The 44,275-nt window shown below is 60.7% G+C and carries 43 protein-coding genes and 1 tRNA gene (1 of these 44 cut by a window edge); 27 read left to right on the top strand and 17 right to left on the bottom strand.

What is annotated here, in order from left to right; all coding sequences use genetic code 11:
* The first annotated feature begins 226 nt into the window (after window positions 1-226).
* Both ACERJA_RS18780 and ACERJA_RS18775 read left to right on the top strand, forming a co-directional pair.
* Entirely contained in the window at window positions 227-640 is a 414-nt protein-coding gene (locus ACERJA_RS18780) for a group I intron-associated PD-(D/E)XK endonuclease (protein ID WP_373609738.1), read from the top strand.
* A 92-nt stretch (window positions 641-732) separates the two neighbouring features.
* Window positions 733-2,829 carry a bacterio-opsin activator domain-containing protein gene (locus tag ACERJA_RS18775; RefSeq protein WP_373609737.1) on the top strand — a complete coding sequence of 699 codons (2,097 nt, stop codon included), beginning with the start codon at window positions 733-735 and terminating at the stop codon, window positions 2,827-2,829.
* A gap of 294 nt (window positions 2,830-3,123) precedes the next feature.
* Here ACERJA_RS18775 and ACERJA_RS18770 read toward each other — a convergent pair whose 3' ends face one another.
* The 3 genes from ACERJA_RS18770 to ACERJA_RS18760 all read right to left on the bottom strand — a co-directional run bounded on the left by ACERJA_RS18770 (window position 3,124) and on the right by ACERJA_RS18760 (window position 5,873).
* A complete protein-coding gene (locus ACERJA_RS18770) occupies window positions 3,124-3,873 on the bottom strand; it encodes a protein-L-isoaspartate O-methyltransferase (RefSeq protein ID WP_373609736.1) in 750 nt (249 codons plus the stop codon).
* Window positions 3,874-4,197: 324 nt separating this feature from the next.
* Window positions 4,198-4,857 carry an HVO_0476 family zinc finger protein gene (locus ACERJA_RS18765; protein WP_373609735.1) on the bottom strand — a complete coding sequence of 220 codons (660 nt, stop codon included), beginning with the start codon at window positions 4,855-4,857 and terminating at the stop codon, window positions 4,198-4,200.
* A 62-nt stretch (window positions 4,858-4,919) separates the two neighbouring features.
* Complete coding sequence (locus tag ACERJA_RS18760) at window positions 4,920-5,873, bottom strand: aminopeptidase (RefSeq protein ID WP_373609734.1); 954 nt, start codon at window positions 5,871-5,873, stop codon at window positions 4,920-4,922.
* A gap of 124 nt (window positions 5,874-5,997) precedes the next feature.
* Between ACERJA_RS18760 and ACERJA_RS18755 the strand changes: the two genes are divergently transcribed.
* Entirely contained in the window at window positions 5,998-6,927 is a 930-nt protein-coding gene (locus ACERJA_RS18755; RefSeq protein ID WP_373609733.1) for a phosphatase PAP2 family protein, read from the top strand.
* A gap of 87 nt (window positions 6,928-7,014) precedes the next feature.
* Here the strand turns inward: ACERJA_RS18755 and ACERJA_RS18750 are convergent, their stop codons facing one another.
* Genes ACERJA_RS18750 through ACERJA_RS18740 form a run of 3 tightly spaced genes read right to left on the bottom strand, consistent with a single transcriptional unit; the run spans window position 7,015 to window position 10,062 of the window.
* Window positions 7,015-8,235: a hypothetical protein gene (locus tag ACERJA_RS18750; RefSeq protein ID WP_373609732.1), complete on the bottom strand. Its 1,221-nt coding sequence runs from the start codon at window positions 8,233-8,235 to the stop codon at window positions 7,015-7,017.
* Window position 8,236: 1 nt separating this feature from the next.
* On the bottom strand, window positions 8,237-9,523 hold the full coding sequence (locus ACERJA_RS18745) for a hypothetical protein (protein ID WP_373609731.1): 1,287 nt from the start codon (window positions 9,521-9,523) through the stop codon (window positions 8,237-8,239).
* Between the two features lie 14 nt (window positions 9,524-9,537).
* Window positions 9,538-10,062: a hypothetical protein gene (locus ACERJA_RS18740; RefSeq protein WP_373609730.1), complete on the bottom strand. Its 525-nt coding sequence runs from the start codon at window positions 10,060-10,062 to the stop codon at window positions 9,538-9,540.
* Window positions 10,063-10,138: 76 nt separating this feature from the next.
* Between ACERJA_RS18740 and ACERJA_RS18735 the strand changes: the two genes are divergently transcribed.
* From ACERJA_RS18735 to ACERJA_RS18710, 6 genes are all read left to right on the top strand, one after another.
* Entirely contained in the window at window positions 10,139-11,200 is a 1,062-nt protein-coding gene (locus ACERJA_RS18735; protein WP_373609729.1) for an ATP-binding protein, read from the top strand.
* A gap of 84 nt (window positions 11,201-11,284) precedes the next feature.
* On the top strand, window positions 11,285-12,049 hold the full coding sequence (locus ACERJA_RS18730) for a hypothetical protein (RefSeq protein WP_373609728.1): 765 nt from the start codon (window positions 11,285-11,287) through the stop codon (window positions 12,047-12,049).
* Window positions 12,046-12,510, top strand: a complete 465-nt coding sequence (locus ACERJA_RS18725; RefSeq protein ID WP_373609727.1) for a hypothetical protein — start codon at window positions 12,046-12,048, stop codon at window positions 12,508-12,510. The genes ACERJA_RS18730 and ACERJA_RS18725 overlap by 4 nt, the downstream gene beginning before the upstream one ends.
* A 31-nt stretch (window positions 12,511-12,541) precedes the next feature.
* On the top strand, window positions 12,542-14,467 hold the full coding sequence (locus ACERJA_RS18720) for an ATPase, T2SS/T4P/T4SS family (RefSeq protein WP_373609744.1): 1,926 nt from the start codon (window positions 12,542-12,544) through the stop codon (window positions 14,465-14,467).
* 7 nt (window positions 14,468-14,474) lie between these two features.
* Window positions 14,475-16,190, top strand: a complete 1,716-nt coding sequence (locus tag ACERJA_RS18715; RefSeq protein ID WP_373609743.1) for a secretion system protein — start codon at window positions 14,475-14,477, stop codon at window positions 16,188-16,190.
* Window positions 16,191-16,284: 94 nt separating this feature from the next.
* A complete protein-coding gene (locus tag ACERJA_RS18710) occupies window positions 16,285-17,577 on the top strand; it encodes a P-loop NTPase (protein ID WP_373609726.1) in 1,293 nt (430 codons plus the stop codon).
* Window positions 17,578-17,620: 43 nt separating this feature from the next.
* On the opposite strand, the gene ACERJA_RS18705 is transcribed toward ACERJA_RS18710, so the two are convergent.
* Window positions 17,621-18,328: a MinD/ParA family protein gene (locus ACERJA_RS18705; protein WP_373609725.1), complete on the bottom strand. Its 708-nt coding sequence runs from the start codon at window positions 18,326-18,328 to the stop codon at window positions 17,621-17,623.
* A complete protein-coding gene (locus ACERJA_RS18700; RefSeq protein ID WP_373609724.1) occupies window positions 18,325-18,690 on the bottom strand; it encodes a hypothetical protein in 366 nt (121 codons plus the stop codon). Before ACERJA_RS18700 ends, ACERJA_RS18705 begins: the two co-directional genes overlap by 4 nt.
* A gap of 184 nt (window positions 18,691-18,874) precedes the next feature.
* Between ACERJA_RS18700 and ACERJA_RS18695 the strand changes: the two genes are divergently transcribed.
* Window positions 18,875-19,888, top strand: a complete 1,014-nt coding sequence (locus ACERJA_RS18695; protein ID WP_373609723.1) for a type II glyceraldehyde-3-phosphate dehydrogenase — start codon at window positions 18,875-18,877, stop codon at window positions 19,886-19,888.
* Window positions 19,889-19,986: 98 nt separating this feature from the next.
* Entirely contained in the window at window positions 19,987-20,388 is a 402-nt protein-coding gene (locus ACERJA_RS18690) for an Hsp20/alpha crystallin family protein (protein ID WP_006065164.1), read from the top strand.
* A gap of 94 nt (window positions 20,389-20,482) precedes the next feature.
* Here ACERJA_RS18690 and ACERJA_RS18685 read toward each other — a convergent pair whose 3' ends face one another.
* Complete coding sequence (locus tag ACERJA_RS18685) at window positions 20,483-21,340, bottom strand: hypothetical protein (RefSeq protein ID WP_373609722.1); 858 nt, start codon at window positions 21,338-21,340, stop codon at window positions 20,483-20,485.
* Between the two features lie 157 nt (window positions 21,341-21,497).
* On the opposite strand from ACERJA_RS18685, the gene ACERJA_RS18680 reads away from it, so the two are divergent.
* Window positions 21,498-22,277 carry an SDR family oxidoreductase gene (locus ACERJA_RS18680; RefSeq protein ID WP_373609721.1) on the top strand — a complete coding sequence of 260 codons (780 nt, stop codon included), beginning with the start codon at window positions 21,498-21,500 and terminating at the stop codon, window positions 22,275-22,277.
* Between the two features lie 6 nt (window positions 22,278-22,283).
* Here ACERJA_RS18680 and ACERJA_RS18675 read toward each other — a convergent pair whose 3' ends face one another.
* The 3 genes from ACERJA_RS18675 to ACERJA_RS18665 form a co-directional block, all read right to left on the bottom strand.
* Window positions 22,284-23,153: a RimK family alpha-L-glutamate ligase gene (locus tag ACERJA_RS18675; protein ID WP_373609720.1), complete on the bottom strand. Its 870-nt coding sequence runs from the start codon at window positions 23,151-23,153 to the stop codon at window positions 22,284-22,286.
* A 323-nt stretch (window positions 23,154-23,476) separates the two neighbouring features.
* The gene (locus ACERJA_RS18670; protein ID WP_006065160.1) at window positions 23,477-24,007 is read right to left on the bottom strand and encodes a 50S ribosomal protein L16; all 531 of its coding nucleotides are present in this window, start codon (window positions 24,005-24,007) and stop codon (window positions 23,477-23,479) included.
* A 279-nt stretch (window positions 24,008-24,286) separates the two neighbouring features.
* Window positions 24,287-24,517, bottom strand: coding sequence for a MarR family transcriptional regulator (locus tag ACERJA_RS18665; protein ID WP_373609719.1), 231 nt, complete (start codon window positions 24,515-24,517; stop codon window positions 24,287-24,289).
* 674 nt (window positions 24,518-25,191) lie between these two features.
* Between ACERJA_RS18665 and ACERJA_RS18660 the strand changes: the two genes are divergently transcribed.
* The 4 genes from ACERJA_RS18660 to ACERJA_RS18645 all read left to right on the top strand — a co-directional run bounded on the left by ACERJA_RS18660 (window position 25,192) and on the right by ACERJA_RS18645 (window position 28,868).
* Window positions 25,192-26,424, top strand: coding sequence for a site-2 protease family protein (locus ACERJA_RS18660; protein ID WP_373609718.1), 1,233 nt, complete (start codon window positions 25,192-25,194; stop codon window positions 26,422-26,424).
* Window positions 26,425-26,515: 91 nt separating this feature from the next.
* Entirely contained in the window at window positions 26,516-27,514 is a 999-nt protein-coding gene (locus ACERJA_RS18655; protein ID WP_373609717.1) for an ATP-binding cassette domain-containing protein, read from the top strand.
* Window positions 27,514-28,311 carry an ABC transporter permease gene (locus ACERJA_RS18650; protein WP_373609716.1) on the top strand — a complete coding sequence of 266 codons (798 nt, stop codon included), beginning with the start codon at window positions 27,514-27,516 and terminating at the stop codon, window positions 28,309-28,311. The genes ACERJA_RS18655 and ACERJA_RS18650 overlap by 1 nt, the downstream gene beginning before the upstream one ends.
* A 92-nt stretch (window positions 28,312-28,403) precedes the next feature.
* Window positions 28,404-28,868, top strand: a complete 465-nt coding sequence (locus ACERJA_RS18645) for a zinc ribbon domain-containing protein (protein WP_006065154.1) — start codon at window positions 28,404-28,406, stop codon at window positions 28,866-28,868.
* Between the two features lie 40 nt (window positions 28,869-28,908).
* Here the strand turns inward: ACERJA_RS18645 and ACERJA_RS18640 are convergent, their stop codons facing one another.
* Window positions 28,909-29,925 carry an NADP-dependent oxidoreductase gene (locus ACERJA_RS18640; protein WP_373609715.1) on the bottom strand — a complete coding sequence of 339 codons (1,017 nt, stop codon included), beginning with the start codon at window positions 29,923-29,925 and terminating at the stop codon, window positions 28,909-28,911.
* Window positions 29,926-30,053: 128 nt separating this feature from the next.
* On the opposite strand from ACERJA_RS18640, the gene ACERJA_RS18635 reads away from it, so the two are divergent.
* From ACERJA_RS18635 to ACERJA_RS18610, 6 genes are all read left to right on the top strand, one after another.
* Window positions 30,054-30,755 (top strand): carbonic anhydrase, encoded by a 702-nt coding sequence (locus ACERJA_RS18635; protein WP_373609714.1) that lies wholly within the window; start codon window positions 30,054-30,056, stop codon window positions 30,753-30,755.
* A gap of 114 nt (window positions 30,756-30,869) precedes the next feature.
* Complete coding sequence (locus tag ACERJA_RS18630; protein ID WP_373609713.1) at window positions 30,870-31,088, top strand: hypothetical protein; 219 nt, start codon at window positions 30,870-30,872, stop codon at window positions 31,086-31,088.
* Window positions 31,089-31,198: 110 nt separating this feature from the next.
* The gene (locus ACERJA_RS18625) at window positions 31,199-31,393 is read left to right on the top strand and encodes a cold-shock protein (RefSeq protein WP_005554588.1); all 195 of its coding nucleotides are present in this window, start codon (window positions 31,199-31,201) and stop codon (window positions 31,391-31,393) included.
* Window positions 31,394-31,509: 116 nt separating this feature from the next.
* Window positions 31,510-31,944, top strand: coding sequence for a cupin domain-containing protein (locus ACERJA_RS18620; RefSeq protein WP_373609712.1), 435 nt, complete (start codon window positions 31,510-31,512; stop codon window positions 31,942-31,944).
* 85 nt (window positions 31,945-32,029) lie between these two features.
* Window positions 32,030-32,674, top strand: a complete 645-nt coding sequence (locus tag ACERJA_RS18615; RefSeq protein WP_373609711.1) for a class I SAM-dependent methyltransferase — start codon at window positions 32,030-32,032, stop codon at window positions 32,672-32,674.
* A gap of 180 nt (window positions 32,675-32,854) precedes the next feature.
* Window positions 32,855-34,921, top strand: a complete 2,067-nt coding sequence (locus tag ACERJA_RS18610) for a DEAD/DEAH box helicase (protein WP_373609742.1) — start codon at window positions 32,855-32,857, stop codon at window positions 34,919-34,921.
* An 83-nt stretch (window positions 34,922-35,004) separates the two neighbouring features.
* Here the strand turns inward: ACERJA_RS18610 and ACERJA_RS18605 are convergent, their stop codons facing one another.
* Window positions 35,005-35,259 carry a pro-sigmaK processing inhibitor BofA family protein gene (locus ACERJA_RS18605; RefSeq protein ID WP_373609710.1) on the bottom strand — a complete coding sequence of 85 codons (255 nt, stop codon included), beginning with the start codon at window positions 35,257-35,259 and terminating at the stop codon, window positions 35,005-35,007.
* A gap of 90 nt (window positions 35,260-35,349) precedes the next feature.
* On the opposite strand from ACERJA_RS18605, the gene ACERJA_RS18600 reads away from it, so the two are divergent.
* Together ACERJA_RS18600 and ACERJA_RS18595 are read left to right on the top strand one after the other, a co-directional pair.
* Window positions 35,350-35,422: transfer RNA gene (locus ACERJA_RS18600), tRNA-Pro, on the top strand.
* A gap of 381 nt (window positions 35,423-35,803) precedes the next feature.
* The gene (locus ACERJA_RS18595) at window positions 35,804-39,322 is read left to right on the top strand and encodes an LAGLIDADG family homing endonuclease (protein ID WP_373609709.1); all 3,519 of its coding nucleotides are present in this window, start codon (window positions 35,804-35,806) and stop codon (window positions 39,320-39,322) included.
* Between the two features lie 58 nt (window positions 39,323-39,380).
* Here the strand turns inward: ACERJA_RS18595 and ACERJA_RS18590 are convergent, their stop codons facing one another.
* The 3 genes from ACERJA_RS18590 to ACERJA_RS18580 form a co-directional block, all read right to left on the bottom strand.
* Window positions 39,381-40,283, bottom strand: coding sequence for a transcription initiation factor IIB family protein (locus ACERJA_RS18590; RefSeq protein WP_373609708.1), 903 nt, complete (start codon window positions 40,281-40,283; stop codon window positions 39,381-39,383).
* 233 nt (window positions 40,284-40,516) lie between these two features.
* Window positions 40,517-40,972, bottom strand: coding sequence for a CrcB family protein (locus ACERJA_RS18585; protein ID WP_373609707.1), 456 nt, complete (start codon window positions 40,970-40,972; stop codon window positions 40,517-40,519).
* Complete coding sequence (locus ACERJA_RS18580; RefSeq protein ID WP_373609706.1) at window positions 40,969-41,379, bottom strand: CrcB family protein; 411 nt, start codon at window positions 41,377-41,379, stop codon at window positions 40,969-40,971. The genes ACERJA_RS18585 and ACERJA_RS18580 overlap by 4 nt, the downstream gene beginning before the upstream one ends.
* 225 nt (window positions 41,380-41,604) lie before the next feature.
* On the opposite strand from ACERJA_RS18580, the gene ACERJA_RS18575 reads away from it, so the two are divergent.
* From ACERJA_RS18575 to ACERJA_RS18565, 3 genes are all read left to right on the top strand, one after another.
* The gene (locus ACERJA_RS18575) at window positions 41,605-42,510 is read left to right on the top strand and encodes a cation diffusion facilitator family transporter (RefSeq protein ID WP_373609705.1); all 906 of its coding nucleotides are present in this window, start codon (window positions 41,605-41,607) and stop codon (window positions 42,508-42,510) included.
* A 78-nt stretch (window positions 42,511-42,588) separates the two neighbouring features.
* Window positions 42,589-43,515: an MBL fold metallo-hydrolase gene (locus ACERJA_RS18570; RefSeq protein WP_373609704.1), complete on the top strand. Its 927-nt coding sequence runs from the start codon at window positions 42,589-42,591 to the stop codon at window positions 43,513-43,515.
* 128 nt (window positions 43,516-43,643) lie between these two features.
* Window positions 43,644-44,275 carry the 5' portion of a long-chain fatty acid--CoA ligase gene (locus ACERJA_RS18565; protein WP_373609703.1) on the top strand. Its footprint extends 1,330 nt past the window's final position, so only the first 632 of its 1,962 coding nucleotides appear in the window; its start codon is at window positions 43,644-43,646; its stop codon lies beyond the right edge, outside the window.

Raw genomic sequence — 44,275 nt, 5'->3', positions numbered from 1 at the left:
GACTTCTCGATCAGCCGCGCTATTCGAAACGCCAAACGAGGTCACGACATAGAACGCCTCTGAACCGGTTCAGTTCCCGCGTTAGGCAGTTTTTGATTTCTATAAGCGAACAACTGGTGCAGTTACGTCTCAAACACACAACACTGATTTCGTAGTCACCTACAGTGGGATGATCTCGGTTTTGTGTACACTGAGGTTTTTATCAGATGCCGATAGCAACCGCTGTATGCGCAATTCGAAGGCCATTGGAGACGAAACCGAGTCGAGAGCGCTTTCGGAACTGCTCACACACGGGTACAGTGTCTCGATCCCGTTCGGCGATAACGACAGATACGACCTTGTTGTCGACGATGGCGATGAACTCTATCGGATTCAGTGTAAGACCGGCTGGCCCAACAAAGACGAAACACTCCGTTTTAATACACACTCTCAGACGGGCAAAAATGGCACATACCACGAACGAACCTATCACGGAGATATCGATGCGTCTCTGGTCTACTACCCGGAGACGGAGACGTTCTACTGGATCGATATAGCTGATGCGACTGAGCAGAAGATGGAACTCCGTATCGAATCCGAGATCGATCATCCCTCGATAAATTGGGCGAGGGAATACGAGTTCGATGGGACCATCCCCTGATTGGTCCGATCAAAATACTAATTGTTTAGCATTCACTCTGTTTCAATAGAAAAACGACTCTAATAATTGTTTTCTAACTGACTATTTATCCCATGACCCCACCAATAACCGTTCTCATCGTCGATAACGAACCGGGATTCGCCGACCTCGTCGGCGAGATGCTCGAGCGCGAGCATGAGACGATCGTCGCCAAACCGGCGATGGATGCCAGAGAAGCACTGGCCATCCTCGAGGAACGGTCGATCGACTGTATCGTCAGCGATTACGAGATGCCAGAGATGACGGGGCTCGAGTTGCTCGAGCGAGTTCGCGAGGACGACCCAGAACTACCGTTTATTCTCTTTACCGGGCGGGGGTCCGAAGCAGTCGCCAGCGAAGCGATCGCAGCAGGCGTGACCCAGTATCTGCAAAAAGAGTCCGGCGAACAGCAGTATGCCCTGCTTGCAAATCAGATTACGAACGCCGTCTCGCAGTATCGAACCGAAACCGAGCTTCGCGAGAGCGAGCGCCGGTACGAGCGGACGCTGACGACGTTACACGAGACGACACGGAAGTTGATGCGAGCGAACACGAAAACCGAGATCTATCGATCGGCAGTCGATACCGCAGGAGAGATTCTCGAGGTATCGATCGCCGCGGCGTACGCGTTTGAGCCGACGAACGGGGTGCTCGAGCATGCGGCATCGACGCGAGACGTCGTCGAGTCGGAGCGACAAGCCGAGCACGGTGACGGATACATCTGGGACGTGTTTTCCGAGGGCGAAAGCGTCTACTATGAGGATGTGAGTCAGGACACCGCTGTCGACAAAACAGTATGTCGAAGCGAGCTGATCGTTCCGCTGGGGACACACGGTGTGTTGGTTGCAGGCACTGAGGCCGTCGACGGCATCGACGAGACGATGACGGAGTTGCTTCACATTCTGGCGGCAAACACCGAAGCCGCACTCGATCGGGCAGAACGGGAGCAGCTACTGCGAGAAAACGACCGAACACTTACCCGGCAAAACGAGGAGCTCACGCGGCTCAACCACACAAACGAGATCGTCCGGGAGATCAACCATGGTATCGCACAGGCGTCAACACGGAGCGAGATCGAGACACGAGTGTGTGAGCGACTGGCCGACACCGAGCGCTACCGTTTCGCCTGGATCGCCTCGGCCGATACTGATCCACCCGAGCCGACATCGTGGGCCGGCGTCGACGGAGCGTTTATCGATCACGTCCGCGAGAACGGTGAACGAGCGCCTGAACTCCAGCTCATCACGGACACGCTCGAAGCCGAACGGATCCAGGTCATCCAGAACGTCCTTGAGGCCGACGGCTGGGAACAACGCCGAAAGGAGGCGTTGACCTACGGCTACCAGACGATACTCGCAGTCCCAGTGCTAGACGATGAGCGCCGGTACGGTGTCTTGCTCGTCCATGTGGCAGGGGTCGACTCTATCGGTAATCGCGAACGGGACGTGCTCGGCGAACTCGGCGAGACGATCGGCCACGCGATTCGATCGGTCGAGCGCACGCGAGCGATGCTCACCGACAGCCGTCTCGAGGTCGAACTCGCTGTCCACGACTCGCGGCTATTGCTGAACCGGCTTGCCAAGCACGTCGGCGGCCCGGTGACCGTCGAGGGCGTGATCGAGCGAGACGACGAGGTCGTCGTATTTGTCACTGTACCGGCAGACACAGCGTGTGTGACAGTAGACCAGTCGGCATCGATCGAGACGCCCACGATCGTCTCGGAGGGTGAAGACAAAACGTTGTTTGAACTAACGGTCACTTCGTCGCCGTTTGTAGAGCTCTTGCGGACGTACGACGTTCAGTTGCGGACGGCGACGGCCCAGAACGGGACGGCGACGTTCGTCCTCGAGGTGCCACAGCAGGTCGAAGCCCGGTCACTGGTCGAGGCATTCACCGAGCGATATCCGGAGACAGAGCTAGCAGCCCGACGCGAAACGAGCAGTACCCGGTCGACTCGACCGCTTGATACGCATCTCGAAGAGCGACTCACCGAGCGACAGTTCGAGGCGCTGCAGATGGCCCACTACAGTGGCTTCTTCGAGTGGCCCCGTGAGAGTACTGGCGAAGAGCTTGCGGACGTCCTCGACGTGGCCGCACCGACCTACCATTATCATCTGCGAGCGGCCGAACGAAAGCTTGTAACGCTAGCGTTCGACCGGGACGCTGACTGAGTCACGCCAACACAGCGATGTGAGATGAAGCGACTCGACACGCACACAGCACACCGCGTCTTCCGATCAGTGTCCTGTTTACGCACCAGCAATCTAATTACCTAGAACCGTATCTCGAGACACACTAATCAGTTAGAGAGTATATTTAACCACAAGTAGCCCCTACTACCACTTGGCGATCTGCGATAGTCTGTCGCCACTCCCAATCCCCCCCACCCCACTTTTCGAAGACAACGATACGACAGACGGCCAGTGTCGGCTATCCGGTGTCGATACAAGCGCCCACGGCACCGTTCACTGTGGATCGATCGATTCCTCCCACTCGATCCAGTCATGTTCCCAGCCTCGTCTCGATTCGGCACGACGAATGGCGTGTTCGCGGTCCTCACGGGCCATACGGTTTCGTTCGACGGCTCCTGACTGTTCGCCCTCTATCAACAGCGGGCCGAACGAGACAGCACCGAACTGGGTCCGGTCGCCAGTAGCCGAGATCGCCTCGAGTCGCTGGCGCTGGCTTCCTCGGGGCAACACGAGTCGGCCGTCGGCCGTCAGTTGCTCACGTAACGCCCGCGGTGGCTCGACGGTCGCGGCCTCGAGCAGGATGCGATCGAACGGGGCGTACTCGGGGAGGCCGTTGGCTCCATCGCGGCAATCGACGAGCACGCCGTCGTAGCCCGCGCTGGTGAGGTTCGCTCTGGCGTGGTTGACGAGCGGCCGAGAGATGTCGACGGCGTGGACGTTTCGCTCGCCGACGAGTTCCGCGGTGACGGCGGCCGTGTAGCCGACACCGACGCCGACGATCAACACCGTGTTGTCGTCCTCGAGGGCGAGCGCCTGCAGCAAGCGCGCAACCGTACTCGGCGCGAGAACGCGAGTGCCGAGCACTTCGTGTTCACGATCTGCATACGCCGAGCGGTCATCGTCGAGAAACTGGTGACGAGGAACGTCACGCATCGCAATGGCGACAGCCTCGTCCTGAAGGACGTCCTTAGCGGGGTACTCGAGGCTGTCAACCATATCCGCTCGCAGTACCGCGGGGTCCATACGCGGAGCTATTGCGCCGGTTGTTATCAATGGCGCGCTTGCGCAACCCGCCATCCAGTACGTGGTACTCTCCTCGCATTCGGACGAAGCGAACGCTGCCGTGGCCAGACTGCTCCAGCTGTCCGTCGTCTCCGCCGGATTCGAGGGCGAGTGTGCCGGGATAGCGTAGCGATAGTAGCCACTGAGAATCAGTGCACAGCCGTCGTGCGATCGGTGTGTAACCCGTTTCAGTTGTTACTCTCGGACAACGACCTCCATGCACCAGAATCTGGGTGGCAGGTGTCGATTGCCGCGCTATCGCGACGGCTTTGTCTACTGCAGCCGTTACCAGGCCGACCAGGCGCTGCTCTGTTCGTCGTAGGCGTACACTCGTTTCGTGTCCTTGGCGAGGACCGTATCGCCGCCTTCCTCGTAGCGGTCCCGGTGATAGCCCGATGCGTCCTTGCGCACGACGAAAGCGTCGATTTCGAACTCATCGTCACCGAACTCCTCGGTCGAACCGACTTCGAACTCGTAGTCGCCGGGGACGTGGACGGTGATACTGCGGCTGTCGTTTCGTGATCCGTCCTGTGGATGGACGGTAACGTTGACCGCGACGTTATCGACTTCGCGAGTCCAGACGGTCTCGATTTCGTCCGCGTCGGCCTCGTCGACGCGTTTCTGGCCGTCGAGTTCGAGGCTCGTGACACGAACCGTCGAGAGCACCTCATCGGTCTCGAGAATGAATTCGTCGCCGACTTCGATCGACTCGTCTTCGGGCGTCGTGACGTTCGCCGTAAACGATTCGCCCTCCTGAGAGACGACGACGTCGAGTGTGACCTCGCGCTCTTGTTCGGGCTGGATCTTGTGGACGTGGCCACACTCACTACAGCGGACGGTTACGGTGCCGCCGCCTTCCGTCGTCGTCAGGACCTCGTGGACCGTCTCGAGGTCCGGCGAACAGGACGGACATGGCGTTGGGACGCGGTCCGGAATATCGTTCATACCGCGGTATAAACGCTACGTCCGTAAAAGACGATTGAACCTGCGTTCGGCGTCCTCGCGTCTCACGGCTCGCTCCGTGGAAGCTCAATGACGGCTCCGTCAGCAGACACTGTCGGGTCCCGTAGAATGCCGTCGAGGTGGATCGGTGCTTCGGTCTCGCCGCCGATTCCGGCGTTGTCACCGATCGCGATGTGGACGGTGCCGCCGGCTTTTTCATCCAAGAGAACGGAGCCGACGAGATCGGTGACGGCGACGTTCGTCCCAATACCCAGCTCTGCGAGGTTGTACGCGGCGTCACCGACGTCTTCTGCAGCAGCCTCGACTGTCGTGCGGATCTCGTCGTCCGAGATGTGGGTGACGAGGCCGTCTTCGACCTCGAACGTGAGCTGTTGGCCGTCGTCGAGCAACCCGTGGGGTCGCATCGTTCCATCGACGACAAACGTGCCGTCGGCGCTTTCTGGGCTGATGAACACCTCGCCGGCGGGAAGGTTCGACATCTGGCCAGGTTCGTGGACGATTCCAGTGTCCGAGAGCCACTCCCGATCACCGATTTCAAACGTGATGTCGGTTCCAGCGGGTGTCGTCACACGAATTTCCTCGGCACCGTCGACCTGCTCACGGACGTCCTCGCAGTGGGCCGCAATCGACTCGTAGTCGGCGTCTAACCCCGTCGTAAAGACGTCTTCAGTGATCCCCGGGAGTGTCGCGACACGAGCCCCAGCGTCGTTGGCTTCGGTTCGAGCGCGTGTATGACTCAGGCTCTTGGTCGTTGGGGCGAGGACGACATCACCACCGGCCATCGCCGCCGCAACGGGTGCTGGCGGCTCGCTGCCGTGGGTTTCACCTGGCGGATAGCGAACGATGACTGCGTCGTCGGTGAGCGCGCTGGCGACAGCATACAGCGCCTCGCCGATCGACTCACGTTTGTCGTCGGTCACGATCACACAGGACTCATCGGCCTCGAGAGCCAGACATTGGCGAACAGCCGTCTCGGCAGCGGCACGGAGCGCAGACATATCTCATCTGTACTCGAGTGGCCCAAAAGTTGTTATCCTTGTGCGGTTCCGTGTCAGCTGTCGATCAGCTTTGAGAGTACGACGATAGCGTTTTTACTGACGAACCCAACTGTTCACCGAACTCATGGGTACGTCTACGGTCGAGCGCGTCTTTTTCGACGAATCGACGAACGAGGCCATCAGGGAGACGCTCCCGGAAGCCGGGATCACGTTCTTCGAATACGTCACGCATCTCGGTGACGGCGCGCTGTTGATCGTCTTCGCGACGCTGCTCTACTGGTTCGGTGCCGACTCTCGTCGTGAACAGCGAGCGCTCGTGATCGCCATCGGACTCGGCGCGCTCGCGATCAGTGCCGGAATGAAAGGGATTTTTCTCCGACCACGGCCCGAACTGGCAGCCGGCTACGGCGGTTACAGCTTTCCGAGCGCACATGCGATGGGTGCAGCCGCGTTCTACGGTGCGCTTGCGGTCGTCGCTGACACTGGGACACGGCTCCAGCGGTACGTCGTTGCTGGAACCGTTATCGGACTCGTCGCGTTCTCACGGGTCGTGATCGGCGTCCACTTTGTGGGCGATGTCGTCGTCGGCGTCGCGATCGGGTTGGCGTTCGTTGCCCTTGTCGCTCACGATCGGACTTCCGAGCCCGATTTCATCTTCGCCATCGCGGCTGTCATCGCGATTCTCTCGTTCATCTTGGGCTCACGGGAGTTTACGGCGATGACGATCGGTGCAACGATCGGCGCAACCATCGCCTGGCAGTACGTCAAGGCCCTGTCGCCACAGCCCCGTGGCGCTGCAATCGTTCTGCTGGGCTATCTCTGTCTCCCGGTCGTTATCGGACTCCGGGCCGTTCCCGTGTTCTGGCCGGATCACGTACTGGTCTCGGTCCTCGAGGTGATCGGCTACGCAGTCGTAACTGCGGCCGCCCTCGTCGTTCCGGTCGTTGCCGAGCGGATGAACGACTGGCCACCGGTAGAGTGGCTCCAGGCGCGACTTCCATTTAGTGGCCGGACGATCGATCCCGACCAGGTTCCGGGGTCGGCAGGCGATTAACGTTCGCCTTTCCTCTCGAGTGGCTGTCACGGCTGTGCCCGCGATCGAGCTCGATTGGCACTTGAACAGGGGCGTCTAAACCAACGCTCACTCCTTCGTCTCCGGCGAATCCGATATCTCGACGCCTGACGGCGACTCGAGACCTGCTGTGAGCGTTTCCGGCGTTCCGAACACGTAGAGCGTATCGCCAGCTTCGATCGGCTCGTTGTCCGCCGGCAGCGATAGTACGTCGCCGTCTCGTTCGATCACGAGGACTGTTCCGGGGATCCAGCCAACGAACTCGTTCTCGAGCGGGCTATCAGCCTCGATCCGAGTTGCCGTCACCGTCTCGTCTCCGTTCTGGATCGCCGAGATCAGTGCGTGAGCATCGCTTCCCGCCTCCGGCCGGGTCGTAAGCCGGTACTGCTCGCCGGGCTCGAACGCGTCCGCGTCGTCAGCGTCGACTGCAATCGTCGTCACCGAGCCGGCACACGCGCGTAACGTCCCCGTTGCCACGAGCCGACTCGACGCATCGCTGTCGGTCCAGATTTCGACCGGATCCCCGGTACTCGCCCGCGGTGAGGGATCGCCTGAGATCGCAACGGCGACCTGAGCAGGACCCAGCGTGGGACTGATGCCAGCCCGTCGACCGCCGACCGAGAGCGCGCCAACGTTCCCGCCGTCGGCAACCACTGCATCGACGTATCCGATATCGAAGTCGGTCTCGAGTCGCCTTTCCACCCTCGACTCGAGTTCTGGAACCGACAACTGACCCGGAAGCCGGAACAGACGGCCTTCGAGGTCGCGTTTGACAGCCTCGTCGACCGCTGGATACCCTTCTGCGTCGTCGATCGACTCTGGCAACGTCACGACGGCAGAGCGCCCTGCCGCTCGGACGAGATCCGCAACTGGGCCGCTGGCGTCGACCCTTGTGATCCCGTAGGTCCCACACGCGAGGTGGTCACCGAGTCGGTGGCCACCGGCAGCGACAATGGTGCCAGCAAATAGGACGCCAAGGATATACGACCCGGTTGTGTAGTGGATCAGCGGCGAGTCGGCGAGGACGGTTCCATGGCGAACTGCTTCGCTCGTGAGCCAGCCCGTCGGCAGTGCAAGGCCGAGGAGAACCGCTGGCCCAGTTGGCAGCTGGCGAACGGTCAGCGCCCGGTATCCGAAAGCAAGTACGAGGGCACCGATGCCTGCAAGCAACCCGTAGCTGAGGATTCTCAGTAACGCCGTCCGTGTCCATTCGATCCTCGTCGAACCACCGAGTTCCACACCGGTTTGCAGTAGTGTTTCCGTTCCGACCGCTGCGATCGTGAGCGACATCTCAGTGACCCACCTCGAGAGCCGCTGGCTCTCGTTTGTCCCGTCTGGTCCCGAACACCGTTGTATCCGTGCCGAGGACGAACGCTTCTGTCCCGACCGTGAGCGCAGCTGGCTCGGGCTCGAACTGCCATGCATGTTTGTCGACCGGGTCGCCGTTGCTCGCCTCGGAGTCTCGGACTGCGAACACCTCGAGATCGGTGTCTTCGGCGGTCACAGCATCGAGCACTGCCTCGGTCAGCGTTGCTCTCCGGATCGTCGTCTCGTTCCGCTCGAGCAGTGATACTGCCTCGAACTCGTGTGTCGTCTCCCGTGGCGTGACGGCGACTCGAGCATGCTCGGCGTCCAGCAGCGTCTCCGCATCGGTTGTCGAGACGGCGACGGTTACACGACCTGGGCCCCCGGTCGTCACGGAATCGGCTGAGACGCCATTGATCGAGTGGGTGGCCTCGCCAGCTGTGGACCGGTTGCAATCTCGAGGCTCGCTGGCAGCCGCCGATAGGTGCACGCCGCCATCTGTGACATCCGTGTCGACTGTGGCGCTGAGCACCGTCCCGGAGACCGTCCCCGTGTCGGTGATCGTGCGGACGCTGTCGCCCGGTGTCAGTCCCATCGGAAGCAGTGCCCGAACCGAGACGGCGCGCCACCCCTCGGGAACCGCCTTCGCGATACCGTTGACCGGCGGTGCCGCGGTGATCGTCGCTCGACCACGGCCGTCGACGGCAACGGCGACCGCCTCGAGATCGTATTTCTCCCTGAGTCGATCTTCGAGGCGTCTCTCGAGTTCCGAGCGCGGAAGATCTGCCGGGAGCCGCCAGGCACCGTCCTCGAGTGCAGTCCGGAGCGCCGGACCGAGTGGTGGATAGCCCTCGGACTCGCGGACGCCACCGCTCGAGCGAATCGTCACCTGCCCCATCGCGTCGACGGCATCGATCGCGTCCGCTGCGAGCGGCTGTGTTCGGTCGACCGAGCCGGTGATGAGACGCGGCGAGTCGGCGGCAAGCTGCTGTCCCCAACGTGTTGTATAGAGCCCGAGAACGACCGCGAGCCCGACGCCGAGAGACAGCCCCGGCTGGATGGTGCTGGTGTCGAAGACGCCAGCTGCGGACAAGAGACTAGCAGTGACCATCGCCGTGGCTGTCCCGCCAGCGATTGGCGGCAGCGTTCTGTCGGCGAAAACGGTCCCCACGAAACTGGTGACACCGATGACTGCCGAGACAGCGGTTCCGAACAGCAACCCGGTCGACACACCAGTGAGAACGTCGATTGGGGTGACGAACAGTAGGCTCATTGGGTTCAGACGGGCTAACTGGTTTCAGCAACCCGAATCTCGGGGTTTGGCTGTTCATCGATGTAGTTGCTGTCCGACGGCGGGATCACGTCTATCTCCAGCGTTCCGATATCCTGGTCAGCACGAAGGCCTTGGGTGTTACTGAAGTTCAGCACTGCCTCGTTACTGTCTCCGATCGTATCCGCTTCGACGACACCCTCGAGCTGTGCAGATCCAGCTGTTGCGATCACGGTTGCATCCTGTACTTCGTTGCCGTTTTCGTCGATAACGGAAACCGTGACCTGCTCCGTCCCAGTCGGATCGATGATCTGGTCGTTGTCGTGGATCTCTACAGTGACCTCTGTATCTCCAACATCGCCGATTCCACCGAGCATGTTCAACATGAGCGCAAGCGCTGCAACACCAACGACTAACGCGATCACGAGCCGGATCGGTAACCCTTCGATCGCACGATCGTCTCGAGCGAACGACGAGCGTGATCGAGTGTTCGCTCGCTTCGATCTGGTAGAACGGTTCGACCGCAAGGTGTTCGAGAGCATACCCCTGCTTGGATTCGTCTTCCGATTTAAACGTTCGACCCAGGGTTCAAAACTGAAGAGCGGACGAACCACGGTCGTGAGTTTCGTAATCGGACGCGGTGACGATCTCGAGGCTGGCCCCGTAGGCGCGCTGGGCACGTACCGGGCTCGAGATGGGAGCGAAGGCGCAGCCCTCCATCTCGACTTCGACGGGCCACACGCGATGTTGATCGTCGGAAAGCGTGGCTACGGGAAGTCGTATACGCTGGGTGTCCTCGCAGAGGGACTCGCTCGAGCCCACGGTGTGGCCCCGGTGATCGTCGATCCGATGGGTGTCTTCGACACCCTTGCGGAGTCGACTGCCGGTGACGGCGTCCCTGCGAGGGTGATCGACGAGCCGACCGTAACGCCGAGTTCGCTCGATCCCCGCTCGTGGTGTACACTGCTCGGACTCTCGCCGGAAAGCGGTGCGGGAAGCCTCGTCTGGCAGGCTGCACAGGCAGCGTCGACACTCGAGACGATGCAGACACACATCGGGTCCGCCGATGCTCCGGCTGCGGACACGCGAGCGGCGCTCAATCATCTTCAACTTGCCACCGCGTGGGGCGTCTTCGACGCCGACGGCATCGACGCCGCCGACCTCGGTGGTGCCGAGGTGACGATTATCGACGTGTCGGGACTCGAGTCGGCACCGATGAACGCCGTCTGTCGAGGGGTCGCAGAAGCGCTGTATCGGGCACGCGTCACCGAGACGATCGACCGACTCCCGTGGCTGTTGCTCGACGAGGCCCACACATTCTTCGACGGGATCGCCGAACCGGCGCTTCGGACGATCCTGACGCGTGGCCGCGCACCTGGCGTCAGTCTCGTTTCGGCGACACAGCGTCCGAGCGCCGTTCCCCCGGTCGGCATCTCCCAGTCGGACGTCCTGATTTCGCATCGGCTAACGTCACAGGCCGACCTTGACGCGCTGCAGGCGGCCCAGCCGACGTACATGAACGTCTCGCTGTCGGATGCTGATCGTCTTCCAGAGGCGCCCGGTGAGGTCGTCGTCGTCGACGACGCCACGGAAACGGTTCATGCCGCACAGATCAGATCGCGTGACACGCCACACGGCGGTGACAGCCCACGGGCAAGTGAGGTCTCCAGCGGAGAATAATCTCGCTCGAGGCCGCCGATCCCTATAATCGAAAGCGCTCGATCGAGGCTGATGTTTAAATACAATGCATCGGCCAACTGCGATATGACCGATCTCGAGCGACTCGACCAGCGACTCGCTGCTGTCGAGCGTGTGGTCGTCGACGGCGATGTCGAACTCGATGGACTCGCTGATCTCGCCACGCTCACGGCAGACATCGACCGACTCGAGACCAGAGTCGAGGACTACGAGCAGCGACTCGCCGCGCTAGAGGCGACGGTCGATGCGGTCAGCGGCTTCGTTGGAAACGTCGAGTCGGTCGACGAAGACGTCGAACGGCAGGCGGCTGCGGCCGTCGCTGCTGTCGACCGTCTCGAGTACCGGATCGACGAACTCGAGCGGGCGCTCCCAACCCACCGGAGCCGCAACGACGATGTTGCCACCGGCGAGACGGTGGGAACGGAGTCTCCTCGCCCCAGTGGCGCTAGTATCGACGACCGGATCGACGAACCGCCCGCCACGGCAGCGACCAGCGAGAGCAACACCGATCCGACAGCTTTCACAGCGGAGACCGGAGCCGGTGACACCCCGTTTGGAGCGCCCGCTGACGTGGAGTCGACTGCCGAAACACTGCTCGAGCCGCCAGATGAGCGCACAGCAGACGGAGACGCTGGCGGTCAGTCAGCCGGCGGGTTGCCCGTCCAGCAGACGGTCGGTCATCAGTCATCCAGTACGGATGACGAGGCGGGCAACACGCTCAGTTCAGGCGATACACCTAGCCCGAGCGATGACGACGCTTCGCGTGGGACCGCGACCGATGGCGACGACTCGAACACACTGATCGCCTCACTTCGCGCCAAGTTCCTGTGATCCGATACGTCCTCGCAGTGATGTTGCTGATCGCACTCATCGCGCTCTCGATGCCAGCTATCGACAGCGGTGCAACGATGAACACTGAGCGGCAGGTCGATGCGAGCCTCGCTGCGATCGATGCGAAAGCGACCTCGCTGATCGAAACCGAGGAAGTCACACCCGATGGGCACCCGAACCCCCAGCGCATCGTCGACCTCTCGCTGCCGCGAAGTACGCTGACGACCGCAGGAGTCGACCACGTCGAACTGGTTCCCCACGAGAGCGGACAGTACACCCACGCCCGGTACGTGCTCGAGGATGGGACGACTCGAGAAACGATCATCAGCGAGCAGATCGTCTGGGACGATCCGTCGGAGACCGACACGACCGAACTGGGCGGTGCCGGTGAGCAGCGCCTCGCACTCGTTCTTTTGGAAGACGAAACTGGAGAACCAAGACTCGTCGCTCGCCATGTCTGAGTTTAAACCGGAACACGCAGCCAGTATCGACATGCCACAGGTTGGGATCACAAGCGCCCTCGGATCGGTCCTCGACGACCTTGGGCTCGGCTGGATGCTCGATGACGGTGAGCCGGATGGGAACTGTCCGTGCAGTGTTTCCATCGAAGACGAACTGGTAGTGGTCGATGCAAGCGACTGTGACGGCGACCTCGCAACGTCTACCGCGTGTCGACACGCTGTCGTCGACGCGCTTGCCGACCGCGAGGTAGACGGTATCCGCACTCGATCGAACGGGGTCGAACGGCGATACGATGCTCAGGCTGTCGAGTTGCTCAGTGCTGCTGGCCGGTTCGTCGAACTACTGGGCGACCGGGACGAGCGACTGGCTGACGCCGCCGCACGAAACCCACTCGAAGTCGCTGCCGAGCTAGCGACACAGATCGGACCAGTCGCGGATATCGCCGTCGAGTCAGGATTGACGGCCGCTGCAGACGGGATCGACAGCTACGAATCGGCGTTGACGTCGACTGTTGGGCTCACGATCGGCCACTACTTTCTGGATCAGCAACTCGCCGATCGCGCGCGCCTCGAGGATGTCCGGGCACTCGAGACAGGCAGCGAGGCGCGGATCTACACGCGGCCGGATGGGGTGCCGCTGTACGTCCTCGACGTGGTTGACAGCACGCTTTCGAGCACGGAACGGAAACACCTCATCGAGGGGTATGAAGCCATCGCGGAGGGCGACGTCGAGGGCGACCGGGCGGCCTCGCGTGCGATCGAACGCGCAACCGACGCGCCAGCGGAGCCGTTGTTGACGACGGTGCTTTCGAAGCACACGAGCGGGTACGGGATCCTCGAGGACCTGTTTGCGGACGAGCGAGTGACGGACGTGTACGTGACTGCACCAGTCACACAGAACCCGATCCGGCTCGTCGTCGACGGGGAGTCGATGACGACAAACGTCTACCTGACGGCGGCTGGCGCACGCGCGCTCGCGTCTCGAGTCCGTCGAACCAGTGGGCGATCGTTCTCGCGGGCAAACCCAACCGTTGATGCGATGGCCACGCTCGAGAACGGGACCGGTGTCCGCGTCGCCGGCGTCACCGAGCCGGTCTCGGATGGGGTCGCGTTTGCGTTCCGAGAGGTGGCTGACGACCGGTTTACGCTCCCTGCTCTCGTCGCGAACGGAACCATGCCAGCCGAGGTCGCGGCGTTTCTCTCGGTAGCTATCGAGCGCAACGCGGCCGCGCTGATCGCCGGGACTCGAGGGTCGGGGAAGACAACGCTGCTTGGCACCTTGCTGTACGAACTGACGCCGGGTACCCGAACGGTTCTGATCGAGGATACGCCAGAGCTCCCGGTCGCCCAGCTCCAGTCAGTCGACCGAGACGTTCAGGCGCTCCGAACCGGGACCGGCGACGGGCCGGAGATTTCGGCGGACGAAGCGCTCAAGACAGCGCTTCGACTCGGAGATGGAGCCCTCGTTGTCGGCGAAATTCGGGGTGAAGAAGCCCGTGTCCTCTACGAGGCGATGCGGGTCGGTGCGAACGCGAACGCCGTACTCGGGACGATCCACGGCGACGGCGCGGATGATGTCTATGAGCGTGTTGTCTCGGATCTCGACGTCGAACCCTCGTCGTTTGGTGCAACGGACCTCGTCGTGACTGTCGAGGCCTCTCGAACGCCGAGCGGCCGCAGACGGCGGGTTGCCAGGATCGAGGAAGTCATCACCAGCGGCGATGACGTCTGGTTCGAATCGCTGTACGAACTGGATGGCGACCAGGCTGCCCCCACGGGGCGGATCGACCGCGGTGAGAGCGTGTTTGTCGATCGGCTTACTCGACCGACCGAGGCGTATGCGTCGGTCCGACAGGCGATTACGACGCGGACGGAATTGCTCTCGAGGCTTGCTGCCGACGGCCGGACGAGTCCGCGTGAAGTCGCCGCGGTGTACGCCGATCGGGGGTGTGAGTGATCGACCGATGGCGCTGTCGACGACAGTGATTCGAAAGCTGGCCGCGCTCTATCCGTACGACGTCAGCGGGAGCGACGCGCTCGCCGAGTCACTCTCGTTTATCGACTCGCCACACGATGAGACGACGGTTGTTCGTGCGAGCTATGGGGCCGGCATCGTCGGCGCACTGCTCTCGCTCTCGCTGTTTTTGACCTCGGCACCGCCTTCCTTCGTCCTGTTTTTCGTGCTCGTGACGCCCACTGCGGCGATTTACGCCGTCCACTCGCTGCCACATCTACAGGCGGCGTTCCGACGGACCGAAGCCCTCGGGGACACGCCGAATCTCATCGGCCGTGCAGTGTTACGGATGCAGGTCCAGCCAGCGCTCGAGAGCGCAGTTCGATTCGCTGCCGAGACTGGCAGCGGACCACTCTCGGCCAGCCTCAACGGCCACATCGATCGGTCGATGGGGACCGCGAACACGGGACTGCTGTCGTTCGCCGAGGAGTGGGCCGAGTGGTTCCCCGCGTTGCGACGCTCTTCACACCTGCTCGCGACTGCACAGGACGCGCCGGAGGGCGAACGGGCGCGAACGCTCGATCGAGCGCTGTCGGCCGTGCTCAACGGCACCAGAACCCAGATGGCGGAGTTCACCGCCGCCATTCGAGCGCCGACGACCGGACTGTTCGCTTTCGGAATCATGATCCCACTGGCGCTAATCGCGCTCGTCCCCGCTGTGCCGATGGTCGGCTTCTCGGTCAACATTTGGATCGTCGTTCTGCTGTACAACGTCGTGCTTCCCGCGTGTCTCGTCGCCGCGAGCCTCTGGTTACTTGTCCGCCGTCCGGTTGCGTTCCCGCCACCGAACGTCAGTTACGACCATCCCGATGTGCCGGACCGACTCTGGCTTCGCGGACTGTGGGGAGTGTTCGCGGGCGTCTGTGGGTACGCGATTACGGCGACAGTCGGCCCTGCCCATCTGGCGTCGGTTATCGGTCTCGGCCTCGGTCTGGGCGCTGGCTTGCTTGCGATCTTCAGACCGATCCTCGAGGTGCGAAACTACGTTCGAGACGTCGAAGCCCACCTCACCGACGCACTCTATATTGTCGGTCGACAGGTTGCTGAAGGCGAATCCGTCGAGTCGGCAATCGAGCTCGCGGCCCAGCGGGTGCCTGCCGAAACGGGTGAGGTTTTCGAGCACGCTGCTGGTGTCCAGCGTCGACTTCACGTGAGCGTCGACGCAGCGTTTCTCGGCGAGTACGGTGCGCTCAGAGCCGTCCCGAGTTCGCGTGTCCGCGGGACGGCCGCGTTGCTCGCGATCGCTGCCGACGAGGGGAAACCAGCGGGTCGGGCGATCGTCTCGATGGCTGACCACTTGGAGGAACTCGACGACGTCGAAGCCAAGACGAAACGGAGTCTGGAACAGGTGACTGGGACGCTCGACAACACGGCAGCGTACTTCGGACCGCTGGTAGCAGGTGCGACGGTCGCGATGGCTGCCATGATGTCGAGTGAAGAGCTGGTTGGGACGGCAGACGTCGATGCTGCCGCCTTTCCCGCCGAATCGCTCGCCATCGTCGTTGGCATCTATCTCGTCACACTGTGTTTTATCCTGATTCCACTCTCGATCGCCCTCCGGTACGGTCTGGATCGTGCCCTCGTCGGCTATCATATCGGGCGTGCGCTCGTCTCCTCGATGGTCCTGTACGGCGTTTCTGTCGCAATCATCGAGATGATACTCTGATTGGGTCTCGAGGATGTCCGTCTCTCGAACGGGACGCCGGACTGATCGTCACAGCGGTGTCCAGGTTCAAAAAGGAAGCCGCACCAATCCCGATATGATCGCTATTGCCGGTGCGAAAGGTGGCTGTGGAAAGACGGTAACGACGCTCGGACTCACAGAGGCATTCGCCCGAGCTGGGATCGCCGCGCTCGCGGTCGATGCCGATCGACAGCTGCCGAATCTGCACGTCACTGGCGGCGTCGACCGCACGCCAACGCTTGCAGCGCTTGCCTCCGAGACCGGTATCCGATCGGTCGCACAGGGAAGTCCGCGAACGTCGACTGCCGGCATTATTCCTGCTCCGGAGCCGTCGGCGAACGTCGAACTCGAGTCCGTGCTCGGGCGGCTCGAGGCGAGTACGATACAGACCATTGTCGACTGTCCGTCCGGTGCGGGGCCGGACGTTGTCGAGCCACTCGCTGCAGCCAGTGGAGTAATTGTCGTCACGACGGACAGTGATCGAAGTCTCACTGCTGCTGAGACGACAGTTGAGATGGCTCGTCGCCTCGGTGTTCGGGTGCTGGGAACGGTACTGAACAGATGTGAGACGGTCCCGCCAGAAGTCGACTCATGGATCGACGTGCCGGTGCTGGGCGTGATACCCGAGGCAGAGTCACCGTTGATAGACGACGAGACGACGGCTGCCTACGATGAACTCGTCGAGACGTTACGAACACGAAACGCAACGGCGCAGACACCACCAACGTACGATGACGACCTGTTACCGACGGGGATCGATGCTCTCGATCGGCGGCTGGGCGGCGGGCTCGCACCCGGATCCGTCGTCGCACTGATCGCCGAGCCAGCGAGTCAGTCAGAACACTTGCTCTATGGAGCGACTGCACCCCGCGGGACGCTGTATCTCACGACCGAGCGCTCGGCAGCGAACGTTCAGCGAGCGATCGAAACCACGTCGACCGAAACCGGTACGCCGACGGTCCGCCACGTCAGCGGCGAGCACCGCCTCGAGGAGACGATGGAGAACATCAGCAGACTGCCGGCGGAGGCGACGCTCATCATCGACCCGATCGACGTCCTCGAGCGATACGACCGCCACGCGTACGTCTCGTTCCTGAACGATCTCAAAGACTGGATGGTCGAGACCGAAGGCATTGCCCTGTTACACGGTCTGAACGGATCCAACCGACCCGATAACCGAACGGCGACGATCCACGCGACCGACGCTGTCTTCGATGTACAGACGAGCAACCCGGGGATCGGAGCGGGCGTCGAACACTCCCTGTCGATCCCGAAGTTCCGTCCCGAGCGGTCGGTCACGGAGACGATCGAGCTCAGTTTCGACGGCGCGGGGACAGCGGCCATCGAGACCGACCAGAACGGAGCGTGAACGCACGTCATCGGCGGAACGACTGCACGAGACGACGTAGGGCTCAGCGAACGCCGATGTGGACGGAGCGATTCCCCTCGCAGCGTTCGACCGAACGGGCAACCGACTCGAACGCGTCGCTCACATCACAGTCAGGGGACACATCTCTGACTGGACGCCCCTCTTCCATCGCGTTGTCGACGGCCGGCCGCTCCGCGACCGTTGTCGTTGGTGCGCCGAGTTTCCGTTCCACGCGAGCCGCAAGCTGCTCGTGTCCATCGGCTTCGTCTGCTGTCGCCCGATTGAGGACGACCGCGGCGATCGGCGTCTCGAGCTCGAGCGCGACCGCTCGAGTCCGTAGCGCATCGACGAGTGCCGATTCGGTCGGCGTGGTGACCAGTACTGCGGCGTGGGCGCTCTCGAGTTGGCGGCCCACGTCGCGTGCCAGCCCCGCCGGACAGTCGATAACGACGCGACCAAACTCCCGCTCGAGGCGATCGACTACGCGGGGGAGTTCCGTCAGTGCCGACGCGCGGGCACCAGCGAGCGTCCGACCGCACGGCAGTATTCGAACCTGACCGAACGACTCCACGGCGTCGAGTGGGGCGGACCGCCCCGCGAGAACGTCATGCAGGTCGGCTCCATGTCCACGGGGGAGATCCGCAGTCGAAAGATCGGCGTCGACGACGACGGCGTCGAGCTCTCGGCCGAGATTCAGCGAGACAGTTGACTTTCCGACGCCGCCTTTACCACCAGCGACAGCGACGATCATGGGTTCTGCGTGAGTACGTCAGCTGTCGGTGCCCACCTGTCGAGTTCGGCGAGCACCGCTTCGGGCGCCGTGGTCCGCTCTGTGGCGATCCGGGAGCTCTCGAGAACCTCGAGTGGCGGCTCCGTCGGCGTGGCTGGGCTTGCGAACCCAACCCCACGGCGTCGTCCTGGTTCGACAGCGCCCTCCCAGACGTCGCCACGCCACTCGGGGACGACCATCCCGTCTCGTCGTGGCGGCCACGTCGGCCCGTCGAGTTGGCTCTCGAGACGGACTTGCTGTGGAGTCGTCTGCGTATTCGTGATGATCGCCGTCACAACCGTCACTCCCTCGCGTCGATCCGTTTCCCAGTCGACCTCGACCATGCCGATAGCTTCGCGCCCGCTATCGTATAAACTCCAACACGGCTCGCCTCGAGGGGACAGCCGAGAGCACGGCTGAAGCGAGTGCAGCAAAGTTACGAGAATGCGGGTAAAACTCACCTGCGAGTTACAATCGATCGTAAAGCCTCGAAACGGTTATCCCCCTCGGTAGTGGACTCCCGAACACATGATTCAGGTCGCGATCAACGGCTACGGTACGATCGGCAAACGCGTCGCAGACGCCGTCCGGCAGCAGCCGGATATGGAAGTCCTCGGCGTCGCCAAGACGCGGCCGAACTTCGAAGCCGAGACAGCTATCGACAAAGGGTTCCCGCTTTATGCAGCCATCGAGGAGCGTGCCGACCAGTTCGCCGAGGCCGGCCTCGAGATCGCTGGTCCCGTCGAGGATCTCATCGACGCAGCCGACATCGTCGTCGACGCGACGCCGTCCGGAATCGGCGCGGAGAACAAAGAACTGTACGAGGAGTACGACACGCCAGCACTCTATCAGGGCGGCGAAGACGCTGCTCTCGTCGACACCAGCTTCAACGCCCGCTCGAACTACGAGGACGCCACCGGCGCAGACCACGTCCGCGTCGTCTCCTGTAACACGACCGGCCTCTCCCGAGTTATCGCCCCACTGCGAGAGGAGTACGGCGTCGAAAAGGTGCGTGCAACGCTCGTTCGCCGCGGCGGCGACCCCGGCCAGACCAACCGTGGTCCGATCAACGACATCCTGCCGAATCCGGTCACGATCCCCTCCCACCACGGCCCTGACGTCGAGACCATCTTCGACGATCTCGATATCGACACGCTCGGGATGAAGGTGCCTGCGACGCTGATGCACATGCACAGCCTGAACGTCACGCTCGAGGAGGAAGTCGACGCCGCCGAGGTTCGTGAACTGTTCGCCGACGAGTCACGCCTGTTTTTGATCCCTGAGCGCATGGACATCGACGGCAGCGGGAAGCTCAAAGAGTACGCGATGGACGCCGGTCGCCCCCGCGCAGACATCTGGGAGAACTGCATCTGGGAGGAGTCCATCTCGACCGTCGGATCGGACCTCTACCTGTTCCAGGGCATCCACCAGGAAAGCGACGTCGTGCCGGAGAACATCGACGCGATCCGGGCAGTGCTCGGTGAAGCTGACGCCGGAGAAAGCATCGCGACGACGAACGAGACGCTCGGCATCGGCCTTTAAACGGCCACTGCTCGACAGTTTCGGTGCGTCAATTTTGGCCACCCCGAACAATTAGTGACGACAGAAAGTTTTTGCCATGTGGCCCACTACGCATTCGCATGCGCCGAGACGACCGCGACGAACCCTTCGACGACCTGTTTCGCGAGATTGAGCGAATGATGAACGAAATGATGAACGGTGCCGATGCCAACGTCGAGTTCGACTCCTCGAGAGACGTTGACAACGGCTTTGGAATGGATACCCACGTCAATATCCACGAGACCGACGAGGAGGTCCGCGTCATCGCTGACCTACCAGGTGTCGAGAAAGACAATATCGAACTCGAATGTGACGGCAAAACGTTGACCATCTCTGCCTCGAGCGACCACCGTCAGTACGACGAACGCGTTTCGCTCCCCCAGCGTGTCAACGAACACACCGCGTCCGCGACCTACAACAACGGCGTTCTCGAGGTCGTCTTCGACCTCGCAGAGCAGTCATCGGGCATTAGCCTCGAGTAACGTCGTTGCGTCGCGGTCGAAAGACAGTTTTAGTGCGCGACTCGAAAACAGCACCGTCGAATCGACGCGAGCGGCTCTCTCCCTGTCCGGTAGCTTACGACAGAATCTTTGCAGCCAGCCAGCCAAGCGCCATTCCACCCAGAACGACACTGCCCAGTAACAACGCCGCGTTTGCTAACGCGTTCGGAACGAGTGCTGGCACCTGTCCGCTGACAAACATCATCACCGACACACCAATCAGGCCGACGATCCCCCCGATCCCTGCCACAGTCAGCGGATCCGGTGACGTTCCCGGGGACGTCGTCGATGCTGTCGAACTGCCGTCCGCCGTCGCGGTATCCGTTTCCGGCTCGGGCTCCGAGTGTGACGTCGTCGCCTCGTCCGCATCCGCCTCGGCAGGTGACTCGAGAGTCGAATCTGACTCCGCCGGCACGTCGTCGTCCGCTCGCTCTATCGTCTCCGTTTTCTCGTCCGTGTCGGAAGCTGGTTCGACATCGAGGCTCGGCTCCTCGAGTTCCGACACCACGACATCTGTCGCGGTCGCCGGACGGTCGGCCAGCCAGGTCCGACCTTCTGTGACGTCATCAGTAATCAGCCGCTCGATGTCGTCATCGACCTGCTCCATGACGCTGTCGACGGACATCTTCGCGATGACTGACTCGGGATAGACGATGACGAGGGCCTCGAGTCCGGCTTCGTCCGCCTGCGTCGCCCACTCGGTAATTGACCACAGTTTGTCCTCATCGCTGATCGCTCCCTGATTGCGTGCATCGGCGTACATTTTGTTGGCGCCGGTGGCCTCAAGCAACTCGATACAGAGCTCCATATGAGCCCGAAAACTCTCGCTGGTCGCGAACCCGTGCCATCGAAGCAAGACGGCATCGAGCTCGTCGTCCCAACCGACAGTTCCAGCGTCCGTTCGCCGATAGACGTTCTCTTGAACGAGAGTCATATCGACTGCTAACAAACCTATATAAATATATCTACGCCAGGATATCAAATATAATAATGGGAAAACGCATGAGGAAATGACGGCGAATAATGTACTTTTAGATATGATTCGTCTATATCAACGCAAGATTGATATTCAAGGTATTTGATACACAATCATGAACTCTGTACTCGACGGCGAGACGGCAGTTATTACGGGTGCCGCAAGTGGGATCGGTCGTGCAATCGCACTGACGTTTGCTGACGCAGGCGCAGACGTCGTCGTCGCAGACCTCCGCGAGGAGCCACGCCAGGGCGGTGTTTCGACACACGAACGGATCGCCAACGAGACCGACGCCGAAGCGACGTACGTCGAGTGTGACGTCACCGATCGCAACGCGCTCGAGGCAGCGATCGACGCCGCAGACGAGTTCGGCGGCCTCAGCATCATGGTGAACAACGCGGGTGTGTTCGGGCCGATGGGATCGATCACCGAGATTTCCGTCGAGGACTACCGCGACCTGATGGCGATCAACCTCGATAGCGTCTTCGTCGGCTCGAAACTCGCCGCCGAGAAACTGATCGAGCAGGGCGAAGGTGGGGCAATCGTGAACATCTCGAGTCTCGCCGGGCTGCAGGGATACGGTGAAATCGCGCCGTACTGTACGGCAAAAGCTGGCGTTCGAAACCTCACCTACTCGTTGGCCGACGATCTCGGCCCGCACGGAATCCGAGTCAACGCCATCCACCCCGGCGAGGTCGAGACGGCGCTGACGACTGAGGACTTCCCGATCGTCGGCACCGAGCAGGAGGAGGCACTCAAACAGCTGATTCCACTCCAGAAACTCGCACAACCCGAGGACGTCGCCAACGCAGCACTCTTCCTCGCGAGCGATCTCGCCGGCCACATCACGGCCGAGTCACTGCTCGTCGACGGCGGCACCCGAAACACGAGCTAAGTTTCCTCACCGACACCGCGTGCGTATCGCCGCCGCCAACCGATCGTAAAAATCCGGCTCGTATTTTGTTTCCTCGTCGATCGTCGGCCGGGCGTTCGTCTCGTTGACGACGATTCGATCGTCAGTCTCGAGGAGGTCCACGCCGAGAAACGGAATCTCGAGTTCGGCGGCGACTGATTCGGCGAGGTCGCGCCACTGCTTGGGGAGGTCGACGCCGGTCGCCTCCGCCCCGCGGTGGACGTTGTGTTTCCACTGCCCGGACGCGACCGCGTCGTCGGGAAGGCGACGCTCAACGGCACCGACGTACTCGCCCTCGAGCACCATCACCCGGTAGTCGGTCGAATCGGGCAGATACTCCTGGACGAGAAACGAGCGGTCACCAGTCGCCCGATAGTCGTGGACCAGTGAGAGGTAATCACAGATCCCCAGAAACGAATCGAGATCGTGAGCCTTTGCGACGCCGACGCCGCGGGTCGTCGAGTTCGGTTTGACGACGACCGGCGGCTCGAATCGCTCGAAGACATCGGCTAACTCGGCCTTCGAGACCTCGTTCGAGACGTAAACCGAGTCCGGAACAGGCAGGTCTGCCCGTCCGAGGCGAGCAAGCACTTCGGCCTTGTTTCGCGAGGTCAGGACGGCGTCGCGACCGTTGAGCCACGGCACCTCGAGAAGGGCGTCAGCGACCCCACCCTCCATCAGCCGCCCGGGATAGACGTATCCAACGTCGTACTCCGCTGGCTCCCACGGTGTGTCCGACCCCAGCGACACCACGCGCTCGCTGACTGGAACGTACTGCGCCTGAATATCGCGTTCGGCCAACGGCTCGCGCATCCGCTGGAACGTCTCCGTGTTGTTCGCAACCGCGAGAGTGAGCATACTCGATGTCGGGTGTAGACTGATAAAAAGGTGCTCGAGACCGCGCTCGCAGTCACGAACTCGACCCGACTGAGAGCGGCACGTGCACAGCGTGTCCGCTACAGACGACTCACACTGCCAGACAACAGTCAGTAACCGCCCAATCGCGGCTCATCGGTCGTCGTCGGCGACGACCGTTCGCGTGCGATCGGTGCGTGAATCGTTCTGTCGGGCAGTATCAGCGACCGCTGTGAACGGTCGACTATCGGAGCGACGGTTGAAAAGCGGCGTGTGCTCGCGACGAGAGCCTGTTTGCCTCTCGAGCAACGGAGCAACGCGTCGGTTTACGCGATCAGCTGCTCTTCGCCTTTCTCGACGACGATACGGCACGGCGGCGAGATCTTGTTGTAGGAGCGACGGAGCGCGTCCTTGGCGAACTCGGCGTCATCGACGTCACACCAGATCGTGAAGATGCGCTCGCCAGCGCCCATTCGTGCGGCGGTGCCGACGATCTTCCCGAAGGACTGTCGCATCCCGTCGGAAACACGGTCTGCACCTGCACCCGTTGCCTGCTTGTTCTCACGGATGACGTGGTGTGGGAACTTCCGGAGAATCATCTTGTAGTTGCCCTCTCCGGCGTTTTTCAGCATGTGACGGTTGGCCGAGAGACGCGAGGCCTCGAGCGAACCGTGTCGGATCTGCACCTCTTCTTCGGTGACGAGGCTGATCTGGATGGGGTAGTCGTCTGCATCGGCGCTGAGGTCGCCCATCTTGTGCTGTGCGATCTTCGAACCTGGGATCCCAGTAATGTATTCGCGGCGCGTGTAAGCCGGCTTACTGATTTCCCGATACATTGAGGCGGGTTTATCGGACATGGTTGTGGTTACTTACGAAAACGCAGGCCTACCGTGCGGATAAAGGCTTCGAAGCACGCGTTGAGGAGACCGGCCAACGGCCACCGAAACACGACGGTGGGGTGATACGGTAGCATACACATATTACTCTCCCGTGTGGGTGTGTGAGAACTGAGCTGCTGACGGCGTCTCTCGAGAGACTGGTGTAGCGACAAACGGCAAACCAACACACAGTTACGCGATGTTGCGGCAGCGACGACTCGATGAAAGGGCGACAGAACAGCGATCGAAGCTCACAACTCAGTTGCGCAGAACGTACTCGGTGTCCTGTTTCTCGATCAGTCCCTCGGTCGAAAGGGAGTTGAGGACGCTCAGGATCGTGATCTTCTTCATTGCCAGGATCTGCCCGAGTTCGTCGACCGTCGTCCCATCGGTCGCATCCAGGGTGAGGTAGACGAGTTTGCCCTGTGGGGACTTGATTTCGGTCGGAAGGTGACTGATTTCGGCGTCGGAATGGGTCTGTTCCATCATTGTACTTCCACCGACAACGAACTCCTGTATAAGTCTATGGTACAGTGGGTGCATATTGGCTAACGAGTAATAATGTGATTATATGTATTGATTCGCACTCACATGATCCAAGCAGCGCACCCGTGTATCGCGTATCATGCAGTTGTATTCGTTTTACTGGCCACTCAGCCGAATACTCTCGCCTGAGTGATAGTTTTGCCCGTTGCGTTTCAGACCGCTTCGACTGGGGTATAGCTCACAGAACACGTCATACAGCACGGCGTACCGGACACTCGATTGTTACTTTTCTCGAGTCGCACATTCTGTTTAATGTGTATTAATATGGCCGATCAGACGAGCGTGCAGTTCGGTGCACACTGCGCTTTGTACGGTCTGCTGCCCGTCACTGTACACCCATCGCACGACGGGAGCACGGTTCGGAACGTGCGCGGTTCGGAACGAACGAAGTGAGTGAGAACCGTGGCCAGTGCGATGGGTGTGTGCCTCGGTTCAGTTGGTTCGGTCGTCGGTCCGGGGTGACGGAGACATCGAGAGACGAACTCGAGTCCGGCATGCATCTGGGATCTGGATGCGAGTCACGTAGCGATTGGACTCGAGGAAAAGCGCTCGAGAGAGTGACCGCCGAAACACACACCAGCGGCGTATTTAAGGCCCTCCCGTGGTTATAATACGATATGATGAAGAGTTTCCGGATCGGTTCCCTGTTCGGGATTCCGATTAAATTGGATCTCACGTTCTTGTTGGTGTTGCCGTTGTTTGCCTATCTCATCGGTGCACAGATCGGGCCTGTCGTCGATATTCTCAACACGAGCATGAACGCTGGGATCGACGCCGACGCACTCACAGCCGAGTGGTGGCTGCCGTACGTCGTTGGTTTAGCTGCGGCGATCGGACTGTTCGTTGGCGTCGTCTTACACGAACTCGGCCACTCGCTGACTGCCCAGCGGTATGGGTTTCCGATCGATTCGATTACGCTCTGGCTGTTCGGTGGCATCGCTGCCCTCTCGGAGATGCCCGAAGATTGGAAACAGGAGTTCAACATCGCCATCGCGGGCCCAATCGTCTCCGTGCTGGTCGGTATCGCATCGTATCTCCTCTTTTTGATCACTCCCGAAGCGTTCAGCGGAACACGGTTCGTACTTGGCTATCTCGCTGTATTGAACGTCGCACTCGCGATTTTCAACATGATTCCGGCGTTCCCGATGGACGGCGGACGAATCCTCCGGGCACTCCTCGCTCGTGGGCGGCCATACGCAAAAGCAACACAGCAGGCTGCAGGCATCGGCAAACTGTTTGCTGTCTTCATGGGCCTGTTCGGGCTGCTCGCGTTCAACATTATTCTCATCGGTGTCGCCTTCTTCGTCTACATCGCGGCCTCGAGTGAGGCCCAGCAGGTGACGATGAAAGCCGCCTTCCAGGACGTCACCGTCGGAGATATCATGACGTCGACCGGCGATCTCCACACCGTCGAGCCCGACACCCCGATTTCGACGCTTATCCAGCGGATGTTCACCGAACGCCACACGGGCTATCCGGTTGTCGAATACGACGCGCTCGAAGGCGAGCGACTCGTTGGCCTCGTCACCCTCTCAGATGCTCGTGGGATCGATCCAGTCGAGCGTGATGCCTACACGGTCGAGGACGTCATGACGACTGATCTGCAGACGATTTCGGCTGATTCGGATGCCATGACCGCAATCGAGCAAATGCAAAAACACGGTATCGGTCGCTTGCTCGTCGTCGAGAACGATGCGCAGCACTCTGCTGACCGGCCGGACGGCGAGACACCGCACGAAGGCGACGAACTCGTCGGCTTGATCTCGCGGTCGGACGTGATGACGGCCTTCGACATCGTCCAGAAAAGTGGGTCAGTCAGCCCGGTTGGCCAACCACAGACTGCAGACTGATCGAGCACCAAACCGGCAAAATAGGCCGTAACGGCCGTCTCGAGCACCGAGACCAACATTCTTAACCGCAGTCGGGGCTGACGCTTCGTCGATGCCACCGGCCATAGAGACCGTCGATCTCGTCAAGGAGTACGGCGATTTGCGCGCTCTGCAGGAACTCTCACTGACCGTCGAGGAAGGGGAGTTCTTCGGCTTGCTCGGCCCGAACGGCGCAGGCAAGACGACGTTCATCAACACGCTGGTCGGACTGGTCCGCAAGACCGGCGGCGAAGCGCGTGTGTTCGGCCACGACGTCGAGGACGACTACCAGCAGGCCCGGGACGCGATCGGCGTGGCCCCACAGGAGTTCAACGTCGATCGGTTCTTCCCGATCCGTGAGGTTCTCGAGCACAAGGCCGGCTATCACGGTATTCCTGAGGACGAAGCCGCCGAGCGTGCCGACGAGGTGCTCAAACGCGTCGGCATCTATGATAAGCGAAACGAACGCTTCGACTGGCTCTCCGGCGGGATGAAACGCCGCCTGCTACTCGCCCGCGCCCTCGTCACCGACCCTGATCTCCTCATTCTCGACGAACCGACGGCGGGCGTCGACGTCCAGCTGCGCCACGACCTCTGGGAGCTCGTCACCGAACTCAACGAGGAGGGAACGACGATTTTGCTGACGACCCACTACATCGAGGAGGCCGAACGCCTCTGTGATCGGGTCGCGATCATGAACGAGGGTCGAAAGGTGACCGTCGCGACGCCGGACGAACTGAAAACTCGAGGCACGGATACGATCTCGGTGCAACTCGAGTCCGCACCGGCTGTCGCACCCGACCTCAAGGCCTACGCACACGAAACGAGCGTCTCCGGGGATCACCTCGAGGTACGCGTCGATGACGGCGGCTCGATCGCACCCCGCCTGCTCAACGACCTCGAGGCGATGGGGTACGAGATCACCGACCTCGAGATCTCTCGGACCTCGCTCGAGGAGATTTTCGTCGATCTGACACGAAGCGAGGACCGAACGGTGACTCGCTCGTCGGCTACAGCTGACGATGGTGAGCGCGACCACGACGTCGAGCGAGAACAGGAGGGGGTCGCCTGATGCTGTCGGTCGGCTTTCGCGCGCTGTTCCGGCGTGAACTGCTCCGGTTCATTCGGCGTCCCAAGAACACGTTCATGCCGCCGGCGATCACGAACGTGCTCTACTTCGCCGTCTTCGGGATGATTCTCGGCGGGCGGATCGACGAACCGGTGGCGGGGATCGGCTACATCCTCTTTCTCATCCCGGGGCTCATCGTCCTTGGAACCATCTCGAACGCTTTCGAGAACGCCTCGTTCTCGATCTTCCACGGGCGGTGGAACGAGTACATCCACGAGACGCTCACCTCGCCGCTGTCGTATGCCGAGATGGTCGTCGCCTACGTCGGCGCCAGCGCGGTTCGTGGCCTGATCGTCGGCGCGATTATCGCCGTCATCGGCCGGCTGTTCGTCCCGATTTCGATCGAACACGGCCTGTTCCTCGTCGCCACGATGGTCGTCATCGCCGCGCTGTTTGCGGGACTGGGGATTATCGGCGGGCTCGTTGCGCGGGACTTCGACGACCTCACCGTGATGAACCAGTTCATTCTCCGGCCGCTGGTCTTCTTTGGGGCCGTCTTCTACTCGCTGACCATGCTGGACCCCATCTGGCAGTACGTTTCTCTCCTGAATCCGATGGTCTACATGGTCGACAGCGTTCGGTACGGCTTGCTTGGCTACTCGGATCTGCTCGAGGTTGCGCCGGCGGCCTACGCCGAACTCGCACCGTATGCCTCACTCGGGGTGCTCACCGCACTCACCGGGTTCGTCATCGCGCTCGACGTCTACCTGTTCAAGATCGGCTATGGGCTGACTGACTGATCGGTGACGGTGGCTCGAGAGCTACTGACAGCGATTTTTACGCCGTGCGGTGTAACACAGATATTATTGGCCGTCGGCGACCTCAGTCTCTCATGGGAAACGAGTACTGCCGGCACTGTGGTGCAACACTCGCACCTGATTCCAATTTCTGTAGCGAATGTGGCGAAGCAGTCGCTGAGCCCAGCGGCTGGGGAAGCGATGTCGGTGAATACGACCGATCGCACGAACCGACAGCCCATACAACGACACGCGAGAAGGAAACGACGTTTGCGGCGCTCACACATGTTTTGGGACTGCTGACGTGGGTTATCGGCCCGCTGATCGTGCTCGTCGCGACCGAAGATGAGTTCGTCGAGGAGAACGCCAGAAACGCATTGAACTGGCAGATCATGTTCTCGATCTACATGCTGCTCTCGTTCGTGCTCACGTTCGTCCTCATCGGGCTCGTATTTTTGTTCCTTGTTCCGATCGTCGACCTGATCGTCTGCGTCGTTGCGGCTGTCAAGGCCAACGACGGCGAGGCGTGGACATACCCAGCCACACCTGATATCGTCTAGCGGGGGGCTCTTTCGTTCGAAATGACTCGAGTACCGACTCTCACCGGTCGTCTTCTGCGACCTTGACGAGCTGCTTGCCGATGTTTTCTCCTTCGAACAGCCCCAGGAACGCGTCAGGGGCGTTCTCGAATCCGTCGACGACGTGCTCGCGATACTGGATCTCGCCGCTCTGAACGAACTGCGAGAGGCGCTCGAGCGCCTCGCCCCAGCGTCCCTCGTAGTCGGTGACGAGAAAGCCCTCGACCGTCACACGGGATTCGATGAGTTTGCCGAGCTTTCGCGGCCCGGTGGGGACGTCGGTCTCATTGTAGAGGGCGATCTGTCCGCAGACGGCGACGCGAGCACGGACGTTCAGCCGGGGCCAGACGGCATCCGTAATCGGGCCGCCGACGTTGTCGAAGTAGACGTCGATCCCGTCCGGACAGGCGTCGTCGACCGCACTCGAGAGGTCGTCGGTCGTCTTGTAGTTGATCGCAGCGTCGAAGCCGAGGTCGTCGGTGAGCCACGCGATCTTCTCTTCACTGCCGGCGGTGCCGACCACGCGCGCCCCGCTGAGTTGTGCGAGTTGGCCGACAACGGAGCCGACCGCGCCGGCTGCAGCGGAGACGACGACCGTGTCGCCGGGCGTCGGTTCGCCGACATCGAGCAGCCCGAAGTAGGCTGTGACCCCGGGCATCCCGAGGACGCCCAGCGCCGTCGAGATCGGGCCATGCGCGGGGTCTACCTGTCGGAGTTCGCCCGCGTCAGCGACGGCGTGTTCCGCCCAGTGGAGGTCGCCAGTGACAACGTCGCCGGCCGAAAACCGGGTGGCGTTCGACTCGAGAACCTCGCCAACGACGCCGGCGCGCATCGGCTCGCCGACGGTCCACGGGTCGGCGTACGACTCCGCATCTCGCATTCGACCGCGCATATAGGGGTCGACGGACTGATACAGCGTGCGAACAAGCACCTCGTTCGGTCCGGGCTCGGGACGATCCACGGTAACAAGGTCGAAGTTTTCGGGTGTCGGTTCGCCGACTGGACGGCTCGCGAGCCGCCACTGCCTGGTTGTTGCCATACACAGACATGGCTCGTCGGGACCGTGAAAATTCGGCTTCCGGAACCCGCTTCGTCTCCGGCTCGAGTTACACCGGGATACGTGCACAAAGAGCAAGCGTTTTGACGATCATCCGCCATGTCGTTCGTATGGGCGATGATCACGACGTGTTAGACGCGTTGCTCGCAGGAAACGAGCGTCACGTAGCAGACCTCCCAGATGACTACTTTGCAGCTGTTCAGGACGGCCAACAACCCGACGTCGTCTCCGTCTGCTGTTCGGACTCCCGTGTTCCACAGGAGCGAATGTGGGGCGTCGACAATCCGGGGACGGTCTTTACCCCCAGCAACATCGGGAATCAGGTCTGGGACGAGGACGACGGCGAGTTGATCGTCGACGGCGGTCTCCTGTATCCCATCGCCCACGCTGGCACCGATGTCGCAGCCGTCGTCGGCCACACCGGCTGTGGCGCTGTCACCGCAGCGTACAACGCGGTGACCGACGGCGACCTGCCCGGGCCACGAGGTGTCGACAAGTGGGTCGCACAGCTCATCCCGGTCATCGAAGACGGCCTCGAGAGCGACCTCATCGACGCCGATGCCGACGAGGAGATGGTCGTCAACCAGCTCGTCGAGTACAACGTCGATCGGCAGGCACAGTTCCTCCGTAACGCCGAGGAGGTCCCGGACGAGGTCGACGTCTACGGCTTTGTCTACGACTTCCAGGGGGTGTACGGCGACGACAAGGGTCGGACGTACCTGATCAACGTCAACGGCGAGACGGATCCCGAGACGATCGCAGCGTCGATTCCCGAAAAGTACGCAACGGCAACGGACAGTCTGATCCACTGACAGCCGAGCCGTCTCCGCCGTTTGCAGGCTCGACAGTCGGCGTGTCGCAACGAATTCGAGATCGGGAACGTCCGTGCCGGTAGCGTTTTGCCACTCCTACCAAAACAATCGAGCATGCGAGCGCTACTCGAGTCCGATACAGGGTTTTACTATCTCATCGGCCTCTTTACGATCGTGGTGTTTCTCGTGTCGCTAGCAGCGCTTTCGATACTCGGTCCTGCTGGCCTCGGTACAGCCGAACTGGGTGGGCTCGTCGTCGGCTTTCTCGTCTTCATGCTGGTGTATTTCATCTCGATAGCAGTCCACCGCCTTGAGGAAGGAGACGGGACATGACCGTTCGAGAAAATCCGAGATATCGCCACTAACACGCGGGTAACGTCCGATATCGGCACTTGCGTCGAGTCGCAGGGTTTATCAGTATACGGGCACTCTCTCCAAAAGCAATGGCGAAAGGAACCGTTGATTTCTTCAACGACACTGGCGGCTACGGATTCATCGAGACTGAGGACGCGGACGACGACGTGTTCTTCCACATGGAAGACATCGGCGGCCCGGACCTTGAGGAAGGACAGGAGCTTGAGTTCGACATCGAGCAGGCCCCCAAAGGCCCACGCGCGACGAACGTCGAGCGCCTGTAAGGCGAATTCGCGGTAGTATCGGCACTTGACTGCAGTATTTTATCCCCGTGAGCGACAGCGCTCGTCTCACCGGGAGTCCACTGAACGTTTAGTGGCCTCGCCGCCCACGTATGGGTATGGCAACACCAACGTCCACACCCGAACCCGAGCCAGTGATCCGTCGCAGCGACGACATCGAGTACGAATCCGTCAGCGCTGCTGACGGACTCGAGAAAGGCGTCCTAATCAGCGACGACCACGGTGCGCCGACGTTTGCGATCCGGCGCTTTGTCCTCGAGGCCGGCGCATCAGTGCCCGCACACACGAACGAGGTCGAACACGAACAGTACGTCCTCGAAGGAGAGTATACGGTCGGAATCGGCGATATGCAAGCGGCAGATAGCGCAACCGGCGACGCCGTCGACGGCGGTGAGGAGTACACGGTCGAAGCCGGCGACTCGCTGTTGATCCCTGCCGGGACAGTCCACTGGTATCGAAACGAGAGCGACGAGCCAGGGGCGTTCCTCTGTGCGGTCCCTAACGGCGACGACGAGATCGAACTGCTCGAGTGAGAGACAGAGCGAGGAGTGCTGTCAGCGGCGCTGGGCGAGCACGTGCCCAGCCAAACATTATAATAGCCCGTGCTGACCGCCCGATATGGGTACGTTACAGGACCACGACGCAACCCGGCACTGGTTCGACCTTCTGGCACCGGGCTACGACGCTGTCGTCCCGTCGCTGTTCTGGCCGGCGTCGCTCCAGCAGGCGGCACTCGATCGGATCGATCTCGAGTCGGCAGACCGAGTGCTAGACATCGGCTGTGGAACCGGCGAGACGATCGACCAGCTCCGTTCGGACGTCTCAGCGGCCCACGGGCTCGATCTAAGCCAGCCACAGCTCGAGACCGCCGCGGACAAATCGGAGCTCGAGGACGTCCGTTTTATCCGGGGGGATGCGCGTACGCTCCCGTATGCGGACGAGACGTTCGACTGTGTGGTCTCAGTCGGCTCGATCCTTTACTGGTCTGCGCCCGTCGAGGCGCTGCGAGAGGCCCACCGCGTCACGAAACAAGGCGGCGAGATCCTGGTTCTTGGCTTCAACCGGCGGTCGCCCTCGTGGTGGAACCCGGTCCAAAACGTTCAGGACGGTGTCGCCGAGACGCTCTTTTTCCGGTACGACCGCGAGGAGGGTACGGAGTTCTTCCTCGAAGCGGGGTGGACTGACCCCACTCACGAGCTGACTGGGCCGATCTGGGGACCTGAACTCGTAATCGCTACTACGGCACGGAAAGTCGAGTCGTAATCCCGACGCTCACCGCCCGCCGACGTGTGCGGATCTGTCAGAGCTGTCGAACGGCGACGGTCGCAGGGAGCCACTGCTCGCCGCTGCAGACCCTGTTGAACGATCGCCGTGTGTTCGATGCACGTTCAGCTGTTCGGCATTTCGAACCGCTCAAGTACGCCGACCGACTATGGCAACCCAGTGTCGAAGCAGGTCCAGCAGGTCGAAACGATCTTTTGTCACGAGATTGGCGACGACTATCTCGTGGTGGTCGAGCGCGACGGACAGCGACTGTTCCGGGCAAAGCTCGGACTGTCAGAAACCTCGGCCGGCCCTCGTCCCGCAAAGTTCCGGCTCAAAGACGGCTCGAGCGAAGAGCCACGCCAGCCCGACGAGTTCATCGAACTCGCCCGGCGATCCAAGCGGATTCGTATCTCCGAGCAGACCTCGAAGCAGGGCCGCGAGGAACTCATGGAGATGCTCAGCGGCTACCAGCTCGAGGACAAGGCCAAAGCCGTCCGAACCTGTCGGTACTGTGCCTCCGCAGGCCGGTATTCGCCGATTACGACCGAGACGGCCGTCAAAGACGATAACGACTGGATCTGCCAGGACTGTGCGCGCCAGGAACTCGAGCGGCAACTGTCGTACTCCGGTGGCGGCGCAGTCACCGGCGCGGCCAAAGACCGCCTCGAGGAACTCATGCTCGAGGTGCAGGATTTAGAGCGGATCGTCAACCTGCTGAAAGGCCAGCTCGATCCCGATCTGACGAAGTTCGATACCATCTCGGCGACAACCGATGAGGTCGATCCCGTTCGGGTGGACTCGCTGAACCTCCATCCCGGCTTACAAGGGCTGCTCGAGGACCGCTTCGAGACCCTGCTCCCGGTCCAGAGTCTCGCCGTCGAGAACGGGCTGTTCGACGCTGAGGACCAGCTCGTGGTGTCGGCGACGGCGACCGGGAAAACCCTCGTCGGCGAGATGACCGGTCTCAACCGTGTGTTGAACGGCAAGGGGAAGATGCTCTTTCTCGTTCCCCTCGTCGCGCTTGCAAATCAGAAGTACGAGGACTTTCAAGACGAGTACGGCCACCTCGTCGACGTTTCCATTCGCGTGGGCGCGAGCCGGATCAGCGACAACGGCAACCAGTTCGACCCCAACGCCGACGTGATCGTCGGCACCTACGAGGGGATCGACCACGCCTTGCGGACTGGCAAGAATCTGGGTGATATTGGAACCGTCGTCATCGACGAAGTCCACACGCTCAAAGAGGACGACCGTGGCCACCGACTCGATGGCCTCATTTCGCGGCTCAAATACACCTGCGAACAACGTGCGAAACGACGCGACGACTACGGCGGCGCGCAGTGGGTCTATCTCTCGGCGACCGTCGGCAACCCCGAACAGCTTGGCGCGGCTCTCGAGTCGACGCTCATCGAATTCGAGGAGCGGCCGGTGCCGATCGAACGGCACGTCACGTTCGCTGACGGCCAAGAGAAAGTTCGGATCGAAAACAAACTCGTCAGACGCGAGTTCGATACGGAGTCTTCGAAAGGGTATCGCGGCCAGACGATCATCTTTACGAACTCGAGACGGCGGTGTCACGAGATCAGTCGAAAACTCGAGTACTCCGCTGCGCCGTATCACGCCGGCCTCGATTACCGGCGCCGGAAAAAAGTCGAACGGCAGTTCGGCGAACAGGAACTCTCCGCCGTCGTCACGACTGCTGCCCTCGCTGCGGGGGTCGACTTCCCGGCCTCACAGGTGATCTTCGACTCGCTGGCGATGGGGATCGAGTGGCTTTCGGTCCAGGAGTTCCACCAGATGCTCGGCCGTGCGGGTCGGCCAGACTACCACGACAAAGGGACAGTGTACGTCCTCGTCGAACCCGACTGTGCCTATCACAACTCCATGGAGATGAGCGAAGACGAAGTCGCGTTCAAACTGCTGAAAGGCGACATGGAGTCGGTGATGACCCACTACGACGAGGCCGCCGCGATCGAGGAAACGCTGGCGAACATCACCGTCGGCGGGAAAGCCGCAAAGGGGCTCAACGACCGCATGCTCGGTGATGTGCCGACGAAACACGCGATCGGCAAGCTTCTGCAGTACGACTTCATCGATGGCTTCGAACCCACGCCGCTGGGCCGGGTCGTCACTGAACACTTCTTAGAGCCCAGTGAGGCCTTCATGCTCGTCGATGGCATCCGAAAAGACGCCCACCCCTACGAGCTCGTCGCGGATATCGAACTCCGCGATGCCGATCTGTAGCCGCTCGAATCGGACCGTAGCAGTTTCTCGAGTCTCGTGTTCGCGTTTGCTGTGAGACAGACCACCGAGAGCTGCGTGCGAAGTTACGGAACGAACGCGATACCCAGCAGCGACAGCACGAGCACAATCACTGAGCCGGGAACGCCGCCGAGGGCGACGATCACGAGGACGATGGGCGTCACCGCCACCGAGAAACCGAACACGGCCTGTGCGAGAAACAAGACGACCAGTCCAACGACCGCATTGATGATGAACGGACTAACCGCGCGAACGAGGCTGGCCGCGATGAGGACACCTACAAGAACGAAGATCAACACCAGGATCTCGATGCCTGTCATGAGGCTAGTGATAGCACGTCGATCCGGAAAACCGTTCGGTCGATAACGAAAGCCTTTAACTAATACACCGACAAGCCATAGATGCAGCAAGGGATCGTGGGTTAGCTTGGTATACTTCGGGCCTTGGGTGCCCGTGACCCCGGTTCAAATCCGGGCGATCCCATCTTTCTTCCACGCTTAAACTTTCGAGCGGTGCCCAACGGACGTACGTGGATTTCACTGTCGAAGCAGCCATTCGATCGGTTTCGACACTGGGCGTCGCCTCGAGCGAACTCGGTGACCAACAGTAACCACGGACGAACGTGCCGATAACTATTCATTCAGCAATCGATACCAAAACAGATTGGCCGTACATACATAACCGGAGAGAACGGAATCCGACTGTGGCCACGTAAACGGAACTACAGGAGACGGCGTGTGCGTCTCCGGCGGCGGCGCTGGGGACCGTTTTTGAACGGCCGATTCGTGTGGCCCGAACTCGGTCCGTTCAGTTTCGTCCCGCTTTGCAACCATTTATAGCCGATGGCACTCCTAGAGAACTGCAATGGCGCAAGCGGGAAATTCTGAACTCGTCGACTCGTTCGAGCAATTCTTCCGCAACTACTACGACAACGAAATCAAACAGCTTGCGCAGCGATACCCCAACGAGCAGCGCTCGCTTCACGTCGACTGGCAGGACCTCTATCGGTTCGATCCCGATCTCGCGGACGACTTTCTGAACCAGCCCGAACAACTCCAGCGCTACGCCGAGGAAGCACTGCGGCTGTATGACCTGCCGATCGACGTCAGTCTCGGTCAGGCCCACGTCCGGGTCAAAAACTTACCCGAGACGGAGTCCCCCGAAATCCGGGACATTCGTGCCCGGGATATGAACTCTCTCGTGCAGGTCCATGGCATCGTCCGAAAGGCGACTGACGTCCGTCCGAAGATCGAGGAGGCTGCCTTCGAGTGCCAGCTCTGTGGCACTCTGAATCGGATTCCACAGTCCAGCGGCGATTTCCAGGAACCCCACGAATGCCAGGGCTGTGAACGACAGGGGCCGTTCAAAGTCAACTTCGACCAGTCGGAGTTTGTCGACTCGCAAAAACTCCGGATGCAGGAGAGCCCTGAAGGCCTTCGCGGCGGCGAGACGCCACAGTCACTCGACGTCCACATCGAAGACGATATCACCGGCGAAGTCACCCCTGGCGACCACGTCTCGGCGACCGGCGTCTTACGACTCGAGCAACAGGGCAACGACCAGGAGAAATCCCCTGTCTTCGACTTCTACATGGAGGGGATGTCCGTCGACATCGACGAAGAGCAGTTCGAGGATATGGACATCACCGAGGATGATAAGAAGGCGATCTACGAAATCTCTAATCGAGACGATATCTACGAACAGATGGTCGCCTCCATCGCACCCTCGATCTACGGCTACGAACAGGAGAAACTCGCGATGATCCTCCAGCTGTTTTCGGGGGTTACGAAGCAGCTGCCCGACGGCTCGAGAATTCGTGGCGACCTGCATATGCTCCTGATCGGTGATCCTGGTACTGGGAAGTGTGTCCACGGAGATACGAAAATCACACTCGCAGATGGTCGTGACGTCCCAATCCGGAAAATTGTCGAGTCGAATCTGGAGGACCCGAAGCCGATCGATGATGGCTGGTACGACGAAATCGATCTCAACGTCCCGTCCCTACAGGACGATGGCTCAATCGCACCGCAGCGGGCGACGAAAGTCTGGAAGCGAAAGGCTCCCGACCAGATGTATCGAATTCAAACCTCGAGTGGGCGAGAACTCGAGGTGACGCCGTCACACCCGCTGTTCGTACAGAATGACGGAAAGCTCAAACCGGTAATCGCAGATGACCTCACAGCAGGACAGTTCATTGCTGCACCTCGAACACTTACAGTAGACAGTGATGACACACTCAATATTGACTTTCGGCAATCTCGATCACCAAATGCGGTTCATCTTGACCTGCCAAGTCAATGGACGCCATCATTAGCCCGCCTGATTGGGTACATCATCGCAGAGGGATACGTCCAACAGCGAGACGATAATACAGGATTTGTTTCAATTACGAATAATGACAGGGAAGTATTGGACGACGCAACGGATGCACTCAAGAAACTAGACCTCAATACGACAGAGCGAGTGCCTCATAAATCGAAGGATGCGTATGAACTACTTTGTTCAGCAGGGGAGTTCGTAAGCTTCCTCAAAGCACTCGAGCCATGCATTCTTCAGTCATCTAGTGAGCAGTGTGTTCCTGGTTCGATCTTCGAGGCTTCAGCGACAACTAAATCGGAATTCCTCAAAGCATTCATCGAAGCAGAAGGACACGTTTCGGAGTCGCAGCGCGAGCTCACTGTTGCTTCGATGAGCCGCAATCTGCTCGAAGATGTTAGAACATTACTGCTCTCAGTTGGGATCCGATCACAACTGCACCAGCGGCAGAACAGTAGCTACCGACTCAGAATCAGCGGAAACGAATTTGAGAGATATGTCTCTAAAGTGGGCTTCATAACCCAGCGAAAACAGCAGGCTGCAGAACAATACGCCGATACAATGGGGAATACAAACCGGGATGTTATTCCAGATGTTGGCTCAGAACTGCGGCGAGTACGGGAATCACTATCGCTCACACAGGCCGAGTGTGGACTGCCACGATCAACGTATCAACATTATGAACGGGGGTCGAGAAATCCAAGTCGAGAAAGTTTCGAGAAGGTCGTCGCGACATTCAAAGACGCGTTATCAGCAGAAGAGACCCCAAGTGAGGACGGTGTTCTAGCTGACGGTGGGTCTCTAAAAAGGAGTCTCAACACTCTCGAGCAGTTTGCCGAAGGGGATGTCTGCTGGGAACGCATCGAATGTATCAGCAGCGTCGAACCTGATTACGACTGGGTATACGATCTTGAGATCGAGGGAACTCACAACTACATCTCAAATGGCGTAATCTCGCACAACTCCCAGATGCTCAGCTACATCAAAAACATCGCTCCTCGAGCTGTCTACACCTCCGGGAAAGGGTCGTCCTCGGCAGGGCTGACGGCTGCTGCGGTTCGCGACGATTTCGGCGACGGCCAGCAGTGGACACTCGAGGCTGGCGCGCTCGTTCTGGCCGACCGAGGGATCGCCGCAGTTGACGAACTCGATAAAATGCGGTCGGAAGATCGGTCCGCCATGCACGAAGCGCTCGAGCAGCAGAAAATCTCGGTTTCGAAGGCGGGGATCAACGCAACTCTCAAGTCCCGGTGCTCGCTGCTGGGTGCGGCAAACCCCAAGTACGGCCGGTTCGACCACTACGAGCCGATCAGCGAACAGATCGACTTAGAGCCGGCGCTCGTCTCGCGATTCGACCTGATCTTTACGGTCACGGACGACCCTGACGAGGAGAAAGATCGAAATCTCGCAGAACATATCCTCACCACGAACTACGCCGGTGAGTTGACCACCCAGCGCGAGCAGATGACGTCGATGGATGTCTCCGACGAGGAGATCGAAGCGATGACCGGACAGGTCGATCCCGAAATCGACGCCGAACTCCTGCGCAAGTATATCGCCTACGCGAAACAGAACTGCCATCCACGGATGACCAAGGCAGCACGCGAGGCGATCCGGGACTTCTACGTCGACCTGCGACTGAAAGGGACCGACGAGGACGCCCCCATACCGGTGACGGCGCGAAAACTCGAGGCGCTGGTCCGGCTCTCGGAGGCAAGCGCCCGCGTGCGGCTGTCGGATACCGTCGAAGAAGCAGACGCAAATCGCGTCATCGAAATCGTTCGGTCGTGCCTACAGGATATCGGTGTCGACCCCGAGACTGGGGAGTTCGACGCGGATATCGTCGAAGCAGGCACGTCCAAATCACAGCGCGATCGGATCAAGAACATCAAACAGCTGATTAGCGATGTCGAAACGGAGTACGATGACGGTGCGCCGATCGATATCGTTCTGGATCGGGCTGAAGAGATCGGGATGGATCACTCCAAGGCCGAACACGAAATCGAGAAACTCAAACAGAAAGGCGAGGTGTACGAGCCGAGTACGGATAATCTCCGAACGACCTGAGCCGTCCGGTCTCGACCAGCCCGCCCGTCGATGCTTTCTCGAGCGGTGACAGTACGAGTCAGCGTTCCTTGATCGTCGTCACCGTCGATCGAATCGTCACGGGGGCGACATTGGCAACCTCGGCGGCGTCGGCCTGTGTGACCGTCGGCCACGCGTCGCGTTCACCAGCTGCCTTGTAGAGACAGGCCGCTGCAACCCCGCTTGGATTCCGACCACCGATCACGCCGTCCTGAAGGAGGGCAGTCAGATGCTCTCGAGCACGGCGTTCGACGGCCGTATCGAGGCCGAGTTTCGAGGCATAGCGGGGGAGATACTGCGTTGGGTCGATCGGTCCCGTGGGCAGACCGAGCTCTCGGTTCAGTGCGTCGTAGGCGGTGGTGAGCTCGTCGGCGCTCGCGCGGGCAACGGCGGTAATTTCGTCGATCGTCCGGGGATTCGAACGTGTTCGACAGGTCGCATAGATCGCCGCTGCGGCAAACCCCTCGAGCGATCGGCCTTGAAACAGCCCTTCGGACTGGGCGGACTTGAATAGCGCACAGGCTTGTTCTCGAGCGGACTCGGGCAGTGAGAGTAAGGCGTTGACCCGTCGGATCTCGGTGAAGCCGTAGACCTGATTTCGTTCGGCTTTCGACGAGATTTGGGCACGGTTGTGCTCTCGTCGTAAGCGAGCGATCTGTCGTCGTTTCCGGCCCGTTATGCGAGAGCTGTACGTCGAATCGGAGCCAGAGCCGTAGCCGATTTTCGTCGACAGTCCACGGTCGTGTCTCGAGCGAGTAAGCGGTGCGCCGGTTCGTCGTGGATCGGTGTCGTCGTCATCGTCGAACGATCGCCATTCGGGCCCACGATCGATCGCATCCTCGGCAAGTACGAGACCGCAGTCTTCACAGACCGTCTCAGTACCATCCGTCCGCAATCTCCCATCACATTCAGGGCAGATCCGCGCTGCATATTCCCTAACCATTGGTTATTACTTACCCGGTAGTTGGACTGAGTCCCGCCATGATATTTAAAATATTGGATTTGTTAGAAAATAAAAGATATTGGCCGATAATACTATTGTGTAGACGAGTGATGACTCGAGTCGACCGTGGTTCAACTGTTACTACAGATCGCCCCCGGCAGTCCCCCGACGGTGTGGGAATCGGCTCAGTTGTTACGTCTGAGCTGACCCGTAGCTGACGATATCGACGCTGACTAAACCGGCCACGCCGTGACGAGCCACCACGCGATTCCGATCGCTGCAAGCGAAAGGACGAGATTGCCTGCAGCGTTCACGACAGCGAGCAGTCGATCACCGCGCTCGTAGAGCTGGACAGTCTCGACTGAAAACGACGAGAACGTGGTAAAGGCCCCGCAGATGCCGATCCCAATCAGCTGGATCGTCGTCTCACTGGCACCCGCAAAGATCGCCGCGCCGAAGCCGAAACTCCCGACGACGTTGACGGCAAGCGTCGGCCACGGGAATCGTTCGCTCGAGAACTGGCGGTAGATCAGATGACGCACGATTGCGCCGATTGCACCGCCAGTGCCGACGATGTGGGCGGGTTCGGGATCGAACGTCACAGACGCGAGGAGATCGGAGCCGAGAAGCGCCAGCCCGACGAGTACGGTCTCGAGCACGTCGCTTAACACCATGGTCTCGAGACTCATGCCGTCTCACCACCGACAGTGGGTGTGCGGTCACGGAGTCGGCGTGCGAGAGTTCGGCTTGCGAGTACACTCGCGAACCCGAGTCCGTAGTTGCCGGCGACGACGGCGATGAGAACCAGTGGCTCGGCTGCCGTCGCGGTCTGGATCGCGAACGTGCTGTAGGTCGTCAGCGAGGAGAGAAAGCCAGTGGTGAAGACGATCCGTGACTCTCGCCCGATGTAATCGGTGTACTCGGCCTCGTAAACCAGAAAGCCGAGGACGAAACAGCCCAGCACGTTGACCAGGAAGACGGCCTGCAGATCAGACAGCAGGCCAAGCGCGAAGTACCGGAGATTCGAGCCGGCGAAGCCGCCGATACCGATCAGTGCAAGCGTCTCGAGTCGACCGAGGGGATGGGCTGCTGTCATGACTGTGGCTACAGACAGGGACCGTCAGCCACCCTCGCGGTCGGTCATCGCGTAGACGACTCGCGCCGACGGCGAGCGGTCCGGCAGTTGGGTCAGGCGGGCCCCATCGCCCGGATACGGCGTGGTTCTCACAGCGGCGTGATGAAAATTGCGATACGGCAGCGCGACCCACGCCTCGAGATCGGAAGGAAAAGACCCAAGTTTAGACTCTCTCTAAACAATTATATGGCTGATGCCGAGAACGAACGACGCGGGTTCGCACGCGCATCGTGGGCGAACGTTCTCGGCAACGCAGTAAAGATTATCGTCGAAGGGGCTGTCGGGCTGGCGTTCGGGAGTGTCGCGCTCCTTGCCGACGCAGCCCACTCGATCGCCGACCTCGTCGCGAGCATCGTTGTGCTGATCTGGGGGCAGAGTTCGTACGACGAGCCTGACGACACCCACCCCCATGGCCACGATCGGATCGAACCACTGACGGCCCTGTTCGTCGGGAGCGTCATCGCATTACTCGGCTTGAATCTGCTGTATGAATCCGCACAGGGGCTGCTCTACGGCGTCGAGGTCATCTTCAGCCCGCTGCTGTTCGGAGCGCTCGCTTTCGCGATCGTCGACATGTACCTCGTCTACCGCTATACGAGTTGGATCAATGAGGACCTGAACTCGACGGCGCTCAAAGCGCTGGCGACGGACTGTCTGAACGATATCTATACCTCCTTCGCCGCCGTCGTCGGCGTCCTTGGTGTCCTCCTTGGCTTCCCGCTGCTCGATCCGGTTGCCGGCGCACTCGTCAGCCTGCTGGTCATCTACCAGGGTGTCGAAATCGGCCGCGAAAACGTCGATTATCTCATCGGTGCGGCCCCCGACCCGGAGACGCGGACCGCGATCGTCGAGACGCTGCGCGACCATCCGGAAGTTCGAGGCGTCCACGACCTCACGGTCTTCTACGACGGCCCCGTCCTCGAGGTTGAAGTCCACGTCGAAGTCGACGGCGACATGCCGTTCCGGCAGGCCCACGACGTCGAGTCGACGCTCGTCGACTGGCTGCGTGATGTAGAAGACGTTGGGGACGCCCACGTTCATCTCGATCCCTCGGGAATCGGCGAGTGGAAGGAGTGTCCGGACGACTGTTGACCGCCGAACGCCGTAAACTGGCTCGGTATGCGGTGCGGTGACGTAGCTTTTATCTCATCTGCCGACGGGCCTACCGATATGAGTACGGATATCGGAACGGTGCAGGAAGTCACCGCCGGCGACTGTACGGACTGTTACTATCTCGACGTGAATATGTACGACACTGAGGGGTACGGTTCGGTCTATATTCTCGATGACGACCGGCCCGCGGTCATCGAAACCGGTCTTGGAACCAACTACGAGCTGATCCTCGAGGCACTCGACGAACTCGGAATCGACCGCGACGAGCTCGCGGCGATCGTCGTGACGCACATCCATCTCGATCACGCCGGCGGGGCCGGACTGCTCGCCGAGGCGTGTCCGAACGCCGACGTCTACGTCCCGGCTGCCGGCGCAGGGTTGCTCACCGATCCGACGCGACTGGTCGAGGGCACGAAAAACGCCGTCGGCGACCAGTGGGAGTTTTACGCCGAACCGGAGCCGATTCCCGAGGATCGGGTCGTCGAGGTCGAAGGCGGCGACCACATCGACCTCGGCGATCACGAACTCCGTGTCCACGCTGCTCCGGGACATGCGTTCCACCAAGTGATCTTCGAGGACCTCGCAAACGACGCCGTCTTCGTCGGCGACGCCGCGGGAATATGGATTCCCGAGACCCAAACCATCACCGAGACGTCGCCGCCGTCCGATTTCGACCTCGAGGAGTGTCTCGAGGACGTCGAGATGCTGCAATCGATCGACCCTGACGTCCTCCTCTATACGCATTTCGGACCTCGAGCGGTCGGTGACGACGCCGACGCCGCACTCGATGCGTACGCAACCGTCCTCAGCGAGTGGGTTGCAGCCGTCGAGTCGAAACGAGCAGCACTCGAGGACGACGAGGCTGTCATAGAGCATTTCGTCAACACGACCGACAAGGCCGACGTTTGGGGCGAGCGCAAGGCACGCGCCGAAGCGATCCTGAACACGCGAGGCGTGCTTGGCTATCTCGACCAGCGTGACTGACTCGGCACACAGTCTCGAAACGCAGATTGGGAGGCCTGGTGTACTGATTGGTTGCCGTAAATAAACACGGCTTCTACGGCCTCCAGTTTCAACATGATTTATCGTACGGGAGGTACTGTCACACGTATATGGACTGGCAGGATGCCGAACGAGCGTACGACGACGAAGTCATCGGTGAGACAACCCTCGGTCGGATGTTCGAAGAGACGGCTGACCGGAATGCGAACCGACCAGCCCAGAAGTACAAGGGTGGGGTCTACGACCGATCGCTAACGCCGTCGGTCCTGCCGGCTGCGACGCCCGGTGAGTTTCGGACGATTTCCTACCTCGAGATGCGTGATGTTGTCCGCAACCTCTCGGCGGGCTTTCACGATCTCGGTATCGAACTGGGTGACCGCGTCGGCATCTTCGCCAACACCCGAATGGAGTGGGCACAGTGTGATTTCGCCCTCCTCGGTGCTGGGGCCGTCGTCACGACGGTGTACGACAGCTCCTCGCCCAGTCAGGTCGCCTACCTGCTCGATGACCCCGACGCAACCGCTGTTGTCGTCGAAAACGAGTCGCTTCTGGAGACCGTTCTCGAGGTCGAAGACGACCTCGACCTCGAGTTCATCGTCTCGATAGACGAGCTTTCGGGGTACGACGACCGCGACGATATCTACACGCTGGATGATGTCTACGACCGTGGCGAGGCGGTGTTCGACCTCGAGGCGTATCAGGAGCGGGTTGACGCACCCGGCCTCGACGACCTGGCGAGTCT

The organism is Natronorubrum sp. A-ect3 (genome assembly GCF_041821125.1).
Classification (GTDB): Archaea; Halobacteriota; Halobacteria; order Halobacteriales; family Natrialbaceae; genus Natronorubrum; species Natronorubrum bangense.
This window is presented reverse-complemented; position numbering and strand designations above follow the sequence as displayed.

What these genes read in the sequence shown, in the direction of transcription:
- ACERJA_RS18740 (WP_373609730.1), bottom strand. Translation starts at nt 10,062, where the DNA reads ATGCTCTCGAACACCTTGCGGTCGAACCGTTCTACCAGATCGAAGCGA.
- ACERJA_RS18575 (WP_373609705.1), top strand. Translation starts at nt 41,605, where the DNA reads ATGGCTGATGCCGAGAACGAACGACGCGGGTTCGCACGCGCATCGTGG.
- ACERJA_RS18750 (WP_373609732.1), bottom strand. Translation starts at nt 8,235, where the DNA reads ATGTCGCTCACGATCGCAGCGGTCGGAACGGAAACACTACTGCAAACC.
- ACERJA_RS18630 (WP_373609713.1), top strand. Translation starts at nt 30,870, where the DNA reads ATGCGAGCGCTACTCGAGTCCGATACAGGGTTTTACTATCTCATCGGC.
- ACERJA_RS18705 (WP_373609725.1), bottom strand. Translation starts at nt 18,328, where the DNA reads ATGATCGTCGCTGTCGCTGGTGGTAAAGGCGGCGTCGGAAAGTCAACT.
- ACERJA_RS18680 (WP_373609721.1), top strand. Translation starts at nt 21,498, where the DNA reads ATGAACTCTGTACTCGACGGCGAGACGGCAGTTATTACGGGTGCCGCA.
- ACERJA_RS18595 (WP_373609709.1), top strand. Translation starts at nt 35,804, where the DNA reads ATGGCGCAAGCGGGAAATTCTGAACTCGTCGACTCGTTCGAGCAATTC.
- ACERJA_RS18665 (WP_373609719.1), bottom strand. Translation starts at nt 24,517, where the DNA reads ATGATGGAACAGACCCATTCCGACGCCGAAATCAGTCACCTTCCGACC.
- ACERJA_RS18585 (WP_373609707.1), bottom strand. Translation starts at nt 40,972, where the DNA reads ATGAGTCTCGAGACCATGGTGTTAAGCGACGTGCTCGAGACCGTACTC.
- ACERJA_RS18650 (WP_373609716.1), top strand. Translation starts at nt 27,514, where the DNA reads ATGCTGTCGGTCGGCTTTCGCGCGCTGTTCCGGCGTGAACTGCTCCGG.
- ACERJA_RS18700 (WP_373609724.1), bottom strand. Translation starts at nt 18,690, where the DNA reads ATGGTCGAGGTCGACTGGGAAACGGATCGACGCGAGGGAGTGACGGTT.
- ACERJA_RS18660 (WP_373609718.1), top strand. Translation starts at nt 25,192, where the DNA reads ATGATGAAGAGTTTCCGGATCGGTTCCCTGTTCGGGATTCCGATTAAA.
- ACERJA_RS18640 (WP_373609715.1), bottom strand. Translation starts at nt 29,925, where the DNA reads ATGGCAACAACCAGGCAGTGGCGGCTCGCGAGCCGTCCAGTCGGCGAA.
- ACERJA_RS18625 (WP_005554588.1), top strand. Translation starts at nt 31,199, where the DNA reads ATGGCGAAAGGAACCGTTGATTTCTTCAACGACACTGGCGGCTACGGA.
- ACERJA_RS18770 (WP_373609736.1), bottom strand. Translation starts at nt 3,873, where the DNA reads ATGGACCCCGCGGTACTGCGAGCGGATATGGTTGACAGCCTCGAGTAC.
- ACERJA_RS18690 (WP_006065164.1), top strand. Translation starts at nt 19,987, where the DNA reads ATGCGCCGAGACGACCGCGACGAACCCTTCGACGACCTGTTTCGCGAG.
- ACERJA_RS18685 (WP_373609722.1), bottom strand. Translation starts at nt 21,340, where the DNA reads ATGACTCTCGTTCAAGAGAACGTCTATCGGCGAACGGACGCTGGAACT.
- ACERJA_RS18760 (WP_373609734.1), bottom strand. Translation starts at nt 5,873, where the DNA reads ATGTCTGCGCTCCGTGCCGCTGCCGAGACGGCTGTTCGCCAATGTCTG.
- ACERJA_RS18675 (WP_373609720.1), bottom strand. Translation starts at nt 23,153, where the DNA reads ATGCTCACTCTCGCGGTTGCGAACAACACGGAGACGTTCCAGCGGATG.
- ACERJA_RS18615 (WP_373609711.1), top strand. Translation starts at nt 32,030, where the DNA reads ATGGGTACGTTACAGGACCACGACGCAACCCGGCACTGGTTCGACCTT.
- ACERJA_RS18670 (WP_006065160.1), bottom strand. Translation starts at nt 24,007, where the DNA reads ATGTCCGATAAACCCGCCTCAATGTATCGGGAAATCAGTAAGCCGGCT.
- ACERJA_RS18580 (WP_373609706.1), bottom strand. Translation starts at nt 41,379, where the DNA reads ATGACAGCAGCCCATCCCCTCGGTCGACTCGAGACGCTTGCACTGATC.
- ACERJA_RS18645 (WP_006065154.1), top strand. Translation starts at nt 28,404, where the DNA reads ATGGGAAACGAGTACTGCCGGCACTGTGGTGCAACACTCGCACCTGAT.
- ACERJA_RS18590 (WP_373609708.1), bottom strand. Translation starts at nt 40,283, where the DNA reads ATGGTTAGGGAATATGCAGCGCGGATCTGCCCTGAATGTGATGGGAGA.
- ACERJA_RS18720 (WP_373609744.1), top strand. Translation starts at nt 12,542, where the DNA reads ATGCCACAGGTTGGGATCACAAGCGCCCTCGGATCGGTCCTCGACGAC.
- ACERJA_RS18655 (WP_373609717.1), top strand. Translation starts at nt 26,516, where the DNA reads ATGCCACCGGCCATAGAGACCGTCGATCTCGTCAAGGAGTACGGCGAT.
- ACERJA_RS18570 (WP_373609704.1), top strand. Translation starts at nt 42,589, where the DNA reads ATGAGTACGGATATCGGAACGGTGCAGGAAGTCACCGCCGGCGACTGT.
- ACERJA_RS18765 (WP_373609735.1), bottom strand. Translation starts at nt 4,857, where the DNA reads ATGAACGATATTCCGGACCGCGTCCCAACGCCATGTCCGTCCTGTTCG.
- ACERJA_RS18620 (WP_373609712.1), top strand. Translation starts at nt 31,510, where the DNA reads ATGGCAACACCAACGTCCACACCCGAACCCGAGCCAGTGATCCGTCGC.
- ACERJA_RS18780 (WP_373609738.1), top strand. Translation starts at nt 227, where the DNA reads ATGCGCAATTCGAAGGCCATTGGAGACGAAACCGAGTCGAGAGCGCTT.
- ACERJA_RS18730 (WP_373609728.1), top strand. Translation starts at nt 11,285, where the DNA reads ATGACCGATCTCGAGCGACTCGACCAGCGACTCGCTGCTGTCGAGCGT.
- ACERJA_RS18605 (WP_373609710.1), bottom strand. Translation starts at nt 35,259, where the DNA reads ATGACAGGCATCGAGATCCTGGTGTTGATCTTCGTTCTTGTAGGTGTC.
- ACERJA_RS18635 (WP_373609714.1), top strand. Translation starts at nt 30,054, where the DNA reads ATGGGCGATGATCACGACGTGTTAGACGCGTTGCTCGCAGGAAACGAG.
- ACERJA_RS18695 (WP_373609723.1), top strand. Translation starts at nt 18,875, where the DNA reads ATGATTCAGGTCGCGATCAACGGCTACGGTACGATCGGCAAACGCGTC.
- ACERJA_RS18745 (WP_373609731.1), bottom strand. Translation starts at nt 9,523, where the DNA reads ATGAGCCTACTGTTCGTCACCCCAATCGACGTTCTCACTGGTGTGTCG.
- ACERJA_RS18710 (WP_373609726.1), top strand. Translation starts at nt 16,285, where the DNA reads ATGATCGCTATTGCCGGTGCGAAAGGTGGCTGTGGAAAGACGGTAACG.
- ACERJA_RS18775 (WP_373609737.1), top strand. Translation starts at nt 733, where the DNA reads ATGACCCCACCAATAACCGTTCTCATCGTCGATAACGAACCGGGATTC.
- ACERJA_RS18715 (WP_373609743.1), top strand. Translation starts at nt 14,475, where the DNA reads ATGGCGCTGTCGACGACAGTGATTCGAAAGCTGGCCGCGCTCTATCCG.
- ACERJA_RS18755 (WP_373609733.1), top strand. Translation starts at nt 5,998, where the DNA reads ATGGGTACGTCTACGGTCGAGCGCGTCTTTTTCGACGAATCGACGAAC.